Below are 56,768 nucleotides of genomic sequence, written 5' to 3'. Positions count from 1 at the left end.
GTCGATTTCTCCACCGGCTCGGTCGGCCTTGGCGTGGCGCAGACGCTGTTCGCCTCGCTGGTGCAGGACTACGTCAAGGCACATGGCTGGATGAAGGATCGCCGCGAAGGGCGGATGATCGCTCTGGTCGGCGATGCCGAGATGGACGAGGGCAACATCTTCGAGGCGCTGGCGGAGGGCTGGAAGCACGGCCTGCGCAACACCTGGTGGGTGGTCGACTACAACAGGCAGTCGCTCGACGCCGTCGTCCGCGAAGGCCTCTGGGAGAAGTTCGAGACCGTGTTCCGCAATTTCGGCTGGGACGTGGTGATCGTGAAATATGGCCGCCTGATGCGCGAGGCCTTTGCGGAAGCTGGCGGCGAGGCGCTGAAGCGCTGGATCGACAATTGTCCGAACGCACTCTACGCCGCATTGTGTTTTCAGGGCGGCGCGGCGTTCCGCAAGCATTTGCACGACGAGATCGGCGATCAGGGCCCCATCACCAAGCTGATCGACAGGCGCAGCGACGACGAGCTGCTGGCGCTGATGTCGAACCTCGGCGGCCATGACATGGCGAGCATGCTGGACGCCTTCGAATCCATCGACCACGACCGCCCGGTCTGCTTCATCGCCTACACCATCAAGGGCGTCGGCCTGCCGTTCCAGGGCCACAAGGACAATCATGCCGGCCTAATGACGGTCGCGCAGATGGAGAAATATCGCGACAGCCAGAACATCCGGCCCGGACACGAATGGGACAGATACGAGGGTCTCGCGCAAAGTGCCGCCGAGCTCGACGCCTTCCTCGCGGGCGTGCCGTTCAACCAGGACGGCCGCCGGCTCACCGCGCCTGTTATCGAGGTGCCGTCGCAGCTTGCCTTCAAGCCGGCGCCGCAGATGTCGACCCAGCAGGGTTTTGGGCTGGTGCTGAACGAGATCGCGCGCGGCGACAGCGAGCTCGCCAAGCGCATCGTGACGACATCGCCTGACGTCACCGTCTCGACCAATCTCGGTCCGTGGGTGAACCGGCGCGGCCTGTTTGCGCGCGGCGAGAAGGCGGACTTATTCCGCAGCGAGAAAATTCCATCCACCTTCAACTGGGACTTCTCGCCCAAGGGCCAGCATCTCGAACTCGGCATCGCCGAGATGAACCTGTTCATCATGCTCTCGGCGCTCGGCCTGTCGCACCAGATCAACGGCGAGCGGCTGCTGCCGGTCGGCACGCTCTACGATCCCTTCATCGAGCGCGGTCTCGATGCGCTGAACTATGCCTGTTACCAGGATGCGCGCTTCATGGTGGCGGCGACCCCCTCAGGTATCACGCTCGCGCCCGAAGGCGGCGCGCATCAGTCGATCGCAACCCCTTTGATCGGCATGGCGCAGGATGGCCTTGCCTCGTTCGAGCCGGCCTTTGTCGACGAGCTCGCCGTGATCATGGGGTGGGGCTTCAATCACATGCAGCGCGATCCGGGTGAGGGCGGCTCGGTCTATCTGCGGCTCTCGACGCGCTCGATCGAGCAGGCGCAGCGGATCATGACGCCCGAGCTTGCACAGGGCATCACCGACGGCGCGTATTGGTTGCGCAAGCCGGGGCCCAATGCCGAAGCCGTCATCGCCTATACCGGCGCCGTGGCGCCAGAAGCGATCGAAGCGACCGGCCTCATTGGCGAGAGCCGGCGCGACATCGGCCTGCTCGCGATCACGTCCGCGGATCGTCTGCATGCGGGATGGACGGCCGCACGGAAGTTGCGCCGTGATCGGCGCGGCGTGCAGCATCTCAGCCACATCGAAAAACTGCTCGCACCGCTGCCGCGCGACTGCGGCATCGTGACGGTGATCGACGGCCATCCGGCGGCGCTCGGCTGGCTCGGCAGCATCCGCGGCCATCGCGTCGAGGCGCTCGGCGTCGAGCAGTTCGGCCAGACCGGCACCATCGCAGACCTCTACCGCCACCACGGCATTGACGCCAACGCCATCATCGATGCGGCCGAAAGCCTCACCACCGGCGCGCCGGTGTTGCATCGAAAGATGGCGGTGTAGTTCTCCGTCGTCGTCCTGGCCACCGTGCGCAATTGCGCACTAGGTCAGGACGAGGGCAATCGAGACCTTGCCACCCCTCCGCCATCGGCTCATATAACCTCCGTCCGCCGCAATGCTGGCCCCGCATATGGCGGGTTCAATTGCCGGCGCTTTCGTGCAAGGATGCCTGCCGAAACGCCCCCTCCAAGCCCCCAAGAAGAGGTTCACTATGGTCAATCGCATGCAATTCTACATCGACGGCGCCTGGGTCGATCCCGCGGTCAAGAAGTCCACCGCCGTGGTCAATCCGGCGACGGAAGAGGCGATGTACGAGGTTGCGCTGGGCTCCAAGGCCGACGTTGACAAAGCCGTCGCCGCCGCCAAGCGCGCGTTCGTGACGTTCTCCCAGACCAGCCGTGACGAGCGCGTCGCGCTGCTCACCAAGGTCATCGAGATCTACAAGGGCCGCCTCAAGGAGATCGGTGCCGCCGTCTCGGACGAGATGGGTGCGCCGCTGCCGATGGCCGAAAAGCTGCAGGCCGGCGCCGGCCTCGGCCACCTCATGACCACGCTCGACGTGCTCAAGAACTATCATTTCGAGGAACCGGTCGGCACCGCCATGGTGCTGCGCGAGCCGGTCGGTGTGGTCGGCATGATCACGCCCTGGAACTGGCCGCTCAACCAGATCGCCTGCAAGGTCGCGCCCGCGCTCGCCGCCGGCTGCACCATGATCCTGAAGCCGTCGGAGTTCACCCCGACCTCGGCCTTGATCTTTGCGGAAATCCTCCATGAAGCCGGCGTGCCGAAGGGCGTGTTCAACCTCGTCAACGGTCTCGGCCCCGAGGTCGGCGCCGCCATGAGCGAGCACCCCGACATCGACATGATCTCCTTCACCGGCTCGACCCGCGCCGGCATCGACGTGGCCAAGCGTGCGGCACCGACCGTGAAGCGCGTCAGCCAGGAGCTCGGCGGCAAGTCGCCGAACGTCATCCTCGAAGGCGCCGATCTCACGAAGGCGGTGACCGGCGGCGTGATGCACATGTTCAACAACTCCGGCCAATCCTGCAACGCGCCCTCGCGCATGATCGTGCCGGCCTCGAAGATGAAGGAAGTCGCCGCGATCGCGAAGGCTGTCGCCGACAAGACCAAGGCGGGCGATCCGCGCGCCGAAGGCACCACCATCGGTCCCGTGGTCAACCGCGGCCAGTGGGACAAGATCCAGGGTCTGATCAAGAAGGGCATCGACGAAGGCGCAACGCTCGTCGCCGGCGGTCCGGGCCTGCCCGAAGGCGTCAACAAGGGCTTCTATGTCCGTCCCACCATCTTTGCCGACGTCACCCCTGACATGACCATCGCCCGCGAAGAAATCTTCGGACCGGTGCTGACGATCATCGGCGCCAAGGACGAAGCCGAAGCGGTGCACATCGCCAACGACACGCCCTATGGGCTTGCCGGCTACGTTACGGGCGCTTCCGTCGAGGACGCCAAGCGCGTCGGGCGGCAGATCCGCGCCGGCAACGTCAATCTGCAGGGCGTGCCCAACGATCGCAGCGCACCGTTCGGCGGCTACAAGCAATCCGGCAACGGCCGCGAGTGGGGCAAGTACGGCCTCGAGGACTTCCTCGAAGTGAAGGCCGTCGCTGGCTTCAACGCGGCGTAGGCGTTACTGCCTGGGTGAACATGACGCCGGAGCGGGACACCGCTCCGGCGTTTTCTATTCTCTTACGGTTGCCCCCTGTGCTTTCAGGCGGCACCACCCCGGGTAGTCCGTCACAATTTCGAAGAAATCGTCATGATAAATGAAACCCAACTCTGTCAGGCGTGCGCTCATCGCTTTCAGGGCTTCGCGCCCGAAATGCGGACCGAACGACAATAGGTCGTCACTCTGATCAAGCGGTTGATCGACCTCCAGAGTCTTCAACAGATTATCTAAGGCAATCGCTCTCTCGACCAATGCTGCTCGACGTACAACTAGGCCATATTCGCCCGTAATGTTGATCCAACCTTTGCCGGTCATGGAGAATCCTGAGAGGGGTCTGAAGCTGCGACGACTATCCCCCGACCGCGCCCTGCGTGTTCACATACAACGCGTAGATCGACTGGCTCGCGGCCATGAACAGGCGGTTGCGCTTGACGCCGCCGAAGCAGAGATTGGCGCAGCGTTCGGGCAGCGCGATGCGGCCGATCATGACGCCGTCGGGCGCGAACACCACCACGCCGTCGAGCTCGGGATCGCCCATGCCCCAGCCGCACCAGAGATTGCCGTCGATGTCGCAGCGCATGCCGTCCGGCGTGCCCGGGCCGGCGTCGATGTGGACGCGCTTGTTGGAGATGGTGGTGCCGTCAGGCGAGACGTCATAGGCGAGGATTTTCCGGTTCGGCACGCCGCGTGATTCCACGACGTAGAGGATTTTCTCGTCCGGCGAGAAGCACAGGCCGTTGGGCCCGAGCACGCCTTCGGCAACGATGGTCGCCTTGCCGGTCGTGGGATCGAACCTGTAGACGTTCGGCTCGATCTCGGGCTCGGCCTTGTAGCCCTCGTAATTGCCGAGCAGGCCGAAGGTGGGATCGGTGAACCAAACCGCGCCGTCGGACTTCACCACGACGTCGTTCGGCGAGTTGAGCTTCTTGCCGCCGAACGAGTCCATCAGCACGGTGATGCTGCCGTCATATTCGGTTCGGGTGACGCGTCGCCCGCCATGCTCGCATGTGACGAGCCGACCCTGCCGATCCCGGGTGTTGCCGTTGGCGAAATTGGAGGGCTTGCGGAACACCGAGACCGCACCGGTCTCCTCTTCCCATTTGACGATGCGCTGGTTCGGAATGTCGCTGCACAGGAGATAGCGCCCGTCGCCGAACCACACCGGACCCTCGGCCCAGCGCAGGCCGGTCGTCAGCCGCTCCACCGCCGAGAGTTTCAGCCAGTATTTTTCGAAGCGGGGATCGAGTGCCTTTATCGCCGGATCGGGATAGTAGCTCGCCGGCCGCCAGCCTGGCCGCTCCTGGGGATGGGACGATGCCTCATTCATGTCGGTTCTCTCGTTTCGTTCCCTCTGGACAATCCTGCTATCATTAGAGACATGTGACCGCAAATTGGTTGCCAAAGGCGAGGAAAGACATGGCGCGCATCTTGATGACGGGAGCTTCGGGCGGGATAGGAACGCGTCTGCGAAAACTGTTGCCGCCGATCTATCCGGATCTGTTGCTCAGCGACATCCGCCCGCCCGCCGATCTCGGCCCCAACGAACAATTCAAGGCGGCGGACCTCTCTGACCTGGCGCAGTGCGAGGCGATCTGCGAGGGCGTCGACGGCATCATCCATTTCGGCGGCTATTCGGTCGAAGGTCCCTGGAACGACATCCTCCAGGCCAACATCATCGGCGGCTACAATCTGTTCGAGGCCGCGTATCGCAAGGGCGTCAAGCGTGTGGTGTTCGCCTCCTCGAACCATGCCGTCGGATTCTATCCCCGCCACCACAAGATCGGCACCGACGTGACCCCGCGCCCCGACGGCCGCTATGGCGTCAGCAAGGTATTCGGCGAAGCGGTCGGCGCGCTCTATGCTGACAAGCATGGCCTGAAGGTGACTTGCCTTCGCATTGGCAATTTCGGCGACGTGCCGCTGGACCATCGCCGGATCTCGATCTGGCTGAAGCCGGAAGATCTGGTGCAGCTCTGCCGGATCGGGCTCGAGCATCCCGACATTCATTTCGAGATCTTCTACGGCGTGTCCCTGAACGAGCGTGCCTGGTGGGACAACCACCGCGCCTACGAGTTCGGTTACCGTCCGACGGGGCGCTCCGAGGATCATGTGGCACATGCGATGGCCGAGCAGGCCAAGCTGAAGCCCGATCCGGTCGGCGATCACTATCAGGGCGGCGCGTTCTGCAGCAACGAGTTCGACGGCGACACAAGTCGCATCATCGATTGGACCAAGCGGTAGGAGCGCATTCGCAAATCCAGGGCGTCGGAATCGACGCCCTAGACAACGCGTTTGCCGGCCTGGGCCGCGATGGGCCTCTGTACAAAGTACATCAGGATCAGGGAAATCACCGCCGTCGTCACGACGACGTATCCCAGCCGGTCGAAATGCCGGAGCGTACCGTCGGCGTCCTGCGCGATGAGTGCGGCGGCGAGCACGGAGCCGAGCCCGCCGGAGAGCTGTTGCAGCGACGCGCCGACCGCGCTGAAGGAGCCGCGTTGCGCCGGCTCGGGGATTGCCGAAATCAACGCCTGCGAAGGAATCATGCGGGAGAAGATGCCGACGAACATCAGGACGTTGACCAGGATCGCGACCGTCAGGCTCACCTCGCCGAGATGGGTGTAGATCAGCACCATCACGATGGACATGGCGCTGCCGAAGACGAAGGTGGGGTATTTGCCGAAGGCATCGCTCGCGCGTCCCACCAGCGGGCCGATGACAATGCTGAACAGGCCGGAGACGAGATAGATCGTCGGCAGATGCACGATGTCGATGCCGAGATTGTGCACGGTGTAGGCGCTGCCGAACGGCATCAGCATGTAGCCGCCGGTCGCCAGCAGGGTCGTTACCGAAAACGCCATCCAATAACGCGGCTGCGAGACCGTGGCGATCAGATGCCGGAACGGATTTCGATCCTGCTTCAGCCCGAGATGGCCGTTCACCGGCTTCATCAGGAGCATCACTGCGGTCATCCCGATTACCGACAGTCCGACCAGCGCGCCGAACGCGACGTGCCAGTTCCACTGGTTGGCGAGGAAAAGACCGGCCGGGATGCCCAGCACCTGGCTAGCGGCGAAGGCGGTTTGCACGAAACCCATGACGCGGCCGCGCAATTGCAGCGTGAACAAATCGGTGACGATGGCGAGCACGACCGAGCCGATCACGCCGCCGAACAGGCCGGTCACGATCCGCCCCAGCAGCAACAGATGATAGTTGGGCGCGATCGCGCACAGCATCGTGCCAAGGGTGAAGCCGGCGTAGAAGAACAACAGCAGCCGCTTGCGATCAAACCGGTCGGCAAAGCCGGCCGCCAGGATACCGGAAATCCCCGCGCTGAACGCATAGGCCGAGACCGCCACGCCGAACTGAGCGGCCGAAATATCGAGCGCCGGCATCATGATGGCGCCGAGCGGCGACATGATCATGAAATCGATGATGATCGTGAACTGGACCAGCGCCAGCAGCGCAACGAGGATCGCCTGGTAGCGCGAAAAGCCTCGGGATGGCGCTTGCCGCTCGGCGATCGGCTCCGTCAGGGTTTGTTCGGTCATGGCATTTCATTTGGGAGGGAGTGGAGGAGGACGCGCGACGTGGCGCCGGAGCCCGGCCCATATTTATTTCCGGCTCTGCGAAATTTCGATGGCTTGACAAACAGTTTTAGTGTCCGTCCCGCCGTGGTGCCTCGATTCACACGGGGCGAGCGACGCAAAGGCCTGAGCCTCGCTTTGGCCGTTCCGGCCATTGATCCAGATCAACGTTGCTCTGGCCGTCTGGCTCTCGATTTTGCGAGACCGCAATTCGGCAATCGGTGCCTCGATCACGGCTCAACGGCGGCAGCGCGAGTCAGGACAATGAAAATCGAATTGCCAGCCGCCGTACTGCTCACGCTGTTCATGTCGGGACCGGCGCGAGCCGCGATGCTCGGCGACGCCGAGGCGACGTTTCTCGACCAGCTCGTCACCGCATCCGCGGTGCTCGAACAACGATGTGTCGGCTACGAGGTCAATGGTGCCGGCAGTGTACAGCTCGGCGCCCGACTTCTCGGCAGCACGGATGCCGCGATGGCGATGATCGACGCCTATGCTGCAGCCATCAAGGCCCGCGATGGCGAGAGCTCCGATCCCGGTAAATTCCGCCCCGAAGTGTCCGACGCTGCCGGCAAAACGTTCAGGCGCGTCCGGACCGATCTGATCAGAAACCCGAAGAGAGCATGCGCCGACTATGGCGATGCCAGCGTGGATCGCGGTCTGCTGAGGCGGTACTGAACCTGGACTTGAGGGATTCAGATCTGCGCAAACGAAAGGGCCGTCTCGAAAGACGGCCCTTGGTTGTTATTCGACGATCTCAACGATCCGGTGGGTTCGCGGTTCGACCAGAACCGTGCGACCGTTCACCACCGTGTAACGATACTCACGGGCGCCGTACTCGGGCGGCACCTCGTAATAGGTCACGCCCTCTTCCGGAAGAACCGCCCCGACTCTCACATCCTCGCGGTACTGATATGAGGGCCGCCGCTGTTCGACGACGTAGGAGTGAAAGCGAGGACGTTGATCGACACCAAGGACTCCCGCCACGCCGCCAACGACTCCGCCGACGACGCCACCCACAACTGCACCGACAGGCCCTGCCGCTCGCTCACCATCCCGCGCACCGCGTTCGACGCCTCCGGGAACGCCCTGGGCCTGGGTCGTTACGGGAAGCAGGACGGCGACGGCAACAGCGGCGGCTCCGACTAAACGGCAAATCATGGCAGCTCCTATGGTGGGGGATTGGTGCAAGACCAAGTACCAAGCCGACCATAGGTTCCCCGGAAGTTGTGGACTGCGGGCGTTATTGCCCGAATGGGCTCGTGCGGCCTGCAATTGCGGGCAATCCAGCGCGCCCTTACCGCGTGAACTGCACCACCGCGAGAAGCGAACGTCTCCCATCTATGAACGCGGGCCCTCCTGTTCGGCTCGCTCATCCCCAATCCGCGCCAGGTAATCCTTCTTGCTGAACTGCATGTGATCCACACACAGCTGCGCCAGCGCCCAGCTGTCGCGGCCCTTCAACAGCTCGATCATGAGCTCGTGCTGGCGGCGCGATTGTGCCAGCCCGTCGCTGTCGGCGAGATTCTTGGCGCGCATCGGCAGGGTCAGGTTCATGTAGTGCTGCAGCGAGCGCACCAGATATGGATTGCCGCAGGCCGAGAACAGCGCGAGGTGGAAGGCGTCGTTGGCTTCATGGATGCCGCGCAGGTCCTGCAAATCCGCTCTCGCGCAATATTGCCGCTGCAATGCAGAGAGCTCGTCGACCAGGCCTTGCTGTGCGGGCAGGGGGATCATCAGCGCCGCCTGCCGGGTCAGCATCTCCCGGACCTCGTAGATCTGCCGGACCTCTTCGGCCGAATAGAACCGCACGGTGGCGCCGACATTCTTCTCGCGGCGGACGATGCCCCGGCGCTCCGCATCCACCAAGGCCTGCCGCACGAAATGGCGCGAAGTGCCGTAAGCCGACATCAGCGCGTCCTCTGTGAGGCGCGCGCCTGGCGCAAGTCGGCCGAAGATGATGTCCTCTTCGAGCCGCGCGACGATGTCGTCCGGATCGTCGCGCCGGACCATCGTGGCGTCTGCGATGTGAATGTCGGACATGCCCTCGGCCTCCCGGCGCTTGGCCGGTTCGTCCTGTGGAGCAGGGAAGGCCCTGATTGTCAATAATCTGGTCTCCCACCAGCGCGCAACACGGGTAAATGGCAGGATGACGTCTGTCTTATTGACAATCAAGGGGCAGTCTGTAGGACAATGACCCGGTAATGGGAGTGGTATGATGACGAGTGGGTTGCGCAAAGGGCTGACGAGCTATGGCGATGCCGGCTTCTCGCTGTTCCTGCGCAAGGCGTTCATCAAGGCCATGGGCTATTCCGACGACGCGCTGGAGCGTCCGATCGTCGGCATCACCAACACCTATAGCGACTACAATCCCTGCCACGGCAACGTCCCGCAGATCATCGAGGCCGCCAAGCGCGGCGTGATGCTGTCGGGCGCGATGCCGTTCGTGTTCCCGACGATCTCGATCGCGGAGAGTTTTGCGCATCCGACCTCGATGTATCTGCGCAATCTGATGGCGATGGACACCGAGGAGATGATCCGCGCGCAGCCGATGGATTCGGTGATCGTCATCGGCGGCTGCGACAAGACTCTTCCTGCGCAGGTGATGGCGGCGATCAGCGCCGACCTGCCGACGGTGGTCATCCCCGTTGGCCCCATGGTGGTTGGTCATCACAAGGGCGAGGTGCTGGGCGCCTGCACCGATTGCCGTCGCCTCTGGGGCAAGTATCGCGCCGGCGAAATGGATGATGTCGAGATCGAGGCGGTGAACGGCCGCCTTGCGCCGTCGGTCGGCACCTGCATGGTGATGGGCACCGCCTCCACCATGGCCTGCATGATCGAGGCCATGGGCCTGTCGCTGCCGATGAGCGCGACGATTCCCGCCCCGCATGCGGAGCGCTTTCGCCTTGCCGAGGCGAGCGGCAGGGTGGCCGCCGAGATGGCCAAGACCAAAGGTCCGAAGCCGAGCGAGGTGCTGACGCCGGCATCTTTTAAGAATGCCCAGGTCGTGCTCCAGGCGATCGGCGGCTCGACCAACGGCCTGATCCATTTGACCGCGATGGCACATCGTTCGCCACACCGGCTCGACCTCGGGGTGTTCGACCAGATCGGCCGCGAGGTGCCGGTGCTGGTCGATCTCAAGCCGTCCGGCGAGCATTACATGGAGCATTTCCATCACGCCGGCGGCGTGCCGAAACTGCTGGCGCAACTCGGCGATCTCGTCGATCTCGATGCCAAGACGATCACCGGCCAGACGCTGCGCGATATCGCGGCGAACGCGGAAGACGTGCCCGGCCAGGACGCGATCCGTCCGCGGGACAATCCGATCAAGAAGGAAGGTGGCCTCGCCGTGCTGCACGGTAATCTCGCGCCGCGCGGCGCGGTTATCAAGCAATCCGCCGCGAGCCCAAAGCTGCTGCAACACACGGGCCGTGCGGTGGTGTTCGAATCGGTCGAGGATATGACGCTGCGGGTGGACGATCCCGATCTCGACGTCACGGCCGATGACGTGCTGGTGCTGCGCAACGCCGGTCCTAAGGGCGCGCCCGGCATGCCGGAGGCGGGCTATCTGCCGATCCCGAAGAAGCTCGCGCGCGCTGGGACCAAGGACATGGTGCGCATTTCGGATGCGCGCATGAGCGGCACCGCATTCGGCACCATCGTGCTGCACATCACTCCGGAATCCGCCGTCGGCGGCCCGCTGGCGCTGGTGAAGAACGGCGACATGATCCGGCTCGACGTCGCCAAGCGCAGCATCGAGCTTCTGGTGGATGCTACCGAGCTGGAACGGCGGCGTACGGCATTGAAGCCCGCGGCTGCGCCGGATGAGGCGCGGCGCGGCTATGCGTGGCTGTTCAACGAGACCATCATGCAGGCCGACGAGGGCTGCGATTTCGATTTCATGCAAAGGACTGGGAATAAGACTGAGCAGAAAACTAAGAGAGGGTGACCAACCACCCGGAAGCGTAGCCCAGACCGCTAAAGCGGCGGGCGTTAAAACAGGGGGAAACGATGATCGCACGATCCATGCCAAGATTCTTACATCGGCTGGCGGCAACGGCCGCAATCCTGTTCGTCACGGGCGCATCTGCGCAGGAGGTGAAGCATTATCGCTTCGCCTACGACCAGCCGCGCAATACCGGCTACTCCATCGCGGGCGACCTCTTTGCCGAAAAGCTCAAGGAATTGAGCAAAGGCACCATGATCATCGATCAATATCCGGGCGCGCAGCTCGGGCAGGAGCCGCAGGTGCTCCAGCTCGTGAAGGCGGGCGACGTCGAGTTCTCGATCATCTCCTCGGCGAACACCGCGACGATCTCGCCGCAAGCGGGCGTGATGTCGTTGCACTTCCTGTTCCGCGACGAGAACCACGTGGTCAAGGGTCTGGCCGATCCAAAAGTGTTCGAGGCGCTCAAGACCATGATCGACGAGACCACACAGGGTCTGCACGTCATCGCGACCGGCTCGCAGGGCGTGCGCCACATGTACTCGAAGAGGGAGATCCACAATGTCGGCGACATCAAGGGCCTGAAGATCCGGGTGCAGGCGACTGCGACCGAGGACACCATGTTCCCAGCCTACGGCGCCCAGACCGTGCACATGCCGTTCGGCAGCGTCTACACGAGCCTGCAGACCGGCGTCGTCGACGTCGCCGAGAACAGCATCAACGTCTACCTCGTCAACAAGCACTACGAGGTCGCGCCGGTCCTGAACATCACCGAGCACGAAGCCAACAACGCGCTGGTGTTCATCTCGGACAAGCTCTGGCAGAGCCTGTCGGCCGAGCAGAAGAGATGGGTCCAGGCGGCGGGGAACGAGGTCAGCTCCAAGGAGCCGCAGAAGGCCTTCGACCTCGAACGCACCGCGGCAGAGAAGCTGAAGAAGATGGGCGTGAAGATCGTCGACAACGTCGACAAGAAGACCTTCACGGCGATCGCCGATCCCTATCTCGATAAGCTCGCCAAGGAGCTCGGCCCGCACGCCGAGAAGATCAAGGATTTGATCCGCTCGATCAACTAGGCCGCGTACCGTTGCCTCCGCGTCGTCCCGGCGAAAGCCGGGACCCATACGTCGCGGCGGCGCTTGGGGCAGGATAGCCGCCAGCTTGCTTTGGCCACACGCAGCTGGGGGTATGGGTCCCGGCTTTCGCCGGGACGACGGGGATAGTGATGACCATCGCCGACAAACTGCTGGTGGAACGCCAACGTCACCTCAAATGGCGCGGGCTGGACTGGCTCGAGCTCGCCTTGATGATCCTCTGCGGCGTGCTCTGCTTCGGCTTCTCGCTGTCGGTGACCGCCGACATCGTCACCCGTACCATCGGCCATCCCTGGCTCTGGCTCCAGGAAGTGACCTCGACGCTGTTCATCTATGCGATTTTCGTCGGCACCGCGGCCGCGACCCGGCGCAACGACCACCTCTATCTCACCGCGATCTCCGAGGCGATGCACGGCACGCCGCGTCTGATCGTCGAAGTCATCATCCGGATCGTGGTGCTCGGCGTCGCCTTCGGCCTGATCTTGTACGGATATCAGAACTATCTTCGCGGCTTCGGCAGTTTTCGCCTGCCGTCGGGCACGCCGATCGCCTCGCTCTACGCGATCATCCCGCTGTCGGGCGTGCTGGTCGGCCTGTTCACCATCGAGCAGCTCGTCAACGGTCTGCGCAACGGCTTTGACCACCCCGAGCCACCCGAAGAGGATGACGGGGCGCCTGTTATCACCGACGCGCAGATGAGGGCGCAGCCGTGAGCGCACCCCTTGTTCTGGCGTTGATGACGGTCTGCTTCCTGTCGTTCGGCTATCTCGGCGTGCCCGTGCCGTTCTCGCTGATGGCCGGTGTCTTCATCGGCGCGCTGCTGTCGGACGTCTCGCTCGCCGCAATCATCCAGAAAATCTTCGACGGCGTCGATTCCGAGGCGCTGCTGGCGATCCCCTTTTTCCTGCTGGTCGGCGAGCTCATGAGCTCGGCCAATGTGGTGGTCCGGATAGCCAACCTCTCGGTGTCGCTGGTGGGGCACATCAGAGGTGGCCTGTCGCAGGTCGTGGTGGTCTTCAGCATGTTCTTCTCGGAAATGTCGGGCTCGACCACGGCCGACGTCGCTGTGATGAGCCGCGCTCTGGGCGGCCCGATGAAGCGCGAGGGTTACGAGCCCGCCTTCATCGCCGCGATCATCGCATCCGCATCGACCATCGCGGCGCTGGTGCCGCCGAGCATCACCGCGGTGGTCTATGGCGCCGTCGGCAATGTCTCGATCGCCGGCCTGTTCATGGCAGGCGTCGTGCCGGGCCTGATGATCGGCTTCGGGTTGATGATCTACTGCTATTTCTTCGGCCCGTCCGGCCTGCGCAAGCCGCGCGCGCCGCTGCGGCAGGTGGTGTTCGCGGCGGGCGATGCGGCGCTGCCGCTGATGATCCCGGTGATCCTGTTGGGCGGCATTCTGACCGGCTGGTTCACGCCGACGGAAGCCGGCGTCGTCGCCGTGGTCTGGATCGTCGTCGTCGTGATCCCCGCGCTCAACCGCGGGCATATCAGGAAGATTCCCTACGATTTCTGCCTTGCCGGCCTGATCTTCTCGCTGCCGCTGATCACGATCGGCGCCGCCAATGCGTTCGGCTGGATGCTCGCCTATTTGCGCGGTGCAAGCTACATCGCCGAAGTCATCACGTCGCTCGCCGGCAACGATCCGCATCTGATCATGTTGCTGATGGTGCTGCTGTTCACGGTCGTCGGCGATTTCATCGAGCCGGTGCCGACCATCATCATTTTCATGCCGCTGGTCAACACACTGACGGAAGCCGGCGACATCAACGCCGTGCACATGGGCGTGGTGCTGATCGCCACGCTCGCCTTTGGCCTGATCACGCCGCCTTACGGCTTGGTGCTGCTGATGGCCTCGAAATTCGTTGGCGTCAGTTTCGCAAAGGCGCTACGCGCCGCTTTGCCGATCTATCTGGTGTTCCTCGGGACGATCGCGTTTGCGATCTATTTCCCGAGTGTGGTGCTGTGGCTGCCGCAGAAAGTGCTGCCGGAATCGGTCGGATGCTTCAAGTCGCCGGCGGGCACGGGCTATATCTGTCCCAAGTAAGCCTGCTCGAGTGACCGCTACTTGCTCTTGCTGGTGAACTTCTTCACGGCGGTTCGAAACTCCTCCGTGTTCATCGCCATGATGATCTTGTGCTCCTCGGCATCGAGCTGCTGCTTCACCGGCGTCGTGGCGGCCTGGTAGATCAGCGATTTGGTGCCGGCAATCGCGGCCGGAGGGTTCTGCGCCAGCCGCTCGGCGAGGCTTCGCGTTGCCGCCTTCAGCTCGGCGGTGGGAACGACCTTCGCAACCAGGCCCCATTCATGGGCCTGCTGCGCGGTGAAATTGTCCTCGGAGAGGAAAATCTGGAGCGCGCGGCGCGGGCCGACCGTGTTGACGATGCCGACCGTGGATCCGCCATCCGGCGACACGCCGATCTTGGCGTAGGCCGGCGTGAATTTGGCATCCTCCGCCGCGATGCAGAGATCGGTGACGAAGGCGAGGCCCATGCCGGCGCCGGCCGCCGAGCCGTGCACGCTGGACAGCGAAATCTTCGGCATGCGTCGGATGATCTCGATGAAGGCATGATAATGCTTCAATAGCTCGCCGACGACAGGCGTTACCGTATTGGCTTCAGCTGCGGCACCGATCGTCTGCAGGTCGCCGCCGGCTGAGAAGGCGCGGCCTTCGCCTTCGAGGACCACGACCCTGACGTCGTCGGCGCCCTCGATGTAAGCCGCGAGCTGTTCGAGCTTTTGTGCAATCGCCAGATTGATCGAGTTGAACGCGGCGGGGCGATTCAGCGTGATGGTCGCGATCGGGCCATCGATCCGCAGCAAGGCGGGATCGTCGGGCTGGGAGACGGGAGCTGGCATCTTGAAATCCCCGGCATGAGGTCGATGCACGAACTAAATCGCAGAAGGCGAGGAGTGACAATCCCCGCCTGGTGCTCTTGCGCAAGCCGGAACGATAGGCTCAAATGGGCCGGCCTTCGTTTAGGGACGGACACGAGCGCCGGCTCCTCCTAGGCTAGCAAGCCAAAATCAGAGAGAGGAGACGACATGGGTGACGCTCGTGTCTTGCGGAAATGGGCTGTCCAATGACGGATGGTCCGGTGATCATTGTCGGTGCCGGCCATGGCGGCTATCAGGTCGCGGCATCGCTCCGCCAGGCGGGATTTTCCGCTCCCATCTGCCTGATCAATGACGAGGCGCATCTGCCCTACCAGCGGCCGCCGCTGTCCAAGGCCTATATCAAGGGCGTGGCCGGGCCGGAGAGCCTGATGTTCCGGCCGGAGAAATTCTATCAGGACCAGAGCATCGAGCTCGTGGCGGGCCGCGCGGTGTCGATCGACCGTGCGGGGCGCAAGGTGCTGCTCGCCTCGGGCAGGACGCTGCCCTACGGCCACCTCGTGCTGGCGACCGGCGCCCGCAACCGGCTGCTCGATCTGCCCAATGCGAACCTTCCCGACGTGAAATATCTGCGCATCCTCGACGACAGCGAGGCGCTGCGGCAGATCATGCCGTCAAAGACGCGGGTCGTGGTGATCGGCGCCGGCTTCATCGGCCTCGAATTCGCGGCCACCGCGCGCATCAAGGGGCTAGAGGTCGACGTGCTCGAACTCGCCCCGCGCGTGATGGCGCGCGCGGTGACGGCTGAGGTGTCGGAGTATTTTCAGGCGCGGCATCGCGAGGCCGGCATCCGCATCCACCTCGGCGTGCAAGCAACCGCGATCGAGGCGGAGGACGGCAAGGTCACCGGCGTCTCCTTGAGCGACGGAAGGCATTTGCCGGCGGATCTTGTCGTGGTCGGCGTCGGCGTGCTGCCGAACATCGAGCTTGCGGCGGAGGCGGGGCTGCCGGTCGCGGCCGGGATCATCGTCGACGAATATCTCTCGACGGCCGATCCTGATATCTCGGCGATCGGCGATTGCGCGCTGTTCAACAGCCCGCGCGTCGGCGGATCGCAGCGGCTGGAATCGGTGCAGAATGCCACCGATCACGCGCGCTGCCTCGCGGCGCGGCTGACTGGCGACCGCAAGGCCTATGACAGCCATCCCTGGTTCTGGAGCGACCAGGGCGAGGACAAGCTCCAGATCGCGGGCCTCACCACCGGCTACGACCGCGTCGTCCTGCGCGGCGATCCCACCAGGAAGGCATTCTCGGCGTTCTGCTACAAGGGCGAAAATCTGCTCGGCATCGAATCGATCAACCGTGCCGGCGACCACATGTTCGGCCGCCGCCTGTTCGGCCTGGATCGCTCGATCACGCCGGAGCAGGCCGCCGACGAAAGTTTCGACCTGAAGGGCGCGCTGGCGTGATCAGTTCGCATTGAGGACGGCGGCGACTTCCGCGGCCGTCGGCATCGACGGCCCCGCGCCCATGCGCTGCACGGAGATCGAGGCGGCGGCATTGGCGAAGGCGAGTGCTGCGCGCAAGTCGACGCCGTCGGCGAGTTGCGCCGCGAGTGCTCCCACAAAACAATCGCCTGCGCCCGTGGTGTCGACCGCCTTCACCACGCGGCCTTGCACCGAAATCTCCTCGCGTCCCGCGAGCGCCAGCACGCCGCGCTTGCCGAGGGTCACGCAGATGGTCTGGTCCTCGCGCGCCTGAAGTTTTCGTGCGACGTCGAGGATGCGCGCGGCCTCGTCACTGTCGGACAACTCCACGCCGGCGAGGAGGCCGAGCTCGGTCTCGTTCAGCACGAGGATGTCGATCAGCGCGAGCAATTCGCTCGACATGGTTTGTGCCGGAGCCGGATTGAGCAGCGTCGTGGCGCCAATGTCGCGAGCCCGCCGGAAGAACGCGGCGATCGTCGGCAGCGGGATCTCGAATTGGCTGACCGCGACGTCGCCCTTGGCCAGCGGGACGGCCGCGACGTCATCGACGCCGACAAGCGCATTGCTGCCGGGAATGACGACGATGGTGTTGTCGGCCTCCGCCACCGTGATGATGGCCGTGCCTGTGTGCGCCTCGGCCGTCTCTCGGATCGCGCCGAGATCGATGCCTTGCGCGCCGAGGAACGTCCTCAGCTCACCGCCGAACGAATCCTTGCCCAGCCGGCCGATCAGCGTGGTCCGCGCGCCAAGCCGCGACGCCGCCACCGCCTGGTTGGCGCCCTTGCCGCCCGGAAAATACAGCACCTGCTTGCCGGCGACGGTCTCGCCGACCCTGGGATGGCGATCGGCTGTCGCCACCACATCCATGTTGATGCTGCCGGCGACGAAGACGCGCCCCATGAGAGACCCCTGCGAGCGCTAGACCCTAACCTCGAACTCGTGCCTGACCTTGGCGATGTCGACAAGAGTCGGCAGGCCAGCTTCGTTGCCAAGACGCTGGATCTTGAAGGTCGAGGCTGCCCGGGCAAAATCGAAATGCTCGCGCCAGCTTTTGCCGGGATGGGCGAGATAGGAATAGACATAGGCGCCATGGAAGACGTCGCCGGCGCCGTTGGTGTCGATCACGCGCTCGCGCGGAATCGGCATCGCCGGCATCACCTGCACCGTTCCGGTCTCGTCGTACCAGAGCAGGCCCTTCTCGCCCATGGTGATGCCGCCGATCTTGCAGCCGCGGCTCTTGAGATAGTCCAGCATCTTTTCCGGCGTGAGATCCATCTGCTCGCACAGGCGCTCGGCGACGATCGCGACGTCGATGAATTCCAATAGCTCATGCGTGTTGGTGCGCAGGCCGCCACCGTCGAGCGAGGTCAAGATGCCGGCCTCGCGGCAGACTTTTGCGTAGTGGATCGCGGCATCGGGCTGATGGCCGTCGACATGCAGCGCGCGGCAGCCGCCGAGATTGAGCATCGGGAAGGGATGGATGTGGTCGTCGTCGCGGCAGCGGACGATGGCGCGCTTGCCGTCCTTGGGCATGATGAAGGACAGCGAGGACTGATTGACCTTCCGCCCATGGAGCGAAATCGCATATTTCGCGCACATGTCCATGAACATGCGGCCGAGCCAGTCATTGGCCGCGGTGGCGATCAGATCGGGCACGATGCCGAGCTTGGCGCAGCAGAACGCCGCGGTCACCGCATTGCCGCCGAAGGAAACCGCGTAGTCGGAGGCCACGTGCTTCTCGTCGCCGGTCGGCATGTGGTCGGTGATGAAGACGACGTCGATATAGGTCTGTCCGATGAAGAGAGCCTGCATTGCTTGTCCGTGATGCGCTTTGTGGTCCCGGCCGGCGTGCTTACTGTAACACCGGTTCCGTCGCGGGACCGCTGAAATTATTCGCAAAACCGCCGCTGGGAGTGCTTGAGGTCGGCATGCGGCCGGAATACGACCATCACCGGGCAATGCCAAGCCCGGACAAACGCCGTCTCTCGGTCCACGGTTCCGGGCCGCTCAACAGGGGGAAGCATGATCACCGGCCTCGATCACGTCGTCGCACTGGTCAGGGATATCGGTGCGGCCAAGGCGGCCTATAAGACGCTGCTCGGGCGCGCGCCGGCCTGGCAGAACTCGGGCGAGGGCGCTGACCGGGTGCTGTTCACTCTCGCGAACATGACGATCGAATTGATGGCGCCGAACGGCTTCAGCGTGGCCGCCGACCGCATGCGCGCGCTGCTCGACGACCAGGAAGGCGTGCTCGCCAGCCTGTGCTTTCGTGTCGCGGACATGAGAAAAATGCACCGGCGGCTGGAGCGGGTGGCGCTCAAGCCGGATCCGGTCGCCGAGGTCGAAAGCAGCGATGCGGAGAGCGGTGCGGTCCTGCACTGGAAGCGGACGCGCGCCGCCACGGAGCTCACGCGCGGCGTGCGCACGTTCTTCCTCGAACTGGCTGATGAGCGTCCGCTTTCACCGGCGACCGATATCGCGCCGATCGATGCGCTCGACCACGTCGTGATCACCACCGAGGACTCCGATCGCGCCGCCGCGCTCTATGGCGCGCGGCTCGGGCTCGATCTGGCGCTCGACCGCTCGCACCAGGATTGGGGCCAGCTGATGTTCTTCCGCTGCGGCGATCTCGTCGTCGAGGTGGTGCGCCGCCCCGTCGCGGGCGGCGATTCCCTGCATGACCGCCTGTGGGGCCTGAGCTGGCGGGTGACCGATATCGACGCCACGCGCGCCCGCCTGATCGCCGCCGGCCTCGACGTCAGCGAAGTGCGCAACGGCCGCAAGCCGGGCACGCGGGTGATGACGGTGCGGACCGGCACCTGCGGCATCCAGACGGTCCTGCTGGAGCGCTCGCCGAAGCCGGTGGATTGAAGTTCAGTCTCTCCCCCTCGTCATTGCGAGGAGCTCTTGCGACGAAGCAATCCAGACTGTCGCCGTGGTGGCAGTCTGGATTGCTTCGCTACGCTCGCAATGACGAAACTATGCGGCGGGCCGCGCGCGTGTTACATCCATCCTGACAGCACCCAGCGAGCAACCGGTTTGGCGAAGGCAAAGCGAACTCTGAAATGGCAGCGCGATCCCGAGGGGATGCGGCTGCGTATTCTCGAAGCCGCCAAGCAGGAGTTCTCGGCGCACGGGCTTGCCGGCGCGCGCGTCGACCGCATCGCGGCCAACGCCGGCGCCAACAAGCGGATGCTGTATTATCACGTCGGCAACAAGGACGAGCTCTATCTCGCGGTGCTCGAAGGCGCCTATGACAAGATCCGCAGCGAGGAGCGCGGGCTCGATCTCGAACATCTCGATCCGCCCGAGGCCATCCGCCGCCTGATCGAGTTCACCTGGAATTATTTCCTGCGCAATCCCGAATTCCTGTCGCTGCTCCAGACCGAGAATCTCGCGCGCGCAAAGCATCTCAAGAAATCGACCAAGGTCAAGTCGATGCACTCGCCCTTCGTCGAGATGATCGGCACCGTGGTGCGGCGCGGTGTGTCCGGCGGCGACTTCAAGGTCGCGGTCGATCCTGTCCAGCTCTACATCTCGATCGCGGGACTCTGCTTCTTCTATCTGTCGAACTCGGCGACGCTCAGCGTGATCTTCGGTCGCGATTTGCTGGCCAAGGACGCCAAGGACGAGCGGCTGGACCACATGGTCGGCCTCGTGCTGGCAGCGCTGACGGGGCAGTCGGCCGCACTGTTAGCTATGACGAAGGCGCCGAAGTCGCGCGCCGCGGTGGCGCAGACGGTTTAGCGGTGTAACTCGCTACAGCTCGATGGATTATCGGCGCTTCTCCGAACTCAGCCGTCATCGTCCGGCTTGACCGGACGATCCAGTACTCCGAGACGGTTGTGGTTGAGCCGACGGGCCGCGGCGTACTGGATTCCCCGCCTTCGCGGGGAATGACACCGAAGACGTGGCGCTGCCGACGCGTCCCTCAAGCCACCCGGAACCCGCCCAAAACGTCGCAGGAAAACCGCTGGACAGTATTTACCCAACGGGTTAATTTCTCGCCCAACGAACAAGACTGCCGGGAGCGAGACGTGGCTGAGCTGAAGCCGCAGAGTGCGGTGTCCAAGATGCTGAATGCGGCCTGGATTCGGCCGTTTTTGTTCCTGGTGTTCATCGTCGTGGCCTGGGATCTCGCCATCCGGCTGTTCAAGATTCCCGCCTACCAGATCCCGTCGCCGGGCGATGTCATTGCGGTGCTGCGCACCGATTGGCCGGAACTGTTGCGCCAGTCCTGGCCGACGACTTATGCCACCGTCTGCGGTTTCGCGCTCTCGGCGTTGTTTGGCATCCCCATCGCGATGCTGATCGCGGGCTCCAAGACCGTGGAGAGCTACGTCTATCCGCTGCTGGTGTTCTCGCAATCCGTGCCGAAGATCGCGATCGCGCCGCTGTTCGTGGTCTGGTTCGGCTTCGGCATCATTCCGAAAGTGATCTCGGCGTTCCTGCTCGGCTTCTTTCCGGTGGTGGTCTCCGCCGTGCAGGGCTTCAAATCGGTCGATCCAGATATGGTCGATCTCGCCCGCGCCATGCAGGGCAGCCGCTTCCAGGTGTTTTGCGCGGTGAACCTGCCGCATGCGCTGCCCGCGATCTTCTCCGGCCTCAAAGTGTCGGTGACGCTCGCCGTGGTCGGCGCCGTCGTCGGCGAGTTCGTCGGCTCCAATTCCGGCATCGGCTATGTGATGCAGCGCTCGATCGGCACCTTCGACCTGCCCACGATGTTCGCAGCGCTCGTGATCCTCGCGCTGCTCGGCGTCATCCTGTTCTGGATCGTGGACCGGATCGAGAAGCTGGTCATTCCCTGGCATGTCAGCCAGCGCGAGGACGTGATTTTCGCCTCTTAACAGCAACCAAAGCAACGAACGGCCGCCAAAGGCCGGCGCAAACAACGATAAGGGAGAGTGACGATGAAGCGGTGGATAGGAGCTGTCTCGGCGGCGCTGATGGTGTTCGCGGCCATGCCGGCGCAAGCGGCCGACAAGGTCGTGCTGATGCTGAACTGGTACGTCTATGGCGAGCACGCGCCGTTCTATTACGGCAAGGCCAAGGGCATCTACGCCGCCGAAGGCATCGACCTCGAGATCCAGGAAGGCCGCGGCTCGGCGGCGACCACGCAGGCGGTGGCCGCCAAGACCGCCGATTTCGGCTATGTCGACGTGCCCACCATGATGCGTGCCGCGATCAAGGGTGCGCCGGTGGTCGCGACCGGGGTGCTGCTCCAGACCAGCCCGATGTCCGCGATGGGTTTCGCCGACAAGAACATCAGGAAGCCGGAGGATATCAAGGGCAAGACGGTCGCGATCACGCCGGCCGATTCCATGACCCAGATCTGGCCGTTGTTCCTGAAGAAGACCGGCCTGAAGGAAAGCGACTTCCAGACGGTTGCCGGCGACGGCCAGACCAAGCTCAACGCGGTCATCAACGGCCAGGCCGATCTCTTGCTCGGCTACGTCATGGACCAGTCCATGAAGATCAAGGACGCCACCGGCAAGGACGTCTATCCGATCAAGTTCGCCGACTACGGCATCAACATGGTCTCCTCGGGCATCATCGCCAACACTGATTATGTGAAGGCCAATGCCGATCTCGTCCGCCGCTTCATGTCGGCGACGACCAAGGCGGTCGAGGCCGCCGAGAAGGAGCCGAAGGCCGCGGCGCAGTCGATCCTCGATGCCAACCCAAAGGGCGGCAAGGTCGACACGCTGACGCAGGGTTTTGAGCTAACCATTCCGCTCTACCGGACTGCTGAGACCAAGAGCAAGCGGCCGTTCCAGGTCACCGACCAGAACATGACCGACAGCGTCAACCTGATGGTCGAATATGGCGGGCTCGATGCCAAGGCCAAGGAGAACCCGAAGGCGTTCTATACCAACGACTATCTGCCGAAGAGCGGTTCGTGAAACCCGCGACAGCCATGAGTGAAACCCTGCAACCGGCCGCGCATCTGAGACTGGTGAGCGACCGGGCTGCGGGCGACGCGTCGGGCATCAAACTGTCCGGCGTGTCGAAGATCTATCGGACGCGCGACGGCGATGTGCCGTCGTTGCGGCCGCTCGACTTTCACATCAACGACGGCGAGTTCTTCGTCGTGGTCGGCCCATCCGGCTGCGGCAAGTCCACGCTGCTCAAGCTGATCTCGGGACTGCTGCCGCCGACGACGGGCGAGATCCTGGTCGAGGGCGAGAAGGTGACGACGCCGCACGGCAATGTCGGCATCGTGTTCCAGAACGCGCTGCTGCTGCCATGGCGCAACATCCTGTCCAACGTGATGCTGCCGATCGACATGAAGCGGCTGCCGCGCCAGACATATCTCGACCGCGCCAAGGCGCTGTTGAAGCTGGTCGGGCTCGAAGGCTTCGAGAAGAAGCTGCCGTGGCAGCTCTCCGGGGGCATGCAGCAGCGCGCCTCGATCTGCCGCGCGCTGGTGCATGATCCCAGGATCATGCTGATGGACGAGCCGTTCGGCGCCCTCGACGCGTTGACGCGCGAGCGCATGAATGTCGAGCTGATGCGGATCCAGCGCGAGACCAGAAAGACGGTGCTGCTGATCACGCATTCGATCCCCGAGGCCGTGTTCCTCGCCGATCGCGTGCTGGTCATGACCGAGCGGCCCGGCGCGGTCGCCGCGATCTACGACGTCCCGCTGCCGCGCCCGCGCTCGCTCGACGTGATGGCCGACCCTGTGTTCACCGAACTCGTACAGCGCATACGCAAGCATTTCTTCTCGCAAGGTTCGCTGGACTAAAGCCATGGCGCCGCGTCTGAAGCTGCGAGATATCGCGTTCTTCGAACGTCCCGTGCAGTTCGCGCGGCCGTTCCGCTTTGGCGCGATCACGATCAACGCGACGCCGCAGCTGTTCGTGCGGGTCGAGATCGAGGTGGAGGGCCGGGGAAGCGCGGTCGGTGCCAGCGCCGAGCTGCTGGTGCCGAAATGGTTCGACAAGCGGCCGGAACTGTCGCCGGCGCAGACTGTCGATGATTTGCGCCGCGCGCTGGAGATCGCGCGGGGGCTTTATCTCGCGCGAACCGGGTTTTTGACGGCATTCGATCTGCATGCCTCGTGCATCGGTGCCCAGGTCGCGACATGTGCGAAAAAGAACATTCCGGCGCTTGCGGCGGCTTACGGCCCCGCCGAAATCGACAAAGCGATCCTCGATGCGCTGCTCCGCGCTGCCGAGACCAATTTTTTCGACGGCATGGCCGGCAACATCGCCGGCATCGACGCGCGGCTTTCGCCCGACCTGAAGGAGACGGATCTCACGACGTTTCTATCCGGCCGGAAGCCGCTGCCGCGTGTTGCCATCAGGCATACCGTCGGCCTCGACGACACCGTTGAAGGCGAGGGCGGGGTGGCCGATGCCCGCGAGAACTCCGGGGCAAGATACTTCAAGCTGAAGCTATCGGGGGACCCCGTCGCCGATGCAGCGCGGCTGGCGCGCATCGGCAAGGAGCTCGATGCGCTGGACCGTGACTACAACCTGACGCTCGATGCCAACGAGCAATATGCCGATCTCGCAGCCTTGCATGAACTCATCGGCCGGCTCGACCATGACACTGCGCTGCGATCGATTTCATCCAGGCTGCTCTATATCGAGCAGCCAATGCCGCGCGATGTTACGAGGCTGTCGCCGCTCGGCTCTCTCGCTGCGCGCGGTTTCATCATCGACGAAGCCGACGATTCCTACGATACGTTTCCTGCGGCACGGGCGCTTGGCTATCACGGCATCTCGTCGAAATCGTGCAAAGGGCTTTACAAGTCCATCGTCAACGCGACGCGCGCGGCGAAATGGAGCGTGGCCGGCGAAAGATTCTTCGTGACCGGCGAGGACCTGACCTGCCAGGCGGGCGTCGCCGTGCAGCAGGACCTTGCGCTCGGTGCCTTCATCGGCATCACCCATGCCGAACGTAACGGCCACCATTACGTCGATGGCTTCGGTGATACGCCCGCCGCGGAGGCCCAGGTTTGCGCCGTCGCGCATCCCGATCTCTACGCGGATGCCGGGCAGGGCATCCGCCTCTCTATTCACAACGGCGATCTCCTCACGGGATCGCTCAATGCAACGGGATTTGCGACGTCGGTCCATCCGGACTGGTCGGCGCTACGCCCGCTCGAACAGCCCAAATCACTGCAGGAGCAATCGGCATGACCACCCAACGCCTCGGCCTCATCATGAACGGCGTTACCGGCCGCATGGGCCTCAACCAGCATCTGATCCGCTCGATCGTCGCGATCCGCGAGCAGGGCGGCGTCCGCTTGAAGAACGGCGACCGCGTGATGCCGGACCCGATCCTGGTCGGCCGCAGCGCCGAGAAGGTCGAGGCCCTTGCCAAGCGCTACAACGTCACGCGCTGGACCACCGATCTCGATGCCGCCCTCGCCGACAAGAACGACACCATGTTCTTCGATGCCGCGACCACACAGGCACGGCCGGGCCTTCTGACCCAGGCCATCAATGCCGGCAAGCACGTTTATTGCGAGAAGCCGATCGCGACGAACTTCGAGGCGGCGCTCGAGGTCGTCAAGCTCGCCAATTCCAAGGGCATCAAGCACGGCACGGTGCAGGACAAGCTGTTCCTGCCCGGCCTGAAGAAGATCGCCTTCCTGCGCGACTCCGGCTTCTTCGGCCGTATTCTCTCGGTGCGCGGCGAGTTCGGCTATTGGGTGTTCGAAGGCGGCTGGCAGGAGGCGCAGCGGCCGTCATGGAATTACCGCGACGAGGATGGCGGCGGCATCATCCTCGACATGGTTTGCCACTGGCGCTACGTGCTCGACAATCTCTTTGGCGAGGTCGAGAGCGTGAGCTGCATCGGCAACACCGACATCCCCGAGCGTTTCGACGAGCAGGGCAAGAAGTACAAGGCGACCGCCGACGACTCCGCCTATGCCACGTTCCAGCTCAAGGGCGGCGCCATCGCCCACATCAACATGTCCTGGGTGACGCGCGTCTATCGCGACGATCTCGTCACCTTCCAGGTCGACGGCACGCTGGGCTCGGCCGTCGCCGGCCTTTCCGACTGCATGATCCAGGCGCGGCAGGCGACGCCCCGGCCGGTATGGAATCCCGACGAGAAGCGGCTGCACGATTTCTACGGCGACTGGCAGAAGCTGCCTGACAACGTCACCTACGACAACGGCTTCAAGGAGCAGTGGGAGATGTTCATCCGCCACGTCTACGAGGATGCGCCCTACAAGTTCACGCTGCTCGAAGGCGTCAAGGGCGTGCAGCTCGCCGAATGCGCGCTGAAGAGCTGGAAGGAGCGGCGTTGGATCGACGTCGCGCCGATTAAGGTCTGAGGAGGGAATAATGAACAAGCCCGTCCAGCCCAAGCCCGTTCCGTCAACGTCGTCCCTGTCGCTCAAGCTGCCGAAAGCCGATCGCTCGATCGAGACCTACCGGCTCGCGGCCTCGCGAACGTTTCCGGCAAAGCTCGAGGGGCCGCTGAGCCGCATCGCGTTCTCGGCCGTCCATACCGTGACCGATCCCTTTGCCGACAACGACCCGTGGCTCTCCGCCGCTGTCGACTGGGACAAGACTATCGCCTTCCGCGAGCACGTCTGGGACCTCGGGCTTGGCGTTGCGGAAGCCATGGACACCGCGCAACGCGGCATGGGGCTGGACTGGCCGACCTCGCTGGAGCTGATCACGCGCTCGGTGTCTGCCGCCAAGCGTCGCAACGCGCTGGTGTTTTCCGGAGCGGGCACCGACCATCTCGCGGTGGAGGACGCCAGAAATATGGACGACGTGATCCGCGCCTATGAGGAGCAGACATGGGCGGTCGAGAAGGTCGGCGGCCGCATCATCTTGATGGCGTCGCGCGCGCTGGCGAAGCTTGGCCGTAATGCCGACGATTACGCAAAGGTCTATGATCGCGTGCTGTCGCAGGTTCGCGAGCCCGTGATCATCCACTGGCTCGGCGACATGTTCGATCCGGCGCTGACGGGATATTGGGGCACCAACGATCTCGACAAGGCGATGGATATTGCGGTCGCCATCATCAACGGCAACGCCGCCAAGGTCGACGGTGTCAAGGTATCGCTGCTCGACAAGCAGCGCGAGATCGACATGCGCCGTCGTCTCGACAAGCGCATCAAGATGTATACGGGCGACGATTTCAATTATGCGGAGCTGATCGCCGGCGACGTCGAAGGCTTTTCGCACGCGCTGCTCGGCATTTTTGACGCGATCGCGCCGGCGGCGTCCTACGCCTTGTCGCGCCTGGCAGCGGGTGACGAAGCCGGCTTCCACGACGTGCTGGGGCCGACAGTGCCGCTGTCGCGGCACATCTTCAAGGCGCCGACGCGGTTCTACAAGACCGGCGTGGTTTTCATGGCCTATCTCAACGGCCACCAGGACCACTTCACCATGGTCGGCGGGCAGGAGAGCACGCGCTCGACGCTGCATCTGGCCGAACTGTTCCGGCTGGCCGACAAGGCCGGACTGCTCGCCGATCCGGAGCTGGCGACGCGGCGGATGCAGGCGGTGCTCTCAACGCACGGAATCGAATCCTGATGCGTGATTTCTCGTCCGACCATCGTTGGCTGTCGCTCAACACGGCGACAATCCGCAAGCAGGGTGACCTCGTCGAGATCATCGAGGCCTGTGCAAGGCACGGCATCCGCGCCATCGATCCCTGGCGCGATCAGGTCGCCGCCGTCGGTCTCGACCGCGCCGCGCGCGCGGTGCGCGATGCCGGTCTCGACCTGTCGGGCTATTGCCGTGGCGGTCTGTTCACCTCCGACGCATCGCGGCGCGGCGACGTGCGCGACGACAACCGGCGCTGCGTCGACGAAGCCAAGGCGCTGGGAGCCCCCTGCATCGTGCTCGTTGTCGGCGGCCTGCCGCAATATTCGCGGCCGGGCAGCGAGGCGTCGAAGGACATTGCCGGCGCGCGGACGCAGGTCGAGGAGGCGCTCGCCGATATGCTCGATTACGCCAAACAGGCCAAGCTGCCGCTGGCGATCGAGCCGCTGCATCCGGCCTATGCGGCGGACCGCGCCTGCGTCAACACGACGAAGCAGGCCCTCGACATCTGCGACCGGCTCGATCCCGATCGCAGCGGCATGCTGGGCGTCGCGCTCGACGTCTATCACATCTGGTGGGATCCGGAGCTGATGGGGCAGATCGCCCGCGCCGGCCAAGATCGCCTGCTCGCCTTCCATGTCTGCGACTGGCTGGTGCCGACCAGGGACATTCTCAACGACCGCGGGATGATGGGCGACGGCGTGATCGACATCAAATCGGTGCGCGCAGCGGTCGAAGCGCAGGGCTTTGCCGGCTATTCGGAGATCGAAATCTTCTCCAACGACTGGTGGGGTAAACCGTTGGACGAGGTGCTGCAAACCTGCATCGCGCGGCACAAGACGGTGGTTTAGGCCTTCCGGCAATTGTTGCGCGCGGCGGCGCCGATGGCCTGGGATGTCAAATGGTTGCGCGGAATCGCTGGCCCATCCCGCGCCGGTAACCTTCTACTGTGCATGGGGTTGTTTTCGCGATTTTTTGTTTTGATGCCTCAGCCGATCGCGCAGGGCACGCTCAAAAAGCCGCGGAACCGCACCCGTCCGCCCCTGACCGGCTGTCCGCTCACGGCATAGTTCGGGAAGCGCGCCAAGAAGCGCGAGACCGCGATGGCGCCTTCCAATCGTGCCAGCGCCATGCCGGCGCATTGATGCGCGCCGGTGGCGAAGGCGAGATGCCGGTTCGGCGTGCGCGCGATGTCGAATCTCTCCGGGTCCGGAAACTGTGCGGGGTCACGGTTGGCAGCGCCGATACAGAGCGTGATGGATGTGCCGGCTTCGAGCATGACGCCGCCGAGTTCGACCCGCTCCGTGGTCATGCGGTTGCCGAGCTGGTTCGAGCTCTCGTAGCGCAGCATCTCTTCGACCGCAGTCTTGATCAGCTCAGGATTGTCGATCAGCCGCCGCTTCTGATCCGGGTTCCGGTCGAGCGCCACGAGGCCGTTGCCGATCAGGTTGGTGGTGGTCTCGTGGCCGGCATTGAGCAGGAAGATGCAGTTGTGCAGCAGCTCCTTCTCGGTCAGCCGCTCGCCGTTGTCTTCACCCTGTATCAGGCGCGTCAGCACGTCGCGCTCGGGGGTGCCGGGCCTTTCGCGCCGGCGCGCGACCAGCGTTCGGAGGTAGGCGAGGAAGTCCGTCACCGCCTTGTTGCCGCGGGCAGCCACTTCAGGCGACACCACCGGTTCGAGGGCGCCCAGGATCGCCAGCGACCAGTCGCGCAGCGGCGCGCGCTCGTCATGGGGCACGTCAAGCAGATTGCCGATCACCTCGATCGGGATCGAGGCGGCGAAGTCCTCGATCAGCTCGCAATCACCTTTGGCGGCTATGGCGTCAAGCAAGCCGTCGACCAGCTTGATGATGTCAGGCTCCATCCCCGCGATCGCGCGCGGCGACAGCGCGCCCATGATCAGACGCCGCACGCGGGTATGCGCCGGCGGATCGTTGAAGACGAGGCTCGTGGTGTGGTGCTCGTAGAGCGGGGTGTCGCCGTATTTCGGCGCGAACTCGCGCTTCTTGTCCGAGCTGAACGATTTTGTGTTCTTGTAGGTCGTAACGAGGTCGTCATAGCGGGTCAGGAACACGGTGCCGTTGCGCAGGCGCTTGACCGGCTCGTTCTCCCGCAGTGCACGATAGGTCGGGTAGGGATTGTGGTAGAATTCCGCCGTCAGCTGTTCCAGATCGAAACTGGCCGCCAGTTCATTCGCACTTGCGTTCATGCCGCCATACTCGCCGGTTGAGTCCGATATGCTGTATTCGCTCTTTTGAGCGGCTCGGTTCACCGTCTACAGTCGAGCCGCGATTTGCAAGCCGACCGGACAGGAAAATGCACGCCCGCGCTGACGCTGCCGACACGGCCGCCGAGTCCAGCACTCATTGGGCCGACGATATTTTCGCGACCTTGCAACGCTTCGACGTTCGGCAGGTGCCCTACGTGCCCGACGCCGGCCATTCAAAGCTGATCCAGCGCGTGCTGGCATCGTCCACGATGCGCGGCATTCCGCTCACGACGGAGGAGGAGGGCGTGGCGCTTCTCGCCGGCGCCTGGACGGGGGGCCAGCGCGGCGTGCTGTTGATGCAGTCGAGCGGGGTCGGCAATTGCATTAACATGCTCTCGCTGATCCCGATCCTGCGCTTTCCCTTCCTCACGCTGGTGACGATGCGTGGCGAGTGGGGCGAGTTCAATCCATGGCAGGTGCCGATGGGATCGACCACGCAGGGCGTGTTCGAGCTCTCGGGTGTCAAGGTGCTGCGGGCGTCTAACGCAGCCGAGGTGCCGGCCGTGTTAGAGGCGGCGGCCGCGCAGGCCTATAACGCGCTCACACCCACCGCCGTCCTGCTGTCGCAGCGCCTGATCGGCGCCAAGGTTTTCACCAAATGAGCAAGGCCAATCTCCTCGACCGCCGTCAGGTGGTGTCCACGCTTCTCGCGGACCGCAAGGACGTGGTTGCGATCGGCGGCCTCGGCGCCTCCACCAACGACATGTGCGCGGCCGGCGATCATGCGCGCAATTTCTACCTCTGGGGCGGCATGGGCGGGGCGGCGATGATCGGGTTGGGCCTCGCTCTGGCGCAGCCAAAATTGCCGGTGCTGGTCATCACCGGCGACGGCGAGATGCTGATGGGCATGGGCAGCCTTGCCACTATCGGTCTGCAAAAGCCGTCCAATCTCTCGATCGCGGTGCTCGACAACGAGGCCTATGGTGAGACCGGCGGTCAGACCAGCCACACTTCCGTGGCCGCCGACCTCGTCGGCATCGCCAGAGCCTGCGGCATCGGAGACAGCCGGTCTGTGACGACCATGGCCGAGGTCGAGGCCTTCGCCAAATCCGTCCACGACGTCACGGCCGGGCCGCGCTTTGCCAATGTGAAGATCGACAGCGCCAATCTGGAGCGCATTTTGCCCAGCCGGGATGGGACTTACATTCTCAACCGGATCCGCGGCGACCTCGGCTTCCGCCCGATTTAGAACTTGGGATACCTCTAAGAGACGATTCTTGTAGGTTGCATCGCACCATTCGGCTTGACTTTTGCGTGGGTGAGTGCTTACTCACTAGCATGAGCTCATTGCGTATGACGAGCGACCTGAGGCGTCAATTGATCCTCGGCGCCGCAAAGCGTTGCTTTGCCCGACACGGCTATACCGGCACCACGACCAAGAGCGTGGCGGCCGCCGCTGCCATTTCCGAAGCGCTGCTGTTCAAGCATTTCCCGTCCAAGGCCGCGCTTTACGCCGAAATTCTCAGCGATGAATGCGAGGCGGACCCGGCGCTCATGGAGCTGCTCGAACGTGAGCCGTCGACCGCTACGTTGGTCGAAGTGATCCGCGGCATGGTCGGGCATTTCATGCACATCGCCGATGGCCCCGACCAGGAAGAGGCCCAGCGCCTGCGACTGATGACCACGAGTCATTTGGAGGATGGCGAATTTGCCCGGTTGCTATATGCCAAGATCGAGGCGCTGATCGGGGCGGCCTTCGTCGCCTCGCTCGAGCGTGCGGTTGCCGCGGGGGACGCGCGGCCATACAACGGCGAACCGCTCAACCTGTTCTGGTTTGCGCATCACACCGTGATGACGGCTGCGCTGACCAGGCTGCCGGCCACGCCGTGTCTCGCTTACGGCAAGGCGAACGACCTCGAGCGGCAGCTCTGTGAGTTTCTCCTGAGGGGTATCGGACTTAACGACGCCGCAATTGTTTCGCATTTGGGCCGCGATCAGGCCAGTTGTGCGGGCAAGACGGCGATTGCAGAAAGTGCATGACATGAACATCGTGACCGAACACAAGATTTCGGGCGAACCGATCGACAACAAGGCTCCCAAGCGTCCGGTCCGGCCGGTGCTCTGGTTCATCGTCGTCGGCACGCTTCTGGCCGTGCTCGTCGGTGGCCTCGTCTGGTTCAATTATTTCCGCGGCCAGATGATCAAGCAGTTCTTCGCCAACAACAAGCCGCCGCCGGTCGCGGTCAGCGCCGCCGAGGCGAAGTCCGAGGTGGTGCCGAACCTGTTGACCGCCGTCGGTGGTCTCGCCGCCGTGCACCAGGTCGACGTCAGCGCCGACGTCAACGGCCGTGTCACCGAGATCAAGTTCGAGCCGGGCACGCATGTCGAGGCCGGCACACCGCTCGTGCAGATGTTCGACGCGCCGGAGCAGGGCGACCTCGCCAATTACAAGGCGCAGGCCACCGTCGCACAGCTGTCGCTCGATCGCGCCAAGCAACTGGCGTCGCGCCAGTTCGGGCCGCAGGCAACCGTCGACACCGCGCAGGCCGCGTACGATCAGGCGCAGGCGGGTATCGCCAAGACCGAAGCGTTGATCTCGCAGAAGCTGGTCCGCGCGCCGTTTTCCGGCGATCTCGGCGTCCGCAAGGTCGAGGTCGGCCAGTATCTGACCGCCGGCACGGCCATCGTTTCGCTGACGGATCTGTCGGAGCTGTGGGCCAACTTCACGGTGACGGAAAAGGACTCGGGCAGCCTCAAGGTCGGTCAACCGGTCCGGCTGAAGGTCGACGCCTATCCCGGCCGCACCTTCGACGCCAAAATCACCACGATCGAGCCGCAGATCTCGACCGACACCCGTAACATCCGCGTGCAGGCGACCATCGCTAATCCGGAGAAGATCCTGAAGCCCGGCATGTTCGTGACCACCACGGTGGTGCTGCCGGACAAGCCGGCCGTAGTCACCGTGCCGGAGACGGCGGTCGACTACACGCTGTACGGCGACTCGGTGTTCGTGATCACCGAGAAGAAGGAAGCCGACGGCAAGACCAGCCTGAGCGCGGTGCGCACTTTCGTGCAGACCGGCAACCGGGTCGAAGGCCGCGTCGAAATCGTCAAGGGCGTGAAGCCGGGCGACAAGGTCGTCGCCGTCGGCCAGCTCAAGCTGCAATCGGGCGCGGCGGTGTCGATTTCGACCGACCCGGCTCCGCAGATCCCGGCGCAGCCGCCGCGCTACTGACATCGTACACGTTGCAGCATGATCCGGCACGGCCGGGTCACGCGCTTTGCAAGTCAAAGAAATCGAGATCGCCGCGATGCGCTTTACTGATATTTTCATCAAACGCCCGGTCCTGTCGGTCGTCGTCAGCCTGCTGATCCTGCTGATCGGCCTGCGCGCGGCGACGACGCTGCCGATCCGGCAATATCCGAAGCTGTCGAACACGGTCATCAACATCACGACCGTCTATCCGGGCGCGTCCGCGGACCTGATCCAGGGCTTCATCACCACGCCGATCGAGCAGGCGGTCGCCTCCGCCGAAGGTGTCGATTACATCACCTCGTCCTCGGTGCTCGGCACCTCGACGATCCAGGTCTACATCAAGCTGAACTTCGATCCGAACCAGGCGCTGACCGAGGTTCTGGCCAAGACGAACTCGGTCAAATACCTGATTCCGAAGGAATCCAACGATCCCATCGTCACCAAGACCACGGGCCAGACCACGGCCGTGATGTATCTCGGATTCTCGTCCGAAGAGCTGTCGGGCTCGGCGATCTCCGACTACCTGACGCGCGTTGTGCAACCGGTGCTGTCGACCGTCGACGGCGTCGCCTCCGCCGACATTCTCGGCGGCCAGACCTTTGCGATGCGGCTGTGGCTTGATCCTCTCAAGATGGCCGGCCGCAACGTGTCGCCTGCGGATGTCGCGACCGCGATCACTGCCAACAACTTCCAGTCAGCGGCGGGGCAGACCAAGGGTTATCTCATCGTCTCGAACGTATCGACGAATACGGGCCTGACCGACGTCAACCAGTTCAAGAAGATGATCGTCAAGGCCAAGGACGGCGGCTTCGTGCGGATGGAGGACATCGCCACCGTCGAACTTGCGGCCCAAAGCACGGACGCGAGCGTCGCCTTCAACGGCGAGCACGCCATCTTCATCGGTGTGCAGGCGACGCCGCAGGGCAACCCGCTGACGCTGGTCAAGGGCGTGCGGGCGCTATTCCCCGAGCTGGAGCGCAATCTGCCACCGTCGATGAAGATGAAGGTCGCCTACGATTCGACCAAGTTCATCCAATCCTCGATCGACGAGGTCGAGAAGACACTGGGTGAAGCCGTGATCATCGTGATCGTGGTGATCTTCCTGTTCCTGGCGTCGTTCCGTTCGGTCATCATTCCCGTTGTCACCATCCCGTTGTCGATGATCGGCGTCTGCACGCTGATGCTGGCGCTGGGCTTCAGCTTCAACCTGTTGACCCTGCTCGCGATGGTGCTGGCGATCGGCCTCGTGGTCGACGACGCCATCGTCGTGGTGGAAAACATCCATCGTCATCTGGAGGAAGGGAAAACGCCGGTCCAGGCGTCGCTGGAAGGCGCGCGCGAAATCGTGGGTCCCGTCGTCTCGATGACCATCACGCTCGCAGCCGTGTACGCGCCGATCGGTTTCCTCGGCGGTCTGACCGGCTCGCTGTTCCGCGAATTCGCCTTCACACTTGCGGGCTCGGTGATCGTGTCCGGCGTGATCGCGCTGACGCTCTCGCCGATGATGTGCTCGGTGCTGCTGAAGAACACGGAAGAGGGGCGCTTCGCCAAGTTCGTCAACAAGGTGTTTGGCGCGCTGACGCGGTGGTACGGGCGCAGGCTCGACCGCTCGCTCGACTACAAGGCCATCACCGGCCTGTTTGCGGTGACCATCCTCGGGCTCGTCGGCTTCCTTTACATGCACACGTCGAAGGAGCTGGCGCCTGAGGAAGACCAGGGTATCGTGTTCGCGGTGACCAAGGCGCCGAAATACGCCAATATCGACTACGTCGATTTTTACGGCGAGAAGCTCGACAAGGAATTCCAGAAATTCCCCGAGACCGATCTGCGCTTCGTGCTGAACGGCATCAACGGCCCGCAGGGCGGTATCGCCGGCATGCTGCTCAAGCCCTGGGAGGAGCGCAAGCGCTCGTCGATCCAGCTGAAGTCGCTGGTGCAGGCCGAGCTTTCCAAGATCGAGGGCGTGCAGGCGTTCGCTTTCAACCTGCCGCCGCTGCCGGGCGGTCCGGGCGGCCTCCCGGTGCAGATGGTGATCAACTCCACCGCCAGCTTCCAGACTGTCTACGAACAGATGGAGAAGCTGAAGGCCGCCGCCCGCAAGAGCGGAATGTTCATCGTCTCCGACAGTGATCTTGCCTACAACCAGCCGAACGTGAAGGTGACGATCAACCGCACCAAGGCGCAGGATCTCGGCGTCAACATGCAGAACCTCGGCAGCACGCTCGCGGTGCTGCTCGGCGGCAACTACATCAACCGCTTCAACCTCGAGGGCCGTTCCTATCAAGTTATCCCGCAGGTGCCGCGCGGCCAGCGGCTCTCGCCGGAATCGCTCGCCGGCTACTACGTGACCACCAATACCGGCCAGCAGCTTCCGCTCTCGACGGTTGTGTCGATCGAGACCAAGACCGAGCCGAATTCGCTGACACATTACAATCAGCTCAATTCAGCGACCTTCTCGGCCGTGCCGATGCCCGGCGTGACCGTCGGTGCGGCGGTCGACTTCCTCGAGAGCGAGGCCAAAAACCTGCCGCAAGGCTTCAGCCATGCTTATCTGGCTGACAGCAGACAGTATGTGCAGGAAGGCAACCAGCTCGCGATCACCTTCGGCTTCGCGCTGATCATCATCTTCCTGGTGCTGGCGGCGCAGTTCGAGAGCTTGCGCGATCCGCTGGTCATCATGATCTCGGTGCCAATGGCGATCGTTGGCGCACTGATCCCGCTGTTCTTCGGCGTGGCGACCATGAACATCTACACCCAGGTCGGCCTGCTGACCTTGGTGGGCCTGATCACCAAGCACGGCATCCTGATGGTGGAGTTCGCCAACGAGCTCCAGATCAACGAGCGGCTCGATCGCCGCTCCGCCATCGAAATGTCGGCCCGTATTCGTCTGCGGCCGATCCTCATGACCACGGCCGCGATGGTGACGGGCCTGATCCCGCTCCTGACCGCGACCGGCGCAGGGGCCGCCAGCCGCTTCTCGATCGGTCTGGTGGTCGTGGCCGGCATGTCGATCGGCACGTTGTTCACGCTGTTCGTGTTGCCGGCGGTCTACGTGGTGCTGGCGACCGACCATCGCGCGGCGGCCGATTCCGAGCGGAACAAGCAGGTCAACGACCTCGACCTCAACGCCAAGGCGCTGCGGCCGACCTGAGGCCACCGATAAAGCGAACCCGAGGGCGGCAGCGGCCAATCCGCTGCCGCCCTTTTCTATTTGCCTCGGGGGCCCGGCTGCCATCAGGCTTTCCCGCGCTCGCGAGAGACAAGGTCCGGTCTTCTTGCTAGGTTCAGCGGGATGAGCCTTCCCCTCCATCCCGACACCCCGCAAGCACGGACGCTGCCGAGCGCCGCGGGGGATGGCGTCGCGTCCGGTACGATGCCGGGGCAGGGGATCAGGACGCGGCTGTTCGCCAAATATGTCGCGTTGTTCGTGGCCGTCGTCGCGATCGCGCTGCTGGCCAACGGCCTGTTCGAGGTCGTCTTTTATTATGGCGAGCACAAGGCCGCGCTGATCCGGGTTCAGCATGAACAGGCCGAGGCTGCCGCTGCCAAGATCGGTCAGTTCGTCAAGGAGATCGAGAGCCAGCTCGGCTGGACCACGCAGCTGCCCTGGTCGGTGGGGTCGCTCGAGCAGCGCCGCTTCGATGCGCTGCGGCTGCTGCGCCAGGTCCCTGCGGTCACCGAGCTCGCGCAGGTCGATGCGACCGGCAAGGAGCGGCTGCGGGTCTCGCGGCTTGCCATGGACGCGACCGACAGCGGGATCGACCTGTCGGAGGATCCGAAGTTTACCGAGGCGGTCGCGCACAAGGTCTATTACGGTCCGGTCTATTTCCGCAGGGAGTCCGAGCCGTATATGACCCTGGCGCAGGCTGGGTCGCGCAAGGATGCCGGCGTCACTATCGCGGAGGTCAATCTCAAGCTGATCTGGGACGTCGTGTCCCAGATCAAGGTCGGCGAGCACGGACACGCCTACGTGGTGGGTCCGGAGGGACGCCTGATCGCGCACCCCGATATCAGCCTGGTCCTGCGCAACACCGACATGTCTGGTCTCACCCAGGTGCGCGCCGCGCTTGCCGGAGGCAGCGCCGCGTTCGACCCGCTTTCCGAAGCGCGCAATCTCCAGGGACAGACGGTGCTGACCGCGTCGGCCCCGATCGCGCCGCTGCACTGGACCATGTTCGTCGAGCTCCCGGTCGAGGAGGCCTATGCGACGCTCTATGCCGCGTTGGAACGGCTTGCATTCGTGCTGCTCGCGGCGTCGATCTTCGCGGTGCTTGCCGGGATATTCCTCGCGCGCCGCATGGTCGGGCCGATCCAGGCGCTGCGCAGCGGTGCCGAGCGCATCGGCAGTGGCGATTTCTCCCAGCGCATCTCGATCCGAACCGGAGACGAACTGGAGGGGCTCGCGGACCAGTTCAATGACATGGGCGAGCGCCTGCAGGAATCCTATGCGGACCTGGAGAAGAAGGTCGAGGTGAGAACCGCCGAGTTGACCGAGTCGCTCGAGCAGCAGACGGCGACGTCGGAAGTGTTGCAGGTCATCAGTTCGTCTCCGGGCGAACTCGCACCGGTGTTCCACAAGATGCTCGAGAATGCCACACGAGTCTGTGGCGCGAGTTTCGGCGTCATGAATTTGTGGGATGGAGAGAATTTCACAATTGCTGCGGACTACAATGTGCCGCCTGCGTTCGCGGCTTCGCGGAAAGATATGGCGATCCGTCCCCATCCGGAGAGCGCGCTTGCCGTGGTCGTCAGAACACGTCAAGTCGTCCACGTTCACGATGTGCAACAAACTCCGGCCTATCTTGCCGGAGGTCCGACCATTCGTGGAATCTCAGACGTCGCCGGCGCCCGTACGATCGTAATCGTGCCCATGATGAGGGAAAGCGAGCTGATCGGAACCGTCGCGGTTTATCGCAAGGAGGTCCGGCCGTTCACCGACAAGCAAATCGCGTTGGTTGAGAACTTCACGAAGCAAGCCGTCATCGCCATCGAGAATACGCGACTGCTGAACGAATTGCGCAAGCGCACGACGGAGCTGTCGCAATCCCTCGACGATCTTCGCACCGCGCAGGACCGCCTGGTCCAGACCGAGAAGCTCGCGTCGCTCGGCCAGCTCACGGCGGGAATCGCGCACGAGATCAAGAACCCACTCAATTTCGTCAACAATTTCTCGGCGGTGTCGACCGAGTTGATCGACGAGCTCAACGAGGCGCTGCAGGCGGCCTCGCTCGACGGCAAGACGAAGGCGGAGGTCGACGAGCTGACTGGCATGCTCAGGAGCAACCTCGAAAAGGTGGTGCAGCACGGCAAGCGCGCCGATTCCATCGTCAGGAACATGCTCCTGCATTCGCGCGAGGGCTCCGGCGAGCGCCGTCCGGCGGACATCAATGCCATCGTCGAGGAAAGCCTCAACCTCGCCTATCACGGCGCGCGAGCCGAGAAGCCTGGCTTCAACGTCACGATAGAGCGCGGCTTCGACCCCGCCGCAGGCATGGTCGATATCTATCCGCAGGAAATTACGCGAGTCGTCCTCAATCTGATCTCGAATGGCTTCTACGCCACTGCCCAGCGCAAGGAGAGCGCCGCAGACGCCTTCGAGCCCACCCTGCGCGCAGCAACCAGAACGCTCGGCGACAGGGTCGAAATCCGCATTCGCGACAACGGCACCGGGATCCCGTCCGAGGTGAAGGAGAAGATGTTCAATCCCTTCTTCACCACCAAGCCGGCCGGCGAGGGCACCGGGCTCGGCCTTTCCATGAGCCATGACATCGTGGTGAAACAGCACGGCGGCACGATCGACGTGAACACCGCACCAGGCGTATTCACCGAATTCATCATCACCCTGCCGCGCGTAATGGCGGCGGACGGCACTTCCGGAGGCAAGACTTGAACGTTTACATCCTGGTCGTCGATGACGAGCCCGACGTCGAGGCGCTGTTCCGGCAGCAGTTTCGGCGCGATTTGCGCGCCGGCCGCTTCCAGATGGAATTCGCGTCGTCGGCACCCGATGCGCTGAAGCTCGCCGCCGAGGTGCGCGATCCCTCGTTGATCCTGATTTTGTCCGACATCAACATGCCCGGCATGAGCGGGCTCGACATGCTGCCGAAGGTGCGTCTTGCGCATCCGGACGTTCCCGTCATCATGATCACCGCCTATGGCGACGCCGAGACGCGCCGGAAGGCGATCGAGCGCGGCGCGGTCGCACTCCTCACCAAGCCGATCGATTTCGCGCTGCTGCGGCAGGAAATCGACACAAGGCTCGAGAAAGCCGCATGACCGCGACCATCCTCTTCGTCGACGACGAGCCGGATCTCGAGGCGTTGGTCCTGCAAAAATTCCGCAAGCAGATTCGCGATGGGTCGGTGACCATCATGTTCGCGCGAGACGGCGTCGAGGCGTTGCAATCGCTCGAGCAGAATCCGCATGTCGACATGGTGGTCTCCGACATCAACATGCCAAGGATGGATGGGTTGTCGCTGCTGGCGAAGCTCCAGGAAGCGGACGACAAGAAGTCCACCATCATCTTGTCGGCCTATGGCGATATGAGCAACATTCGCACTGCGATGAACCGCGGCGCGTTCGACTTTCTGACCAAACCGATCGATTTCGCCGACCTGGAGATGACGATCGAGAAGACCATCCGCCATATCGAGATGCTGCGGGAGGTGCGGCGCCGCCAGACGGAAGCCGAGCGCGCTCACGCCGCGCTCTCGCGTCATTTCTCGCCCGAGCTCGCCAAGCGTCTGGCGGCCGGCGGTGAGAGCGAGGGAATCGAAGTGCAGTGGCGCGATATCGCGACCATCTTCACGGATATAACGGGCTTCACCTCGCTGGTCGAGAGTGCGCCGCCGGAGACGCTGGGCGCGCTTCTCAACGAATATGTCGGCGGCATGACCGAAATCGTCTTCACGCATGAGGGGACGGTTGCCAAGATCATCGGCGATGCAATCCAGGTGCTCTTCAATGCGCCCGGAGATCAGCCCGATTATGCGACGCGTGCGGTTGCCTGCGCGCACGAGCTCGACGCCTGGGCGGAGGATTTTTCCGCGCGCTGGAAGCCGAGAGGGGTGAATTTCGGCACCACCCGCATCGGCATTCACGCCGGGCCGGCACTGGTCGGAAATTTCGGCGGCAACCGGTTTTTCGACTACACCGCGTATGGCGACTCCATCAACATCGCGGCGCGACTGGAAGCCGCGAACAAGCATCTGGGCACGCGGATTTGCGTCAGTGCCGGCATCGCCGAGGCGGCTGAGAATTTTCGAGGTCGTCCCGTCGGGGAGCTAATGCTGCGCGGACGCAGCGAAGCGTTGCGCGCGTTCGAGCCGCTGACGCCGGCCCAATTCGCTGCGCCGGAAACGGCGCTGTATTCCGAAGCTTTTGCCAAGATGGAAGCCGGGGATGCCGCCGCCATGCCGGCTTTCGCGGCGCTGGTCGGCATGCATGCCGGCGATTCCCTGGCCGGCTTTCACCTGAAGCGCCTGCTTAACGGCGACAAGGGCATTCGCATGCAACTGGAATAGGAGTCCGACATGATTGGTGAATTCTCCGCCGGCAACTATCGTTTCATTCCGTCCGTATTCCAGTATTCGGCCGGTGCGGCCGCGGACGACGGCTATGAGATCGAGCGCGTCCGCTTCGACCGGCTGGTGCCGCTCGCCGAAGGCTTTGCGCTTGCCGCGAAGCATATCCAGGAGGCGGGGCGGCCGCTGACGGCCTTCTGCGCTTGCGAACTGCGGTCGCCCGCGGCCTTCAGCGAAGAAGGTTTTCGCGCGTTCAACCTGCACTATGTGAAGACGTTGTCCGAATGGGGCATCTTCGACGGCACCACCAATCCGGTGGCGCGCAGCAATGTCTGTCCAGAGATCGATCCACCGGCCGAGCCGTCGTTCTACGCGTTCTCCTTCACGCGGCCGACAAGCTCGAAGACGCCGAGCTTCGTGATTTCCGGCGGCGCCGAGGCGCGCGAGGGCGGCGGGACCTATGTCGAGCGCACCGTGCGCTACCGCGACCTCAGCCCGGAAGGCCTTCGCGAGAAGGTGCGCTTCACGACGACGTCCCAGATGGAGAACAGGATGACGGCCTTCGGCTTCGGCTGGAAGGACACGACCGGCGTGCAGGCCTATTCCGTGCACGACTTCCACCACGCGCTGGTCGACGAACTCGTCCGCCGCGGGGCGTTGCGGTCCGGCCTGACTTGGCACTATGCCCGGCCGCCGGTGGTCGATCTCGAATACGAGATGGATTGCCGCCGCGTGATGCGCGAGGTCGTGATCTAGCGCTGGCGTGGATCGAGCGCGTCGCGCAGGCCGTCGCCGAGCAGGTTCAGCGACAGCACCACGAGGAAAATCGCAAGCCCCGGCCAGATCGCCATCCACGGCGCCTGGGTCAGGAAGCGCTGCGCTGCGTTGAGCATGCTGCCCCAGGATGGCGCCGGCGGCTGCTGGCCGAGGCCAAGGAAGGACAGCGCGGCTTCGGCGATAATGGCGGCCGCAATCGACAGCGTCGCTTGCACCAGCAGCGCCGGCAGGATGTTCGGCAGGATGTGCGAGAACGCGATCCGCCACGGCGGATTGCCGAGCGCGCGCGCCGCCTCGACATAGTCCTCAGCCTTGACAACCAGCACCTGGCCGCGGGTCAGGCGGATGAAAATCGGGGTTGCCGAGATGCCGATCGCGATCATGGCGTTGCCAAGGCTCGGACCGAGGAATGCGGCGAGTGCGATCGCCAGGATCAGGAATGGGCAGGCCAGCATCGCGTCGGTCATCCGGCTGATCAGTGCATCGACGAAGCCGCCGCGATAGCCGGCAAGCAGGCCGAGCGGAACGCCGACGCCCAGAGCGATCGCCACCGAGGTGAGGCCGGCGAGCAGCGAGGCGCGAGCGCCGTAGAGGACGCGGCTCAGGATGTCGCGACCGAGCTCGTCGGTGCCGAACCAGTGCGCCGTCGTGGGCGGCTTGCGAACCAGGCTCCAGCTCGTCGCGATGGGATCGTAGGGAACGACGAGCGGCGCGAGAGCCGCGAAGCCGACGAACAAACTGATCATGACAAGTCCGAACACTGCGGCCTTGCGTTTGAACAGGCGCCGCCGGGCGCGACGCGCCGGGCTGTCCAGCTCGTCAGCTTGCGCGATGGGAGCAGCGGGCAGGGCGGCATCGGTCATGAGTCTAGCCCCGTAGCCGCGGATTGACGAGGATGTAGGCGACATCGGCAACCAGGTTCAGTGTGATGTAGACCGTCGCCGTCACCAGCACGACGCCCTGTACCACCGCGTAGTCGCGGTTGAACACGGCGTCCACGATCAGTTTGCCGAAGCCCGGAATGGAGAAGATCTGCTCAGTCAGAACCGCGCCCGACAAGAGCGTGCCGAGCTCGAGCGCGCCGAGCGTAATGATTGGCGTGAGTGCGTTGCGCATGGCGTGCTTGAGGATGACCGAGCGTTCGGACAATCCCTTGGCGCGCGCGGTGCGGACATAGTCGCTTTCCAGCACCTGCAGCATGGCGCTCCGGGTGTGCCGCATTAGGACCGCGGAAATTGCGTTGCCGAGCACGAAGGCCGGCATGATGGTGGCGGCGAGGCTCGCGCGCCAGTTCTCAGTCAACGGCACGTAGCCGGACGCCGGCAGCCAGCCGAGTTCGATCGAGAACAGGAAGATCAGCATGATGCCGAGCCAGAAATTCGGCGTCGAGATGCCCCACAGCGCGAACAAATTGGCACCATAATCCCAGACGGTGCCCCTTTTCACGGCGGAGACGATGCCGGCGGGAATGCCGATCAAGAGCGCGATCAACATTGCCATCGAGCCGAGCTGGAGCGTCACCGGCAGCTTCTGCGCGATCAGCTCGCGCACCGGCATCTTGTTGCGCAGCGATTCACCGAAATTGCCTGATAGAACGCCCTTGAGCCAATAAACGTACTGCACGGGGATCGGCTGATCGAGCCGGTATTGCTGGCGGATCTGCTCGATCACGGCGGGATCGCGCTCCTCACCGGCCATCACCAGCGCTGGATCACCTGGCAACAATTGCTGGAGCGAGAAGATCAGCACCGACACGAAGAACAGTGTCGGCACGATCTGCGCGATGCGGCGGGCGAGGAAGTTCAGCATGGCGCCGGCCGCGTGTCAGGCGAGGCCACGCTCACTTGAACTTCAGCCCGACCACGCGCACGAGGCCATCTGGCATCTGCTTATAGCCCTGGAGCTTGGTCGTGTGCGCAATCAGAAGCGTGCGGTGGTAGATGTAGATGATCGGCAAATCGTTGAGCACGATCCCGGTCAGCTTTTCGTAGATCGCCTTGCGCTCATCGAATTTGGCGGTCAGCCGGCCGTCTTCCATCAGCTTGTCGGCTTCCGGGTTCGAATAGACGCCATCGTTCTGCGGTGCCTTGCTGCGCATGAAGATGTAGGAGTTGCCGTCGGGATCGATGCGGCCGCTCCAGTTGATCTGGAAGATCTGGAACTCGCCGGCCTGGGCCTGCTTGAAGGTGGTCGCGAATTCGACCGCGCGGATCTTGATGTCGAAGCCCGCTTCCGCCGCCATCGACTGGATCACCTGGGCAACCGCTTCGTTCTCCGCGCCCTTGGGGATCATGTAGTCGACGGTCACCGGCGAGGTGATGCCCGCTTCCTTCAGCAGCGCCTTGGCCTTCGCGACGTCGCGGCCGTGGACCGGGAACGCCTTCTGGTAATAGGGATGTGTCGGGCTGACCCATTGATTGCCTGGGGTGAACTCGCCGTTAAAGACAACTTGGTTGAGAGCTTCGCGATCGATCGACAGATCGAGCGCTTGGCGTACTTTCGCCGACTGGCTGAGCGGCCCCTTTGCTTTGTCGTTGCCGATATTGACGGTCAGGCCGTAATAGCCGAGCTCCGGTGCCGTCGACAGCACGAGCCGCGAATCCGCACGCACGTCCTTGATGTCGGTGGCGAGCACGCGCTCGATCAGATCGAGTCCGCCGGACTTCAGGTTGGCAAGGCGCACCGTGGCGTCAACGATCGGCAGGAAGACCACCCGGTCGATATGGATGTTGTCCTTGTTCCAATAGTCGGCGAATTTTTCGAAGACCATGCGGTCCTGCTGCACGCGCTCGACGAACTTGTAGGGACCGGCGCAGACCGGATGCAGGCCGAACTTGTCGCCGGCCTCCTTGGCAGCCTTCGGCGACACCATCATGCCGGAGCGGTCGGTCAGCTGGGCGATCAGCGGGGAGTAAGGTGTCTTAAGCACCAGCTTGATGGTCAGAGGGTCTACGATTTCGACATGGTCGACGCTGGCGAGCTCAGACTTGCGGAACGAGGTCGGCAGCGTCATGTGACGCTCGATCGAGAACTTTGCGGCTTCCGCGTCGAGCGGCTCGCCGTCGTGGAATTTCACGTTGGGCCGGAGCTTGATAGTCATCTCCTTGCCGTCGGGCGAGGTCTCATGCGACAGCGCGAGCTGCGGCACGATGTTGAGCTTCTCGTCGATGTCGAACAGCTTGTCGCAGAAGGCGGAGAACACGATGCGGCCGACATAGGTGCGGCCGATGCTGGGATCGAGGATGTCAGGATCCTCGGCGATGCCGATGCGAAGTGTGGTCTGGGCTTGGGCCGCGCCTACGAGCGACGTCAGCAATGCCGACGCCAGGAGTGCCAAACGCATAGGACTCATCGCTCTCAACCTCTGTTTTACGGCTATGCCGGGTTCGTCCCCAATGAACTAACCCCGCTGCCGCGGACTGCTTCCGGGCCGCCGCTGAAGGCGGCGACCAATTTTTCGAGAACCGGGGAGAAGCCGCCGTCCGTTGGGACGATCGCCTCGGACGACGGCAGTTCCGACGTTCGGTGGCATGCCGTTGCATGTCCGATGCCATCCTGCACGAGCTGAGGCATTTCGTTGCGGCAACGGTCGACCACGTAGGGGCAGCGGGTGTGGAAGCGGCATCCCGGCGGCGGATTGAGCGCGCTGGGGATTTCGCCCTGCAGCACAATGCGGCTGCGCTTTGCCCGCGGTTTAGGCACGGGAATCGCGGACAATAGAGCCCGGCTGTAGGGATGACGCGGTGCGGCAAACAGCGCGTCCGCCGCCGCCGTCTCGACGATCTGGCCGAGATTCATCACCGCCACGTGGTCGGCGATGTGCTTGACCACCGCGAGGTCGTGCGAGACGAAAATGTAGGCCAGCCCGAGCCGGTCCTGCAGCTCGCGCAGCAGATTGAGGATCTGCGAGCGGATCGAGACGTCGAGCGCCGAGACCGGCTCATCGCAGATGATCAGTTTCGGCTCGACCGCGAGCGCGCGGGCGATGGCGATACGCTGGCGCTGGCCGCCGGAAAACTCGTGCGGGTAACGACGCGCCAGCCGCGGCTCCAGCCCGACCAGCCGCAGGATCTCCTCGACGCGTTCGCGCCGCCGGGCGGGCGGCACCAGATTGTGCAGCGCCAGCGGCTCGGTCAGGATCTGGCCGACGGTCATGCGCGGATTGAGCGAGGCGTAGGGGTCCTGGAAGATGATCTGCGCCTCGCGGCGAAAGGCGCGCAGTGCGCCGGCGTCGAGCGAGAGCAGATCGCGGCCTTCGAAACGGATCGTGCCTGCATCCGGCTCGATCAGCCGCAGCACCAGGCGGCTAACGGTGGATTTGCCGCAGCCGGATTCACCGACCAGCGCTAGCGTCTTGCCGGCATCGAGCGAGAAGGAAACGCCATCGACGGCTTTGACATGCGCCAGCGCCCGGCCGAACAGCGAACGCTCGGCGACGAAATGCTTGAGCAGACCCTGAACCTCGAGCAGAGCCATCACGACACCAGACGTTCGAGCGGGGCGCGCAGGCAGCGCGAGAGGTGGCCGGGGCTGACTTCGAGCAGCGGGGGCGGCGCCTTGGTGCAGGCGTCCAGCACGAAGGGGCAGCGTGCGGCGAAGCGGCATCCCGCGGGCGGCTGCATCATGTTCGGGACCATGCCCTCGATCGTGGCGAGCTGGTCGGCGCGATGGTCAAGCCGCGGGATCGAGCCGAGCAGGCCGACGGTGTAGGGATGCTGCGGCGCTGAGAACAGCTCGTCCACCGGCGCGCGCTCGACGATCTCGCCGGCATACATCACCGCGACCTCGTCGCAGACTTCGGCGACGACGCCGAGATCGTGGGTGATCAGGATGATGGCAGCGCCGCTCGCCGCCTTCAATTCGCGCATCAGCTCCAGGATCTGCGCCTGCAGCGTGACATCGAGCGCGGTGGTCGGCTCGTCCGCGATCAGCAGCCGCGGGTCGCAGGCGAGCGCCATCGCGATCATGACGCGCTGGCGCATGCCGCCGGAGAGCTTGTGCGGATATTCGTCGATCCGCCGCTCGGGCGAGGGGATGTGGACGCGACGCAGCAGATCGATCGCCCGCTCGCGCGCACTCCTGCGCGAACCGCCGCGGTGGCGCAAAATCGTCTCGATGATCTGGTCGCCGATGGTGAAGCTCGGATTGAGCGAGGTCATCGGCTCCTGAAAGATCATCGCGAGCCGGTTGCCGCGGAGGTCCCGCAGCGTCTGGTCCGACGTCTTAAGCAGGTCGAAACCGTCGAAGCGGATCGCGCCGGAGATCTCCGCGCTCTGCTTCGGCAGCAGGCCCATGATCGCCAGCGACGTCACGCTCTTGCCGCAGCCGGATTCGCCGACGAGGCCGAGCGTCGCGCCATTGGCGACGCTGAGATCGACGCTGTCGACCGCATGGGTGACGCGGCCGTCGTCGCCGTGAAAACGAATGCGCAGATCGCTGATCTCGATGAGGGGGCTCGGGTTCATGAGCGTATTGCGCGCGCTGCGGCGATGCTGGCGTCGATGACGCTGCGATCGGTGTTGCCGGCAGGGTTCTGCCGGGTTGGCATGGAAACGCGGAAGTGGACCCAGAGTTCGTGGCTGACGCGCTCGAGCCGCTCGAGCTCGCCGAGCGGATCGGGATGATCGTCGGCGCGCAGGTCCAGCGCCGGCCATTCCTCCTCGCCGTGGATCAGGAGCGCGGCGGACTGCTTGCCGCGCTTGTCGCCGCCAGCGGCCTCGCCCGCGCGCAGCGCGGCAAGCAGGCGGCGCGGGAAGGGCAGGCTGTCATTGGCGATATAGGTTTTTGCGGTCTCGTCGAGCACGTCGGCGCCCGCGAGCATGTTGCCGGCGATCGAGAAGCCGCTGCCCGCAATGTGCCCGCACCAATCCACGCAGTCGCGCCCGGTATGCGCAGCAATCGCGCCGCTGGCGTCCATGATGTGAATCTGGCGGCTCTCGCGGCCGTCGTCGGTCGCGAGCAGGGCGGCCAGCACGTCGTGCGCGTTGAGGCCCTCACGCAGCAGCTTGACGCCGTCGATACCGTAATAAGGATTGACGAAAGCCTGCGTCGCGATGGCGCCAAGGCCCGCCGCGATGTAGGGGACACGCGCGCCGACGGCGAAGAAGCGCGTGGCAACGGCGATGCCAAACTGGCCGGTAGCAGAATCGCGCGCGATGATCGACCAGGTCATGTGCTGCCTTTAGCGTCCTGCGGCGTAGCCCTGCATGCCGCGCGGATTGGCGGCGGCGCGGCGGCGCGGACCGACGCGCGAGGCCGCGGTGAGGCGGCCTTCGGACCAGTCCGGACCGACCTCGACGATATGTCCGCGCTCACGCAGGTTCTCGATCGTCGCCTTCGGCACGCGGTTCTCGATCACGAGCACGCCGGGGCGCGCGGTGCGGGGCCAGAACGAGATCGGGAAATGCTCGGAATGCCAGGCCGGCGCGTCGATCGACTCCTGGAGATTGAGATTGCAGTGGACGTGTCGGAGGAAAAACTGCGTGATCCACTGGTCCTGCTGGTCGCCGCCGGGCGAGCCCCAGGCGAGATAAGGCTCGCCGTCGCGCAGTGCCATGGTCGGCGACAGCGTGGTGCGGGGCCGTTTGCCCGGCGCGAGCGAGCTCGGTTGGTTCTCCTCCAAATCGAACATTTGTGCGCGGCTGCCGAGGCAGAAACCCAGCTCGGGAATGACAGGCGAGGATTGCAGCCAGCCTCCCGACGGCGTCGAGGACACCATGTTGCCGACCTTGTCAATGATGTCGAAATGCACGGTGTCGCCGCGCACCTCGCCGAAGCGCCCCACGGTTGGCTCGCCGGCGCCGAGCGCGCCGACGGCCTCGCGCTGGCCCTCAGCTCGGCGCAGCTTGACCACGCCGCCAAGGCCCTCGACCGTGCCGGGCCGGAGATCGAGCGAAGCTTTCTCGGTAACCAACTTACGACGTTCGTCGTTATAGGCATCTGACAGCAGCGTTGCGATCGGGATTTCGCTGAACTTGGGGTCGCCGTAGAATTTTTCGCGATCGGCAAAGGCGAGTTTTGCGCATTCGATCTGGAGATGGATGAACTCCGGTCCGGTCGGATCGAGCCCATCGAGGGCAAAGCCCTTCAGCAGCGCGAGTTGCTGCAGCGTCACGGGACCCTGGCTCCAGACCCCGGCCTTGCAGACCGTGTAGCGGCCATAATCGTAGGTGAGCGGAGCCTCGACCGTCGGCTGCCAGCGCGCCATGTCGTCGGCCGACAGCACACCGCGATGCGGCGAGCCGCTGACGTCCATCACGTCCTGCGTCCGGCAGAATTTGTCGATGGCTTCCGCGACGAAGCCCTGCGACCAAGCCTTGCGTGCGCGCTCGATCTCGGCATCGCGGCCGCCGCCGCCGCTTTCGGCCTCGCTCAGGATTCGCGCATAGGTCGCCGCAAGTGTCTTGTTGGTGAAGAGCGTGCCGGGCTTTGGCACTTCGCCGTTCGGGAGATAGACGGCGGCCGATGTCGGCCAGTGCGTGCGGAATAATTGCTCGACGGTCTGGATCGTGGCGCAGGCGCGCTCGACCAGCGGATAGCCGTCGCGCGCATAGGAGATCGCGGGCTCCAGCACATCGCGCACGCGCATCGTGCCGTAGTCACGGAGCAGCATCATCCAGGATTCGAAGGTGCCGGGGACGCAGGCCGCGAGCAGGCCGGTGCCGGGCACCATGTCGAGGCCTTCGCTCTTGTAATGCGCGATGGTGGCGCGGGCCGGTGCCGGGCCCTGGCCGCAGATCACCTCGGTGCGGCCGCGCTTCACGTCGTGCACGATGATCGGAACGTCGCCGCCGGGGCCGTTCAGATGCGGCTCGACCACCTGGAGCGTGAAAGCGGTGGCGACGCCGGCGTCAAAGGCATTGCCGCCCTTTTCCAGAAGGGCCATCCCGATAGCGGTCGCGATCCAGTGCGTGGTCGCAACGACCCCGAAGGTGCCTTCGATCTCGGGGCGTGTCGTGAAGGGATCGGGATTGACGATGCTGGCCATGGACTACCTCATTTGCGGCGCGCGCAATTGATCACAGGGCCAGGCCGCCGCCAAATGCGCAGGCTGCATGGCACGCGCGCGTCACGCCGGTACCGGCGCGGTGTTGACCGCGTGGCAGGCGACGCCGTCGATCAATTCAGGTGCTTCCCTACGGCAGAGATCGAACGCCAGCGGGCAGCGCGGATTAAAGGCGCACCCGGACGGCGGGTTGATCGGGTTCGGGATCTCGCCCTTCACGGGGATGCGCTGGCGGCCGCTCATGGCAAGATCAGGCACGGCGCCAAGCAGCATCTTGGTATAGGGCATGCGCGGATGGGCAAACAGCTCGCGCCCTTCCGCGATCTCGACGATGCGGCCGAGATACATCACACCGACGCGGCTCGCCATGTGGCGGACGACGGCGAGGTTGTGGCTGATGAACATGTAGGTCAAGCCGAACTTGTCCTGGAGGTCGCGCATCAGGTTCAGGATCTGCGCCTGCACGGAGACGTCAAGCGCGGAGGTCGGCTCGTCGCAGACGATAAACTCCGCGTCGGAGGCGAGCGCGCGCGCGATCGCGATGCGCTGACGCTGGCCGCCCGAGAATTCGTGCGGAAATTTCAACCTGTCGTCGGGATGCAGGCCGACGAGGGTGAGAAGCTCTCCGACCCGCGCCTGGATGTCGCGCTCGCCCTCGATCAGGTCGAACGCGCGGATTGGCTCGGAGATGATGGCGTCGACTCGGAAGCGTGGGTTCAGGCTCGCATAGGGATCCTGAAAGATCATCTGGATGCGGCGGCGCAGTTTCCGCCGCGCCTGGGCCTGCCGCGGATCGGTCATTGAGATGCCGTCGATCAAGACGTTGCCGGAGCTTGGCGGCAGCAAGCCGACGACCATCCGCGCCACCGTGGTCTTGCCCGAGCCGGATTCGCCGACCAGTGCAAAGGTCTCGCCCTTCCTGATGTCGAAGGTGACGCCATCGACGGCCTTGAGATATTCGAGCTGCCCGCCTTCGAGCATGCGGTTGAGCCAGGGTTTCGAGACGTCGAAGACGCGGCGCAGATTCGTGGCCTGGATGAAGGGAGCGCTCATGCCGCGCTCTCCGCCGGCACGCCGTCATAGAGATGGCAGGCGACGGCTTGCGTGCCGCGCGGCAGCGGCTCCGGCCTCTCCACGCGGCATCGGTCGAATGCGAATGCGCAGCGCGGATTGAACGAACAGCCGCGCGGGATCGCCGACAGGCGCGGCATGGAGCCGGGGATCTGCACCAGACGCTTGTCGTCGCCGGCAAGCGTCGGGATCGCGCCCATCAGGCCCTTGGCGTAGGGGTGCAGCGGGTTCCTGACCACGTCCTGCACCGGACCGATCTCGGCGACGCGGCCGGCATACATCACCGCGACCCGGTCGGAGGTCTCGGCGATCACGCCCATGTCGTGGGTCACCAGCATCACCGCAGTGCCGTGATCGCGGCCGAGACGCTTGATCAGCGAGATGATCTGCGCCTGCACGGAAACGTCGAGCGCGGTGGTCGGCTCGTCGGCGATGATCAGCTCCGGTTCGGCGCAGATCGCGAGCGCAATCACCACGCGCTGGCGCATGCCACCGGAGAATTCGTGCGGATAGCCGTCGATGCGCTTTTCCGGAGCCGGGATTCCAACTTCGGCGAGCAGGTCGATGGCTCGGCGGCGGGCGGCGGTCTCGGACAGGTTCAGATGCGTTCTGATCGTCTCGATGAGCTGGTCGCCGACGCGGTAGAGCGGATTGAGCGAGGTGAGGGGGTCCTGGAAGATCATGCCGATCCGCTTTCCCCGGATACGGCGCAGCTCCTCCGCCGGCAAATTGTCGATGCGCAGGCCCGCAAGGCGAATCTCGCCGCCGGCGATGCGGCCCGGCGGATCGATCAGGCCGATCACAGCCAAGCCTGTGACGGACTTGCCGGCGCCGGATTCGCCGACCACGCCGAGTACCTCGCCCTTGGCGATGTCGAAGGAGACGCCATCGATGGCGCGTAGCGTGCCGCGGCGGGAGGCGAACTCGACCTGAAGATTACGCACGGAGAGGATGGGGTCGGTCATGAGCGAGACGCTCTCATCCAGGTTTTGCTCATCCGAATCATGCTCATCCAAGTCTCGCTCATCCGAGTCTTGCTCATCGAAATGTTGTTCATCGGAGCTTCGGGTTGAGCGCGTCGCGCAGCCAGTCGCCGAGCAGGTTGATCGACAGGATCAGGGCAGCGAGCGCGATACCAGGGAAGGCCACAATCCACCATTCGCCCGCGAACAGGTAGTTGTTGCCGATGCGGATCAACGTGCCGAGCGAGGGCATTGTGTCGGGCAGGCCGACGCCAAGGAAGGACAGCGTTGCCTCGGTGATGATGGCGAGCGCAAGGTTGATCGTGGCGATGACCAGGATCGGACCCATCGTGTTTGGCAGCACATGGCGGAACATGATCTTTGGTGCGGGAAGGCCGATCAATTGCGCGGCCGCCACGTAATCCTTGTTCTTCTCGACCATCACGGAACCGCGCACCGTGCGGGCATACCCGACCCAGAAACTCAGGCCAATCGAGATCACCAGCACCACCAGCATGCTGGTTGCATCCAGCCGGTTGCCGAGGATCGATTTGGCGATGCCGTTGACCAGCAGCGCGATCAGGATGGCGGGAAAAGTGAGTTGCACGTCGGCGATCCGCATGATCACGCCGTCCACCGCGCCCCCGAAATAGCCGGCGACCAGGCCAAGCGCGATGCCGAGCGCGCCGGCGAAGATCACGCCGGCCACGCCGACGGCGAGCGAGATGCGCAGCCCGTAGAGAATGGCGGAGAACACGTCGCGGCCCTGCTCGTCGGTGCCGAGCAGGAACGGGCTCTGCCCCTCGGCGGTCCAGAGCGGTGAGATCCGGGAATTCATCAATTGGAGCTGTGCCGGATCGAACGGGTCCTGCACCGCGAGCGCGGAGGCAAAGATCGCGAGCAGGAAGAACAGCACGGTAATGACTGCCGCCACCATGGTCAGCTTGGATCGGCGAAACGAATAGAAGATGTCGCTGTTGAGTGCGCGACTGAACCAGCTGCGGGCGGCATGCGTCGGCAGCGTGCTCGGCTTGTCGGGATGAGAGGCGACCACTTCGGACATACAGGCTGCCTTATGTGGCGCGGCCGACGGTCGCGCGCAGGCGCGGATCGACGACGGTGTAGAGGATGTCGACCACCAGATTGATGGTGACGAAAATCAGTGAGACCATCAGCAAGTAGGCGGCCATAATCGGGATATCGACGTTTTGCACGGCCTGTACGAACAGAAGTCCCATGCCGGGCCATTGGAACACGGTTTCGGTGATGATCGAAAATGCAATAACCGAGCCAAACTGCAGGCCGGCTACCGTGATCACCGGAATCAGCGTGTTCTTCAGCGCGTGGCCGAAATGAATGGCACGGGTTGTCAGCCCGCGGGCGCGGGCAAAGCGGATATAATCTGTCCGAAGCACTTCCAGCATCTCCGCGCGCACCAGCCGCATGATCAGGGTCATCTGGAACAGGCCGAGCGTGATCGAGGGCATGATCAGCGCCTTCAGGCCCGACAATGTGAGCAGGCCCGTGGTCCACCAACCCAGCTTGACGACTTCGCCCCGGCCGAACGAGGGCAACCAGCCCAACGTCACTGCGAACAGGTAGATCAGAAGGATGCCGATCAGGAAAGTCGGCAGCGAGATGCCAATCAGCGAAACCGCCTGGAATAATTTGGCGAGCAGGGTGTCGCGCCTGAGCGCCGAATAGACGCCCATCAGGATGCCGGAGACCATTGCAAATACGGTCGCGCAGATCGCAAGTTCCAGCGTTGCCGGCATACGCTCCATCAACAGCGTCGAGACCGGCTGGCGGAACTGATAGGAGACGCCGAACTTGAATTGCGCCGCATCGGCGAAATAGCGCACGAACTGCACCGGCACGGGATCATCGAGGCCCAGCGACTTGCGCACGGCGGCGCGTTCGGCCGCCGGCGTATCAAGCGAGACGATCTGGTTGATGGGGTCGCCGGCGAAGCGGAACATCGAGAACGCGATGATGCCGACGGCGAACATGACGCCGATGGCCTGAACGGCCCGGCGAAGAGTGAAAGCGAGCATGCCTTCCACTTTCCTTGAGTGTGCGTCTGGCCGACGTCTTTGTCAGCCGAAAAGGAAAGGTCCCGGTAGCCTGACGCTGCCGGGACCTTGTGTTCAACTGACGCTATTCCTTCTTGGTCGCCCAGTGGAACATGACCAGATTGTCGGCGCGCTGCGGCAGGTTGACCTTTTTCGATACGCCCCAGGCCAGCGCCTGCTGGTGCAGCGGAATATAAGCCCAGTCCTTGATGCTGATCTCATACGCTTGCTTGATCAGCTGGTTGCGCTTTGTGGTGTCGGTTTCGACCAGCACCTTGTCGGTGATGGCGTCGAATTCCTTGTTGCAATAGCCGCCGAGATTGGCCTCGCCGCGCGATGATTTCGCATCGTCGCGACAGCCCATAATGTCGTAGAGCACGTTATGGGAGTCCATCGTGCTCGGCGTCCAGCCCAGCATGTAGAACGAGGTCTGATAGCCGCCCTGCTTCAACACCTTGGCGAAGTATTGCGCCTTGGGCTGCGCCAGCAGATTGATCTTGACGCCGATGCGGGCAAGCATGCCCACGACGGCCTGGCAGATCGCCGCGTCGTTGACGTACCGATCGTTCGGGCAATCCATGGTGACCTCGAAGCCTTCGGGGTACCCGGCCTCGGCCAGGAGCTTCTTGGCACCATCTGGATCGAACTTCGGCCGGGTGAACTCCTTGGACAGCACGAACAATTCCGGAGCGATCATCAGCGCCGAGGGCGTGGACAGCCCGCGCATCACCCGCGTCTTGATCAGCTCGATGTCGATGGCTTTGTAGAAGGCTTCGCGGACCTTGACATCCTTGAACGGGTTCTTGCCCTTGATGTTGGAGTAGAGCAGCTCGTCACGCGTCTGATCGAATCCGATGAAGATGGTGCGCAACTCAGGGGCCTTCAGCACCTGGGCATTCGGGCTCGCATCGACGCGGGAGATGTCCTGGATCGGCACCGGCTCGATCACGTCCACTTCACCCGAGAGCAGCGCGGCGACGCGGGTGGCATCGGACGAGATCGGGGTGAAGATAATCTCCTTCAGGTTACCTTCCATCTTGCCCCAGTAGTTGGGATTGGCCTTGAACACGGTCTTCACACCGGGCTGATGGCTTTCGATGATGAAGGGACCGGTGCCGTTCTCGTGAAGCGAGGCATAGCTCGGAGAGGTCGCGGACACCGGCGTCGGCTCGACCGCTTTGTTCTCCTCAGCCCATTTCTTGTCCATGATGTACCAGACATCCCACGACGAATTTAGGATGGGATTGGGCGAGGGCAGGACGAAATCGACTGTGTAGTCGTCGACCTTGACGACCTTGACGTTGGGCGCCAGCCGGGTCTGCATGTTCGAGTTCTTGTTGCGGACGCGATCGGCGGAGAACAGCACGTCGTCGGCGGTGAAGGGGTCGCCGTTATGAAATTTGACGCCCTTGCGCAAATGGAAGCGCCAGCGGGTCGGCTCCGGTGTCTCCCAGCTCTCAGCCAGCGCCGGGATGATCTTCAGGTCCTTGTCGCGCGCGGTGAGGCCTTGATAGACGTGACCGAGATGAGCGTGCGTGGTGGACTCGTTCAGCGAATACGGATCAAGCGACTTGAGATCGCCCTGGTTGGCGTAGCGCAGCGTCTGGCTCGACGCCGGCGAGACCGCCAACGCAAGCATACTGGCGAGCGTCGCCGCAAACAGACTTCGTCCGACTGACATTCTTGACCTCTCCACTCGCCCGCACCGTCATTTTTGATTGTTCGGCGGGGCTGATCGAACCATGTTGCCCAGAGTTCTCGACCCGTGCAAGCGCCATTCCAGCAAGGAACGCGCCAAGTTGCACCGCTGTGCAGCAATGCTGACCGGCATGACGGGAGGACGGGCGCGGCCGCGGCCGATTTTGATTGACCATATCCGCCGATCGGGGAAGCCGGAGCGCCGCCACCGGCTTCAGGTCGCTTGCGTTGTACACCGCCTCGCGGCGATACTGCAGTAGGCCGCTCGAATCTCATCTGGAGGGGACATGAAAGTTAACATCGAAATCGACTGTACCCCCCTCGAAGCCCGTCAGTTCATCGGATTGCCCGACCTGGCACCAATGCAGACGGCGGTCATGGACAAGCTGCAGCAGCAGGTTCTGAGCAACATCGACAAGGTCTCGCCGGAATCGCTGATCCAGAGCTGGTTCACCTTCGATCCAAAGCTTGCCGAGCGATTTCAGGACATGTTCGTCACCATGGCCGGCCTCGGCGGCACGCGCAGCGGCGATAAGAAGAAATAATGCCGCCCGGTCCGGACGGGCCGCAGACCTCAGGCCGGCTTCGTCCGCCGGGCCTTGCTTTGCTGCTCGCCGAAGCCCGTGGGTTGCTCGAACTCAACGCCAGCCTGCTGCTGTCGCCGGTCCTGATGCGGGCGCCAAAAGGCGACGGCCATCCGGTGCTGGCGCTGCCTGGCTTCCTCGCCAGCGATCTCTCGATGGCGCCGATGCGGCGCTATCTCAGCGAGCTTGGCTATGAGGCACATGCCTGGCGGATGGGCCGAAATTTCGGCGGGTTCGGACGGATGCGGGATTCGTTGCGCGCCCGTCTAGCCGAAATCCATGCTGCGAGCGGCCGCAAGGTCAGCCTGGTCGGATGGAGTCTCGGCGGCGTCTATGCGCGCGATCTCGCGCTCCAGGCGCCCGACATGGTCCGCAATGCCATCACGCTCGGCAGCCCTTTTGCCAATGACATACGGGCGACCAATGCGACGCGGCTCTACGAGATGATGTCCGGCGAGCGTGTCGAGGATTTCGCCGAGCTGCGCGTGGCGATCGCCGGCGATCTTCCGGTGCCGGCGACGTCGATCTATTCGCGCGCCGACGGGATTGTGAACTGGCGGACCTGCCTGCTGCGTCCCTCCGACCGTGCCGAGAACATCGAGGTGCACCTGGCGAGCCATATCGGGCTTGGGGTGAATCCCGCGGCGCTGTGGGCCGTGGCGGACCGCCTTGCGCAACCGGAGGGAGAGTTCTGGCCATTTGACAGGGCAGGGCCGTTTGCCATTGCATATGCCCCGCCGGAACAGGCAGTATCGGCCTGACGAGAAGCGCCGCCTAAGGCGCCCGTCAAATACTCGGGAGGGAACTATGGCTGACGGTAAGAAGCTGTCGTCGCTGGACGCGTCGTTTCTCTATCTGGAAACGCCGGAAATGCCGATGCATGTCGGGAGCATGGCGATCTTTCGTCTGCCGGACGACTACAAGGGCGACTTCTTCGAAGATTTCAAGGCGATGATCGTCTCGCGCCTGCACATCGCGCCGATCCTCAAAGCGCGGCTGGAGAAGGCGCCGCTCGATATCGATCATCCCTCCTGGATCGAGGACGATCAGTTCGACATTGACCGTCACATCTTCCGCGCCAGCCTGCCGCAGCCGCGCGACCGCGCTACGCTCGAACGCATCGTGGGCTGGATGCACGCCAAGCTCTTGAACCGTGCCCGCCCGCTCTGGGAGTTCTACGTGTTCGAGGGCATGAAGGACAACGAGGTCGGGCTCTATTCCAAGATGCATCATGCCGCCATCGACGGCGGCGCCGGTGCGGCGCTGACCAACATGATCTACGACATCTCGCCGATCCCGCGGAAGGTCGATCCGCCGACCGCGGGAGCGAAGCCCGGGCAGGAGCCGCGCGACATCGCAGCGAACCTGGTCGATTCCTACCAGCAGCTTTTCACCCAGCCGCTCGATCCATCGGCGGCCGCGAAGAATCTGCAGCT

The 56,768-nt window shown here is 63.9% G+C and carries 51 protein-coding genes (2 of these 51 only partly in view); 30 read left to right on the top strand and 21 right to left on the bottom strand.

Annotated elements, in window-relative coordinates; all coding sequences use genetic code 11:
* Together IVB50_RS40795 and IVB50_RS40790 are read left to right on the top strand one after the other, a co-directional pair.
* Window positions 1–2,019, top strand: the 3' portion of a protein-coding gene (locus tag IVB50_RS40795) for a transketolase (RefSeq protein ID WP_247300272.1). Its footprint begins 345 nt before the window's first position; the window shows 2,019 of its 2,364 coding nt (coding positions 346–2,364); the start codon falls outside the window, past its left edge; its stop codon occupies window positions 2,017–2,019.
* Window positions 2,020–2,227: 208 nt separating this feature from the next.
* Complete coding sequence (locus IVB50_RS40790) at window positions 2,228–3,658, top strand: aldehyde dehydrogenase family protein (protein ID WP_085352131.1); 1,431 nt, start codon at window positions 2,228–2,230, stop codon at window positions 3,656–3,658.
* Window positions 3,659–3,712: 54 nt separating this feature from the next.
* Here the strand turns inward: IVB50_RS40790 and IVB50_RS40785 are convergent, their stop codons facing one another.
* Together IVB50_RS40785 and IVB50_RS40780 are read right to left on the bottom strand one after the other, a co-directional pair.
* Entirely contained in the window at window positions 3,713–4,015 is a 303-nt protein-coding gene (locus tag IVB50_RS40785; protein WP_247300270.1) for a hypothetical protein, read from the bottom strand.
* 34 nt (window positions 4,016–4,049) lie between these two features.
* Entirely contained in the window at window positions 4,050–5,027 is a 978-nt protein-coding gene (locus IVB50_RS40780) for an SMP-30/gluconolactonase/LRE family protein (protein WP_018457077.1), read from the bottom strand.
* 89 nt (window positions 5,028–5,116) lie between these two features.
* Here IVB50_RS40780 and IVB50_RS40775 point away from each other — a divergent pair, with 89 nt between their 5' ends.
* On the top strand, window positions 5,117–5,941 hold the full coding sequence (locus IVB50_RS40775; protein ID WP_085362272.1) for an NAD(P)-dependent oxidoreductase: 825 nt from the start codon (window positions 5,117–5,119) through the stop codon (window positions 5,939–5,941).
* A gap of 38 nt (window positions 5,942–5,979) precedes the next feature.
* Here the strand turns inward: IVB50_RS40775 and IVB50_RS40770 are convergent, their stop codons facing one another.
* Window positions 5,980–7,251, bottom strand: a complete 1,272-nt coding sequence (locus tag IVB50_RS40770) for an MFS transporter (RefSeq protein WP_085362273.1) — start codon at window positions 7,249–7,251, stop codon at window positions 5,980–5,982.
* Window positions 7,252–7,551: 300 nt separating this feature from the next.
* On the opposite strand from IVB50_RS40770, the gene IVB50_RS40765 reads away from it, so the two are divergent.
* The gene (locus tag IVB50_RS40765) at window positions 7,552–7,965 is read left to right on the top strand and encodes a hypothetical protein (protein WP_018457074.1); all 414 of its coding nucleotides are present in this window, start codon (window positions 7,552–7,554) and stop codon (window positions 7,963–7,965) included.
* A gap of 66 nt (window positions 7,966–8,031) precedes the next feature.
* On the opposite strand, the gene IVB50_RS40760 is transcribed toward IVB50_RS40765, so the two are convergent.
* Window positions 8,032–8,448: a DUF1236 domain-containing protein gene (locus IVB50_RS40760; RefSeq protein ID WP_026233295.1), complete on the bottom strand. Its 417-nt coding sequence runs from the start codon at window positions 8,446–8,448 to the stop codon at window positions 8,032–8,034.
* 180 nt (window positions 8,449–8,628) lie between these two features.
* Entirely contained in the window at window positions 8,629–9,330 is a 702-nt protein-coding gene (locus tag IVB50_RS40755) for a GntR family transcriptional regulator (protein ID WP_247300268.1), read from the bottom strand.
* A 175-nt stretch (window positions 9,331–9,505) separates the two neighbouring features.
* Here IVB50_RS40755 and IVB50_RS40750 point away from each other — a divergent pair, with 175 nt between their 5' ends.
* The 4 genes from IVB50_RS40750 (at window position 9,506) to IVB50_RS40735 (ending at window position 14,374) form a co-directional block, all read left to right on the top strand.
* Window positions 9,506–11,236, top strand: a complete 1,731-nt coding sequence (locus IVB50_RS40750) for an IlvD/Edd family dehydratase (protein ID WP_247300266.1) — start codon at window positions 9,506–9,508, stop codon at window positions 11,234–11,236.
* 62 nt (window positions 11,237–11,298) lie between these two features.
* A complete protein-coding gene (locus IVB50_RS40745; protein ID WP_204510592.1) occupies window positions 11,299–12,306 on the top strand; it encodes a TRAP transporter substrate-binding protein in 1,008 nt (335 codons plus the stop codon).
* Between the two features lie 149 nt (window positions 12,307–12,455).
* Window positions 12,456–13,037: a TRAP transporter small permease gene (locus IVB50_RS40740; RefSeq protein WP_247300264.1), complete on the top strand. Its 582-nt coding sequence runs from the start codon at window positions 12,456–12,458 to the stop codon at window positions 13,035–13,037.
* Window positions 13,034–14,374 carry a TRAP transporter large permease gene (locus tag IVB50_RS40735; protein WP_026233292.1) on the top strand — a complete coding sequence of 447 codons (1,341 nt, stop codon included), beginning with the start codon at window positions 13,034–13,036 and terminating at the stop codon, window positions 14,372–14,374. Before IVB50_RS40740 ends, IVB50_RS40735 begins: the two co-directional genes overlap by 4 nt.
* A 17-nt stretch (window positions 14,375–14,391) precedes the next feature.
* Here the strand turns inward: IVB50_RS40735 and IVB50_RS40730 are convergent, their stop codons facing one another.
* Window positions 14,392–15,186 carry an enoyl-CoA hydratase-related protein gene (locus IVB50_RS40730; protein WP_247300262.1) on the bottom strand — a complete coding sequence of 265 codons (795 nt, stop codon included), beginning with the start codon at window positions 15,184–15,186 and terminating at the stop codon, window positions 14,392–14,394.
* Between the two features lie 224 nt (window positions 15,187–15,410).
* Between IVB50_RS40730 and IVB50_RS40725 the strand changes: the two genes are divergently transcribed.
* Window positions 15,411–16,631, top strand: a complete 1,221-nt coding sequence (locus IVB50_RS40725) for an FAD-dependent oxidoreductase (RefSeq protein WP_247300260.1) — start codon at window positions 15,411–15,413, stop codon at window positions 16,629–16,631.
* Here the strand turns inward: IVB50_RS40725 and IVB50_RS40720 are convergent, their stop codons facing one another.
* A complete protein-coding gene (locus IVB50_RS40720) occupies window positions 16,632–17,549 on the bottom strand; it encodes a ribokinase (RefSeq protein ID WP_018457065.1) in 918 nt (305 codons plus the stop codon).
* A gap of 18 nt (window positions 17,550–17,567) precedes the next feature.
* The gene (locus tag IVB50_RS40715) at window positions 17,568–18,461 is read right to left on the bottom strand and encodes a sugar kinase (RefSeq protein WP_007593904.1); all 894 of its coding nucleotides are present in this window, start codon (window positions 18,459–18,461) and stop codon (window positions 17,568–17,570) included.
* A 210-nt stretch (window positions 18,462–18,671) separates the two neighbouring features.
* Here IVB50_RS40715 and IVB50_RS40710 point away from each other — a divergent pair, with 210 nt between their 5' ends.
* From IVB50_RS40710 to IVB50_RS40670, 9 genes are all read left to right on the top strand, one after another.
* Window positions 18,672–19,520, top strand: a complete 849-nt coding sequence (locus tag IVB50_RS40710) for a VOC family protein (protein ID WP_247300258.1) — start codon at window positions 18,672–18,674, stop codon at window positions 19,518–19,520.
* 168 nt (window positions 19,521–19,688) lie between these two features.
* The gene (locus tag IVB50_RS40705) at window positions 19,689–20,396 is read left to right on the top strand and encodes a TetR/AcrR family transcriptional regulator (protein WP_247300255.1); all 708 of its coding nucleotides are present in this window, start codon (window positions 19,689–19,691) and stop codon (window positions 20,394–20,396) included.
* A gap of 290 nt (window positions 20,397–20,686) precedes the next feature.
* Complete coding sequence (locus IVB50_RS40700) at window positions 20,687–21,496, top strand: ABC transporter permease (protein ID WP_007593901.1); 810 nt, start codon at window positions 20,687–20,689, stop codon at window positions 21,494–21,496.
* Window positions 21,497–21,559: 63 nt separating this feature from the next.
* Complete coding sequence (locus IVB50_RS40695; protein ID WP_247300253.1) at window positions 21,560–22,552, top strand: ABC transporter substrate-binding protein; 993 nt, start codon at window positions 21,560–21,562, stop codon at window positions 22,550–22,552.
* Entirely contained in the window at window positions 22,549–23,397 is an 849-nt protein-coding gene (locus tag IVB50_RS40690) for an ABC transporter ATP-binding protein (protein ID WP_247300251.1), read from the top strand. The genes IVB50_RS40695 and IVB50_RS40690 overlap by 4 nt, the downstream gene beginning before the upstream one ends.
* A gap of 4 nt (window positions 23,398–23,401) precedes the next feature.
* On the top strand, window positions 23,402–24,799 hold the full coding sequence (locus IVB50_RS40685; RefSeq protein ID WP_247300248.1) for a hypothetical protein: 1,398 nt from the start codon (window positions 23,402–23,404) through the stop codon (window positions 24,797–24,799).
* Window positions 24,796–25,947 (top strand): Gfo/Idh/MocA family oxidoreductase, encoded by a 1,152-nt coding sequence (locus IVB50_RS40680; protein WP_204510600.1) that lies wholly within the window; start codon window positions 24,796–24,798, stop codon window positions 25,945–25,947. Before IVB50_RS40685 ends, IVB50_RS40680 begins: the two co-directional genes overlap by 4 nt.
* Before the next feature lie 10 nt (window positions 25,948–25,957).
* A complete protein-coding gene (locus tag IVB50_RS40675; RefSeq protein ID WP_247300246.1) occupies window positions 25,958–27,163 on the top strand; it encodes a dihydrodipicolinate synthase family protein in 1,206 nt (401 codons plus the stop codon).
* Complete coding sequence (locus IVB50_RS40670) at window positions 27,163–28,026, top strand: sugar phosphate isomerase/epimerase family protein (protein WP_247300244.1); 864 nt, start codon at window positions 27,163–27,165, stop codon at window positions 28,024–28,026. Before IVB50_RS40675 ends, IVB50_RS40670 begins: the two co-directional genes overlap by 1 nt.
* Window positions 28,027–28,163: 137 nt before the next feature.
* Here the strand turns inward: IVB50_RS40670 and IVB50_RS40665 are convergent, their stop codons facing one another.
* Window positions 28,164–29,384, bottom strand: a complete 1,221-nt coding sequence (locus tag IVB50_RS40665; RefSeq protein WP_018457055.1) for a cytochrome P450 — start codon at window positions 29,382–29,384, stop codon at window positions 28,164–28,166.
* Between the two features lie 107 nt (window positions 29,385–29,491).
* Here IVB50_RS40665 and IVB50_RS40660 point away from each other — a divergent pair, with 107 nt between their 5' ends.
* From IVB50_RS40660 to IVB50_RS40620, 9 genes are all read left to right on the top strand, one after another.
* Window positions 29,492–30,046, top strand: a complete 555-nt coding sequence (locus IVB50_RS40660; protein ID WP_247300242.1) for a phosphonopyruvate decarboxylase — start codon at window positions 29,492–29,494, stop codon at window positions 30,044–30,046.
* Window positions 30,043–30,633, top strand: coding sequence for a thiamine pyrophosphate-dependent enzyme (locus tag IVB50_RS40655; protein ID WP_085362286.1), 591 nt, complete (start codon window positions 30,043–30,045; stop codon window positions 30,631–30,633). Before IVB50_RS40660 ends, IVB50_RS40655 begins: the two co-directional genes overlap by 4 nt.
* An 89-nt stretch (window positions 30,634–30,722) precedes the next feature.
* Window positions 30,723–31,424: a TetR/AcrR family transcriptional regulator gene (locus IVB50_RS40650; protein ID WP_085352143.1), complete on the top strand. Its 702-nt coding sequence runs from the start codon at window positions 30,723–30,725 to the stop codon at window positions 31,422–31,424.
* Window position 31,425: 1 nt separating this feature from the next.
* Window positions 31,426–32,619, top strand: a complete 1,194-nt coding sequence (locus IVB50_RS40645; protein ID WP_018457051.1) for an efflux RND transporter periplasmic adaptor subunit — start codon at window positions 31,426–31,428, stop codon at window positions 32,617–32,619.
* A 76-nt stretch (window positions 32,620–32,695) separates the two neighbouring features.
* Window positions 32,696–35,791 (top strand): MexW/MexI family multidrug efflux RND transporter permease subunit, encoded by a 3,096-nt coding sequence (locus IVB50_RS40640; protein ID WP_026233289.1) that lies wholly within the window; start codon window positions 32,696–32,698, stop codon window positions 35,789–35,791.
* Between the two features lie 141 nt (window positions 35,792–35,932).
* Window positions 35,933–38,530 carry an ATP-binding protein gene (locus tag IVB50_RS40635; protein ID WP_247300240.1) on the top strand — a complete coding sequence of 866 codons (2,598 nt, stop codon included), beginning with the start codon at window positions 35,933–35,935 and terminating at the stop codon, window positions 38,528–38,530.
* Window positions 38,527–38,916: a response regulator gene (locus IVB50_RS40630; RefSeq protein ID WP_018457048.1), complete on the top strand. Its 390-nt coding sequence runs from the start codon at window positions 38,527–38,529 to the stop codon at window positions 38,914–38,916. Before IVB50_RS40635 ends, IVB50_RS40630 begins: the two co-directional genes overlap by 4 nt.
* Window positions 38,913–40,163: an adenylate/guanylate cyclase domain-containing protein gene (locus IVB50_RS40625; RefSeq protein WP_018457047.1), complete on the top strand. Its 1,251-nt coding sequence runs from the start codon at window positions 38,913–38,915 to the stop codon at window positions 40,161–40,163. Before IVB50_RS40630 ends, IVB50_RS40625 begins: the two co-directional genes overlap by 4 nt.
* Window positions 40,164–40,172: 9 nt before the next feature.
* Entirely contained in the window at window positions 40,173–40,919 is a 747-nt protein-coding gene (locus IVB50_RS40620; protein ID WP_085352145.1) for a hypothetical protein, read from the top strand.
* Here IVB50_RS40620 and IVB50_RS40615 read toward each other — a convergent pair.
* The 12 genes from IVB50_RS40615 to IVB50_RS40560 all read right to left on the bottom strand — a co-directional run bounded on the left by IVB50_RS40615 (window position 40,916) and on the right by IVB50_RS40560 (window position 54,731).
* Complete coding sequence (locus tag IVB50_RS40615) at window positions 40,916–41,803, bottom strand: ABC transporter permease (RefSeq protein ID WP_247300237.1); 888 nt, start codon at window positions 41,801–41,803, stop codon at window positions 40,916–40,918. The two genes, IVB50_RS40620 and IVB50_RS40615, sit on opposite strands and share 4 nt — an antisense overlap.
* A 4-nt stretch (window positions 41,804–41,807) precedes the next feature.
* Entirely contained in the window at window positions 41,808–42,749 is a 942-nt protein-coding gene (locus IVB50_RS40610; protein WP_018457044.1) for an ABC transporter permease, read from the bottom strand.
* A 31-nt stretch (window positions 42,750–42,780) separates the two neighbouring features.
* The gene (locus IVB50_RS40605) at window positions 42,781–44,292 is read right to left on the bottom strand and encodes an ABC transporter substrate-binding protein (RefSeq protein WP_026233287.1); all 1,512 of its coding nucleotides are present in this window, start codon (window positions 44,290–44,292) and stop codon (window positions 42,781–42,783) included.
* Window positions 44,293–44,315: 23 nt separating this feature from the next.
* Window positions 44,316–45,416 carry a dipeptide ABC transporter ATP-binding protein gene (locus tag IVB50_RS40600; protein ID WP_018457042.1) on the bottom strand — a complete coding sequence of 367 codons (1,101 nt, stop codon included), beginning with the start codon at window positions 45,414–45,416 and terminating at the stop codon, window positions 44,316–44,318.
* A complete protein-coding gene (locus tag IVB50_RS40595; protein ID WP_085362287.1) occupies window positions 45,416–46,405 on the bottom strand; it encodes an ABC transporter ATP-binding protein in 990 nt (329 codons plus the stop codon). Before IVB50_RS40595 ends, IVB50_RS40600 begins: the two co-directional genes overlap by 1 nt.
* A complete protein-coding gene (locus IVB50_RS40590) occupies window positions 46,402–47,112 on the bottom strand; it encodes a DUF1028 domain-containing protein (protein WP_085362288.1) in 711 nt (236 codons plus the stop codon). Before IVB50_RS40590 ends, IVB50_RS40595 begins: the two co-directional genes overlap by 4 nt.
* Window positions 47,113–47,121: 9 nt before the next feature.
* Window positions 47,122–48,927: a gamma-glutamyltransferase family protein gene (locus tag IVB50_RS40585; protein ID WP_018457039.1), complete on the bottom strand. Its 1,806-nt coding sequence runs from the start codon at window positions 48,925–48,927 to the stop codon at window positions 47,122–47,124.
* Window positions 48,928–49,008: 81 nt separating this feature from the next.
* The gene (locus IVB50_RS40580) at window positions 49,009–49,998 is read right to left on the bottom strand and encodes an oligopeptide/dipeptide ABC transporter ATP-binding protein (RefSeq protein WP_018457038.1); all 990 of its coding nucleotides are present in this window, start codon (window positions 49,996–49,998) and stop codon (window positions 49,009–49,011) included.
* On the bottom strand, window positions 49,995–50,981 hold the full coding sequence (locus IVB50_RS40575; RefSeq protein WP_085352225.1) for an ABC transporter ATP-binding protein: 987 nt from the start codon (window positions 50,979–50,981) through the stop codon (window positions 49,995–49,997). The genes IVB50_RS40580 and IVB50_RS40575 overlap by 4 nt, the downstream gene beginning before the upstream one ends.
* An 88-nt stretch (window positions 50,982–51,069) precedes the next feature.
* Window positions 51,070–52,041, bottom strand: a complete 972-nt coding sequence (locus IVB50_RS40570) for an ABC transporter permease (protein WP_018457036.1) — start codon at window positions 52,039–52,041, stop codon at window positions 51,070–51,072.
* Window positions 52,042–52,051: 10 nt separating this feature from the next.
* Window positions 52,052–53,032, bottom strand: a complete 981-nt coding sequence (locus tag IVB50_RS40565; RefSeq protein WP_007607877.1) for an ABC transporter permease — start codon at window positions 53,030–53,032, stop codon at window positions 52,052–52,054.
* Window positions 53,033–53,135: 103 nt separating this feature from the next.
* Window positions 53,136–54,731: an ABC transporter substrate-binding protein gene (locus tag IVB50_RS40560; RefSeq protein WP_018457035.1), complete on the bottom strand. Its 1,596-nt coding sequence runs from the start codon at window positions 54,729–54,731 to the stop codon at window positions 53,136–53,138.
* Window positions 54,732–55,035: 304 nt separating this feature from the next.
* On the opposite strand from IVB50_RS40560, the gene IVB50_RS40555 reads away from it, so the two are divergent.
* The 3 genes in view from IVB50_RS40555 to IVB50_RS40545 are tightly spaced (at most 46 nt apart) and all read left to right on the top strand, a layout consistent with a single transcriptional unit that may run on beyond the window.
* Complete coding sequence (locus tag IVB50_RS40555; RefSeq protein WP_007593837.1) at window positions 55,036–55,293, top strand: DUF6489 family protein; 258 nt, start codon at window positions 55,036–55,038, stop codon at window positions 55,291–55,293.
* On the top strand, window positions 55,293–56,093 hold the full coding sequence (locus tag IVB50_RS40550) for an alpha/beta hydrolase (RefSeq protein ID WP_018457034.1): 801 nt from the start codon (window positions 55,293–55,295) through the stop codon (window positions 56,091–56,093). Before IVB50_RS40555 ends, IVB50_RS40550 begins: the two co-directional genes overlap by 1 nt.
* 46 nt (window positions 56,094–56,139) lie before the next feature.
* A protein-coding gene (locus tag IVB50_RS40545) for a wax ester/triacylglycerol synthase family O-acyltransferase (RefSeq protein ID WP_018457033.1) crosses the window boundary here: on the top strand, window positions 56,140–56,768 show its start. The gene runs 922 nt beyond the window's last position; 629 of the gene's 1,551 nt are visible here — the first part of the coding sequence; the start codon lies at window positions 56,140–56,142; the stop codon falls past the right edge of the window.

The organism is Bradyrhizobium sp. 87 (assembly GCF_023073015.1).
In the GTDB taxonomy this organism is placed as follows: Bacteria; Pseudomonadota; Alphaproteobacteria; order Rhizobiales; family Xanthobacteraceae; genus Bradyrhizobium; species Bradyrhizobium canariense_D.
Note: the sequence above shows the minus strand (reverse complement) of the source record. Positions and strands in the feature narration are given on the sequence as shown.

Excerpts from the sequence above, each read along its gene's own strand:
- IVB50_RS40710 (WP_247300258.1), top strand. The coding sequence starts at position 18,672 with ATGATCACCGGCCTCGATCACGTCGTCGCACTGGTCAGGGATATCGGT.
- IVB50_RS40635 (WP_247300240.1), top strand. The coding sequence starts at position 35,933 with ATGAGCCTTCCCCTCCATCCCGACACCCCGCAAGCACGGACGCTGCCG.
- IVB50_RS40605 (WP_026233287.1), bottom strand. The coding sequence starts at position 44,292 with ATGAGTCCTATGCGTTTGGCACTCCTGGCGTCGGCATTGCTGACGTCG.
- IVB50_RS40685 (WP_247300248.1), top strand. The coding sequence starts at position 23,402 with ATGGCGCCGCGTCTGAAGCTGCGAGATATCGCGTTCTTCGAACGTCCC.
- IVB50_RS40745 (WP_204510592.1), top strand. The coding sequence starts at position 11,299 with ATGATCGCACGATCCATGCCAAGATTCTTACATCGGCTGGCGGCAACG.
- IVB50_RS40550 (WP_018457034.1), top strand. The coding sequence starts at position 55,293 with ATGCCGCCCGGTCCGGACGGGCCGCAGACCTCAGGCCGGCTTCGTCCG.
- IVB50_RS40670 (WP_247300244.1), top strand. The coding sequence starts at position 27,163 with ATGCGTGATTTCTCGTCCGACCATCGTTGGCTGTCGCTCAACACGGCG.
- IVB50_RS40740 (WP_247300264.1), top strand. The coding sequence starts at position 12,456 with ATGACCATCGCCGACAAACTGCTGGTGGAACGCCAACGTCACCTCAAA.
- IVB50_RS40645 (WP_018457051.1), top strand. The coding sequence starts at position 31,426 with ATGAACATCGTGACCGAACACAAGATTTCGGGCGAACCGATCGACAAC.
- IVB50_RS40775 (WP_085362272.1), top strand. The coding sequence starts at position 5,117 with ATGGCGCGCATCTTGATGACGGGAGCTTCGGGCGGGATAGGAACGCGT.
- IVB50_RS40560 (WP_018457035.1), bottom strand. The coding sequence starts at position 54,731 with ATGTCAGTCGGACGAAGTCTGTTTGCGGCGACGCTCGCCAGTATGCTT.
- IVB50_RS40595 (WP_085362287.1), bottom strand. The coding sequence starts at position 46,405 with ATGAACCCGAGCCCCCTCATCGAGATCAGCGATCTGCGCATTCGTTTT.
- IVB50_RS40770 (WP_085362273.1), bottom strand. The coding sequence starts at position 7,251 with ATGACCGAACAAACCCTGACGGAGCCGATCGCCGAGCGGCAAGCGCCA.
- IVB50_RS40675 (WP_247300246.1), top strand. The coding sequence starts at position 25,958 with ATGAACAAGCCCGTCCAGCCCAAGCCCGTTCCGTCAACGTCGTCCCTG.
- IVB50_RS40755 (WP_247300268.1), bottom strand. The coding sequence starts at position 9,330 with ATGTCCGACATTCACATCGCAGACGCCACGATGGTCCGGCGCGACGAT.
- IVB50_RS40715 (WP_007593904.1), bottom strand. The coding sequence starts at position 18,461 with ATGCAGGCTCTCTTCATCGGACAGACCTATATCGACGTCGTCTTCATC.
- IVB50_RS40680 (WP_204510600.1), top strand. The coding sequence starts at position 24,796 with ATGACCACCCAACGCCTCGGCCTCATCATGAACGGCGTTACCGGCCGC.
- IVB50_RS40580 (WP_018457038.1), bottom strand. The coding sequence starts at position 49,998 with ATGAGCGCTCCCTTCATCCAGGCCACGAATCTGCGCCGCGTCTTCGAC.
- IVB50_RS40790 (WP_085352131.1), top strand. The coding sequence starts at position 2,228 with ATGGTCAATCGCATGCAATTCTACATCGACGGCGCCTGGGTCGATCCC.
- IVB50_RS40750 (WP_247300266.1), top strand. The coding sequence starts at position 9,506 with ATGACGAGTGGGTTGCGCAAAGGGCTGACGAGCTATGGCGATGCCGGC.
- IVB50_RS40655 (WP_085362286.1), top strand. The coding sequence starts at position 30,043 with ATGAGCAAGGCCAATCTCCTCGACCGCCGTCAGGTGGTGTCCACGCTT.
- IVB50_RS40695 (WP_247300253.1), top strand. The coding sequence starts at position 21,560 with ATGAAGCGGTGGATAGGAGCTGTCTCGGCGGCGCTGATGGTGTTCGCG.
- IVB50_RS40730 (WP_247300262.1), bottom strand. The coding sequence starts at position 15,186 with ATGCCAGCTCCCGTCTCCCAGCCCGACGATCCCGCCTTGCTGCGGATC.
- IVB50_RS40760 (WP_026233295.1), bottom strand. The coding sequence starts at position 8,448 with ATGATTTGCCGTTTAGTCGGAGCCGCCGCTGTTGCCGTCGCCGTCCTG.
- IVB50_RS40590 (WP_085362288.1), bottom strand. The coding sequence starts at position 47,112 with ATGACCTGGTCGATCATCGCGCGCGATTCTGCTACCGGCCAGTTTGGC.
- IVB50_RS40555 (WP_007593837.1), top strand. The coding sequence starts at position 55,036 with ATGAAAGTTAACATCGAAATCGACTGTACCCCCCTCGAAGCCCGTCAG.
- IVB50_RS40600 (WP_018457042.1), bottom strand. The coding sequence starts at position 45,416 with ATGGCTCTGCTCGAGGTTCAGGGTCTGCTCAAGCATTTCGTCGCCGAG.
- IVB50_RS40615 (WP_247300237.1), bottom strand. The coding sequence starts at position 41,803 with ATGACCGATGCCGCCCTGCCCGCTGCTCCCATCGCGCAAGCTGACGAG.
- IVB50_RS40610 (WP_018457044.1), bottom strand. The coding sequence starts at position 42,749 with ATGCTGAACTTCCTCGCCCGCCGCATCGCGCAGATCGTGCCGACACTG.
- IVB50_RS40720 (WP_018457065.1), bottom strand. The coding sequence starts at position 17,549 with ATGGGGCGCGTCTTCGTCGCCGGCAGCATCAACATGGATGTGGTGGCG.
- IVB50_RS40785 (WP_247300270.1), bottom strand. The coding sequence starts at position 4,015 with ATGACCGGCAAAGGTTGGATCAACATTACGGGCGAATATGGCCTAGTT.
- IVB50_RS40725 (WP_247300260.1), top strand. The coding sequence starts at position 15,411 with ATGACGGATGGTCCGGTGATCATTGTCGGTGCCGGCCATGGCGGCTAT.
- IVB50_RS40665 (WP_018457055.1), bottom strand. The coding sequence starts at position 29,384 with ATGAACGCAAGTGCGAATGAACTGGCGGCCAGTTTCGATCTGGAACAG.
- IVB50_RS40625 (WP_018457047.1), top strand. The coding sequence starts at position 38,913 with ATGACCGCGACCATCCTCTTCGTCGACGACGAGCCGGATCTCGAGGCG.
- IVB50_RS40660 (WP_247300242.1), top strand. The coding sequence starts at position 29,492 with ATGCACGCCCGCGCTGACGCTGCCGACACGGCCGCCGAGTCCAGCACT.
- IVB50_RS40565 (WP_007607877.1), bottom strand. The coding sequence starts at position 53,032 with ATGCTCGCTTTCACTCTTCGCCGGGCCGTTCAGGCCATCGGCGTCATG.
- IVB50_RS40640 (WP_026233289.1), top strand. The coding sequence starts at position 32,696 with ATGCGCTTTACTGATATTTTCATCAAACGCCCGGTCCTGTCGGTCGTC.
- IVB50_RS40585 (WP_018457039.1), bottom strand. The coding sequence starts at position 48,927 with ATGGCCAGCATCGTCAATCCCGATCCCTTCACGACACGCCCCGAGATC.
- IVB50_RS40570 (WP_018457036.1), bottom strand. The coding sequence starts at position 52,041 with ATGTCCGAAGTGGTCGCCTCTCATCCCGACAAGCCGAGCACGCTGCCG.
- IVB50_RS40780 (WP_018457077.1), bottom strand. The coding sequence starts at position 5,027 with ATGAATGAGGCATCGTCCCATCCCCAGGAGCGGCCAGGCTGGCGGCCG.
- IVB50_RS40575 (WP_085352225.1), bottom strand. The coding sequence starts at position 50,981 with ATGACCGACCCCATCCTCTCCGTGCGTAATCTTCAGGTCGAGTTCGCC.
- IVB50_RS40620 (WP_085352145.1), top strand. The coding sequence starts at position 40,173 with ATGATTGGTGAATTCTCCGCCGGCAACTATCGTTTCATTCCGTCCGTA.
- IVB50_RS40765 (WP_018457074.1), top strand. The coding sequence starts at position 7,552 with ATGAAAATCGAATTGCCAGCCGCCGTACTGCTCACGCTGTTCATGTCG.
- IVB50_RS40650 (WP_085352143.1), top strand. The coding sequence starts at position 30,723 with ATGAGCTCATTGCGTATGACGAGCGACCTGAGGCGTCAATTGATCCTC.